General features: G+C 69.1%; 47 protein-coding genes and 1 pseudogene. 31 read left to right on the forward strand and 17 right to left on the reverse strand.

The features are described 5' to 3' along the window. The 3 genes and pseudogenes from F3J10_RS04115 to F3J10_RS04125 form a co-directional block, all read left to right on the forward strand. Positions 1-301, forward strand: a pseudogene (locus F3J10_RS04115) (hypothetical protein); the annotation flags it as partial. 216 nt (positions 302-517) lie between these two features. After that, entirely contained in the window at positions 518-2278 is a 1761-nt protein-coding gene (locus F3J10_RS04120; RefSeq protein WP_167241167.1) for a hypothetical protein, read from the forward strand. A 115-nt stretch (positions 2279-2393) separates the two neighbouring features. Then, a complete protein-coding gene (locus tag F3J10_RS04125; protein ID WP_166910697.1) occupies positions 2394-2981 on the forward strand; it encodes a pyridoxamine 5'-phosphate oxidase family protein in 588 nt (195 codons plus the stop codon). A 25-nt stretch (positions 2982-3006) separates the two neighbouring features. On the opposite strand, the gene F3J10_RS04130 is transcribed toward F3J10_RS04125, so the two are convergent. Beyond that, positions 3007-3936 (reverse strand): LysR substrate-binding domain-containing protein, encoded by a 930-nt coding sequence (locus tag F3J10_RS04130; protein WP_036054860.1) that lies wholly within the window; start codon positions 3934-3936, stop codon positions 3007-3009. Between the two features lie 443 nt (positions 3937-4379). Between F3J10_RS04130 and F3J10_RS04135 the strand changes: the two genes are divergently transcribed. The 4 genes from F3J10_RS04135 (at position 4380) to F3J10_RS04150 (ending at position 7982) form a co-directional block, all read left to right on the forward strand. After that, complete coding sequence (locus F3J10_RS04135; RefSeq protein WP_166910696.1) at positions 4380-5528, forward strand: diguanylate cyclase; 1149 nt, start codon at positions 4380-4382, stop codon at positions 5526-5528. Positions 5529-5647: 119 nt separating this feature from the next. Then, a complete protein-coding gene (locus F3J10_RS04140) occupies positions 5648-6136 on the forward strand; it encodes a low affinity iron permease family protein (RefSeq protein WP_167241169.1) in 489 nt (162 codons plus the stop codon). 136 nt (positions 6137-6272) lie between these two features. Further along, positions 6273-7073, forward strand: coding sequence for an SDR family oxidoreductase (locus F3J10_RS04145; protein WP_166910694.1), 801 nt, complete (start codon positions 6273-6275; stop codon positions 7071-7073). 315 nt (positions 7074-7388) lie between these two features. Next, positions 7389-7982: a TetR/AcrR family transcriptional regulator gene (locus F3J10_RS04150; RefSeq protein ID WP_167241171.1), complete on the forward strand. Its 594-nt coding sequence runs from the start codon at positions 7389-7391 to the stop codon at positions 7980-7982. 91 nt (positions 7983-8073) lie between these two features. On the opposite strand, the gene F3J10_RS04155 is transcribed toward F3J10_RS04150, so the two are convergent. Further along, positions 8074-9195: an iron-containing redox enzyme family protein gene (locus F3J10_RS04155; RefSeq protein ID WP_167241173.1), complete on the reverse strand. Its 1122-nt coding sequence runs from the start codon at positions 9193-9195 to the stop codon at positions 8074-8076. 287 nt (positions 9196-9482) lie between these two features. Here F3J10_RS04155 and F3J10_RS04160 point away from each other — a divergent pair, with 287 nt between their 5' ends. The 4 genes from F3J10_RS04160 to F3J10_RS04175 all read left to right on the forward strand — a co-directional run bounded on the left by F3J10_RS04160 (position 9483) and on the right by F3J10_RS04175 (position 12351). Beyond that, the gene (locus tag F3J10_RS04160; protein WP_167241175.1) at positions 9483-9884 is read left to right on the forward strand and encodes a hypothetical protein; all 402 of its coding nucleotides are present in this window, start codon (positions 9483-9485) and stop codon (positions 9882-9884) included. A 321-nt stretch (positions 9885-10205) separates the two neighbouring features. Then, positions 10206-10388: a hypothetical protein gene (locus F3J10_RS04165; protein ID WP_025097459.1), complete on the forward strand. Its 183-nt coding sequence runs from the start codon at positions 10206-10208 to the stop codon at positions 10386-10388. A 13-nt stretch (positions 10389-10401) separates the two neighbouring features. Continuing rightward, positions 10402-11799 (forward strand): ATP-dependent RNA helicase DbpA, encoded by a 1398-nt coding sequence (gene dbpA / locus F3J10_RS04170; RefSeq protein ID WP_167241177.1) that lies wholly within the window; start codon positions 10402-10404, stop codon positions 11797-11799. Positions 11800-12021: 222 nt separating this feature from the next. Next, positions 12022-12351, forward strand: a complete 330-nt coding sequence (locus tag F3J10_RS04175) for a hypothetical protein (protein WP_166910691.1) — start codon at positions 12022-12024, stop codon at positions 12349-12351. A 109-nt stretch (positions 12352-12460) separates the two neighbouring features. Here the strand turns inward: F3J10_RS04175 and F3J10_RS04180 are convergent, their stop codons facing one another. From F3J10_RS04180 to F3J10_RS04190, 3 genes are all read right to left on the reverse strand, one after another. Continuing rightward, the gene (locus tag F3J10_RS04180) at positions 12461-13153 is read right to left on the reverse strand and encodes an SDR family NAD(P)-dependent oxidoreductase (RefSeq protein ID WP_167241179.1); all 693 of its coding nucleotides are present in this window, start codon (positions 13151-13153) and stop codon (positions 12461-12463) included. A 314-nt stretch (positions 13154-13467) separates the two neighbouring features. Further along, positions 13468-14673, reverse strand: a complete 1206-nt coding sequence (locus F3J10_RS04185) for a porin (RefSeq protein ID WP_025097456.1) — start codon at positions 14671-14673, stop codon at positions 13468-13470. A gap of 575 nt (positions 14674-15248) precedes the next feature. Then, a complete protein-coding gene (locus F3J10_RS04190) occupies positions 15249-16157 on the reverse strand; it encodes a LysR family transcriptional regulator (protein WP_025097455.1) in 909 nt (302 codons plus the stop codon). A gap of 215 nt (positions 16158-16372) precedes the next feature. On the opposite strand from F3J10_RS04190, the gene F3J10_RS04195 reads away from it, so the two are divergent. The 5 genes from F3J10_RS04195 to F3J10_RS04215 all read left to right on the forward strand — a co-directional run bounded on the left by F3J10_RS04195 (position 16373) and on the right by F3J10_RS04215 (position 25915). Beyond that, the gene (locus F3J10_RS04195; RefSeq protein ID WP_167241181.1) at positions 16373-18745 is read left to right on the forward strand and encodes a DNA polymerase II; all 2373 of its coding nucleotides are present in this window, start codon (positions 16373-16375) and stop codon (positions 18743-18745) included. Between the two features lie 204 nt (positions 18746-18949). Beyond that, the gene (locus tag F3J10_RS04200; RefSeq protein WP_036054883.1) at positions 18950-19645 is read left to right on the forward strand and encodes a gamma-glutamylcyclotransferase; all 696 of its coding nucleotides are present in this window, start codon (positions 18950-18952) and stop codon (positions 19643-19645) included. Between the two features lie 307 nt (positions 19646-19952). Then, positions 19953-21128: an efflux RND transporter periplasmic adaptor subunit gene (locus F3J10_RS04205; RefSeq protein WP_167241183.1), complete on the forward strand. Its 1176-nt coding sequence runs from the start codon at positions 19953-19955 to the stop codon at positions 21126-21128. A gap of 16 nt (positions 21129-21144) precedes the next feature. Further along, the gene (locus F3J10_RS04210; protein WP_167241185.1) at positions 21145-24375 is read left to right on the forward strand and encodes a multidrug efflux RND transporter permease subunit; all 3231 of its coding nucleotides are present in this window, start codon (positions 21145-21147) and stop codon (positions 24373-24375) included. 10 nt (positions 24376-24385) lie between these two features. Continuing rightward, on the forward strand, positions 24386-25915 hold the full coding sequence (locus F3J10_RS04215; RefSeq protein WP_167241187.1) for an efflux transporter outer membrane subunit: 1530 nt from the start codon (positions 24386-24388) through the stop codon (positions 25913-25915). Positions 25916-26428: 513 nt separating this feature from the next. Here the strand turns inward: F3J10_RS04215 and F3J10_RS04220 are convergent. Then, positions 26429-27340 (reverse strand): LysR family transcriptional regulator, encoded by a 912-nt coding sequence (locus F3J10_RS04220; protein ID WP_167241189.1) that lies wholly within the window; start codon positions 27338-27340, stop codon positions 26429-26431. Between the two features lie 523 nt (positions 27341-27863). Between F3J10_RS04220 and F3J10_RS04225 the strand changes: the two genes are divergently transcribed. Further along, the gene (locus tag F3J10_RS04225; RefSeq protein WP_060005864.1) at positions 27864-28496 is read left to right on the forward strand and encodes a glutathione S-transferase C-terminal domain-containing protein; all 633 of its coding nucleotides are present in this window, start codon (positions 27864-27866) and stop codon (positions 28494-28496) included. Between the two features lie 58 nt (positions 28497-28554). Here the strand turns inward: F3J10_RS04225 and F3J10_RS04230 are convergent, their stop codons facing one another. After that, positions 28555-29724 (reverse strand): aldose epimerase family protein, encoded by a 1170-nt coding sequence (locus F3J10_RS04230; RefSeq protein ID WP_167241191.1) that lies wholly within the window; start codon positions 29722-29724, stop codon positions 28555-28557. 306 nt (positions 29725-30030) lie between these two features. On the opposite strand from F3J10_RS04230, the gene F3J10_RS04235 reads away from it, so the two are divergent. Further along, positions 30031-30852 carry an isocitrate lyase/phosphoenolpyruvate mutase family protein gene (locus tag F3J10_RS04235; protein WP_167241193.1) on the forward strand — a complete coding sequence of 274 codons (822 nt, stop codon included), beginning with the start codon at positions 30031-30033 and terminating at the stop codon, positions 30850-30852. Between the two features lie 18 nt (positions 30853-30870). Here the strand turns inward: F3J10_RS04235 and F3J10_RS04240 are convergent, their stop codons facing one another. Then, positions 30871-31644 (reverse strand): IclR family transcriptional regulator C-terminal domain-containing protein, encoded by a 774-nt coding sequence (locus tag F3J10_RS04240; protein ID WP_025097450.1) that lies wholly within the window; start codon positions 31642-31644, stop codon positions 30871-30873. A gap of 159 nt (positions 31645-31803) precedes the next feature. Here F3J10_RS04240 and F3J10_RS04245 point away from each other — a divergent pair, with 159 nt between their 5' ends. Together F3J10_RS04245 and F3J10_RS04250 are read left to right on the forward strand one after the other, a co-directional pair. Next, positions 31804-32613 (forward strand): shikimate dehydrogenase, encoded by an 810-nt coding sequence (locus tag F3J10_RS04245; protein ID WP_167241195.1) that lies wholly within the window; start codon positions 31804-31806, stop codon positions 32611-32613. 93 nt (positions 32614-32706) lie between these two features. Further along, on the forward strand, positions 32707-34104 hold the full coding sequence (locus tag F3J10_RS04250; RefSeq protein WP_060005859.1) for an MFS transporter: 1398 nt from the start codon (positions 32707-32709) through the stop codon (positions 34102-34104). 126 nt (positions 34105-34230) lie between these two features. Here the strand turns inward: F3J10_RS04250 and F3J10_RS04255 are convergent, their stop codons facing one another. Beyond that, the gene (locus tag F3J10_RS04255) at positions 34231-35220 is read right to left on the reverse strand and encodes an SDR family NAD(P)-dependent oxidoreductase (RefSeq protein WP_167241197.1); all 990 of its coding nucleotides are present in this window, start codon (positions 35218-35220) and stop codon (positions 34231-34233) included. Between the two features lie 85 nt (positions 35221-35305). On the opposite strand from F3J10_RS04255, the gene F3J10_RS04260 reads away from it, so the two are divergent. The 4 genes from F3J10_RS04260 to F3J10_RS04275 all read left to right on the forward strand — a co-directional run bounded on the left by F3J10_RS04260 (position 35306) and on the right by F3J10_RS04275 (position 41840). Next, the gene (locus tag F3J10_RS04260) at positions 35306-36271 is read left to right on the forward strand and encodes an AraC family transcriptional regulator (RefSeq protein WP_167241199.1); all 966 of its coding nucleotides are present in this window, start codon (positions 35306-35308) and stop codon (positions 36269-36271) included. A gap of 74 nt (positions 36272-36345) precedes the next feature. Next, positions 36346-37641 carry an MFS transporter gene (locus F3J10_RS04265; protein ID WP_167241201.1) on the forward strand — a complete coding sequence of 432 codons (1296 nt, stop codon included), beginning with the start codon at positions 36346-36348 and terminating at the stop codon, positions 37639-37641. A 276-nt stretch (positions 37642-37917) separates the two neighbouring features. Beyond that, positions 37918-40554, forward strand: a complete 2637-nt coding sequence (locus F3J10_RS04270; protein WP_240155360.1) for a DUF4157 domain-containing protein — start codon at positions 37918-37920, stop codon at positions 40552-40554. A 77-nt stretch (positions 40555-40631) separates the two neighbouring features. After that, positions 40632-41840, forward strand: a complete 1209-nt coding sequence (locus F3J10_RS04275) for a LysR family transcriptional regulator (RefSeq protein ID WP_167241203.1) — start codon at positions 40632-40634, stop codon at positions 41838-41840. 25 nt (positions 41841-41865) lie between these two features. Here the strand turns inward: F3J10_RS04275 and F3J10_RS04280 are convergent, their stop codons facing one another. From F3J10_RS04280 to F3J10_RS04295, 4 genes are all read right to left on the reverse strand, one after another. Then, positions 41866-42561 (reverse strand): substrate-binding domain-containing protein, encoded by a 696-nt coding sequence (locus tag F3J10_RS04280; RefSeq protein WP_167241205.1) that lies wholly within the window; start codon positions 42559-42561, stop codon positions 41866-41868. After that, the gene (gene ligK / locus F3J10_RS04285; RefSeq protein ID WP_025097427.1) at positions 42551-43234 is read right to left on the reverse strand and encodes a 4-carboxy-4-hydroxy-2-oxoadipate aldolase/oxaloacetate decarboxylase; all 684 of its coding nucleotides are present in this window, start codon (positions 43232-43234) and stop codon (positions 42551-42553) included. The genes F3J10_RS04280 and ligK overlap by 11 nt, the downstream gene beginning before the upstream one ends. A gap of 2 nt (positions 43235-43236) precedes the next feature. Then, positions 43237-44262: an amidohydrolase family protein gene (locus tag F3J10_RS04290; RefSeq protein WP_167241207.1), complete on the reverse strand. Its 1026-nt coding sequence runs from the start codon at positions 44260-44262 to the stop codon at positions 43237-43239. 75 nt (positions 44263-44337) lie between these two features. Further along, positions 44338-45678, reverse strand: coding sequence for a gallate dioxygenase (locus F3J10_RS04295; RefSeq protein WP_167241210.1), 1341 nt, complete (start codon positions 45676-45678; stop codon positions 44338-44340). 313 nt (positions 45679-45991) lie between these two features. On the opposite strand from F3J10_RS04295, the gene F3J10_RS36605 reads away from it, so the two are divergent. The 3 genes from F3J10_RS36605 to F3J10_RS04310 all read left to right on the forward strand — a co-directional run bounded on the left by F3J10_RS36605 (position 45992) and on the right by F3J10_RS04310 (position 47036). Next, positions 45992-46138, forward strand: coding sequence for a hypothetical protein (locus F3J10_RS36605; RefSeq protein ID WP_345791188.1), 147 nt, complete (start codon positions 45992-45994; stop codon positions 46136-46138). A gap of 128 nt (positions 46139-46266) precedes the next feature. Further along, positions 46267-46593: a thioredoxin family protein gene (locus F3J10_RS04305; protein WP_013688977.1), complete on the forward strand. Its 327-nt coding sequence runs from the start codon at positions 46267-46269 to the stop codon at positions 46591-46593. A gap of 23 nt (positions 46594-46616) precedes the next feature. Beyond that, positions 46617-47036 carry a secondary thiamine-phosphate synthase enzyme YjbQ gene (locus F3J10_RS04310; protein WP_025097424.1) on the forward strand — a complete coding sequence of 140 codons (420 nt, stop codon included), beginning with the start codon at positions 46617-46619 and terminating at the stop codon, positions 47034-47036. A 208-nt stretch (positions 47037-47244) separates the two neighbouring features. Here the strand turns inward: F3J10_RS04310 and F3J10_RS04315 are convergent, their stop codons facing one another. From F3J10_RS04315 to F3J10_RS04325, 3 genes are read right to left on the reverse strand one after another with little or no spacing between them, the layout of a single operon-like run. Beyond that, the gene (locus F3J10_RS04315; RefSeq protein WP_025097422.1) at positions 47245-48276 is read right to left on the reverse strand and encodes a Zn-dependent oxidoreductase; all 1032 of its coding nucleotides are present in this window, start codon (positions 48274-48276) and stop codon (positions 47245-47247) included. Positions 48277-48334: 58 nt separating this feature from the next. Continuing rightward, on the reverse strand, positions 48335-49543 hold the full coding sequence (manD, locus tag F3J10_RS04320; RefSeq protein WP_167241212.1) for a D-mannonate dehydratase ManD: 1209 nt from the start codon (positions 49541-49543) through the stop codon (positions 48335-48337). Positions 49544-49585: 42 nt separating this feature from the next. Continuing rightward, positions 49586-50317: a GntR family transcriptional regulator gene (locus F3J10_RS04325; protein ID WP_025097420.1), complete on the reverse strand. Its 732-nt coding sequence runs from the start codon at positions 50315-50317 to the stop codon at positions 49586-49588. A gap of 143 nt (positions 50318-50460) precedes the next feature. Between F3J10_RS04325 and F3J10_RS04330 the strand changes: the two genes are divergently transcribed. Next, the gene (locus F3J10_RS04330; protein WP_167241214.1) at positions 50461-51933 is read left to right on the forward strand and encodes a mannitol dehydrogenase family protein; all 1473 of its coding nucleotides are present in this window, start codon (positions 50461-50463) and stop codon (positions 51931-51933) included. 72 nt (positions 51934-52005) lie between these two features. Next, positions 52006-53313, forward strand: coding sequence for an MFS transporter (locus F3J10_RS04335; protein WP_124096214.1), 1308 nt, complete (start codon positions 52006-52008; stop codon positions 53311-53313). A gap of 103 nt (positions 53314-53416) precedes the next feature. On the opposite strand, the gene F3J10_RS04340 is transcribed toward F3J10_RS04335, so the two are convergent. Continuing rightward, entirely contained in the window at positions 53417-53659 is a 243-nt protein-coding gene (locus F3J10_RS04340) for a hypothetical protein (RefSeq protein WP_167241216.1), read from the reverse strand. Positions 53660-53912: 253 nt separating this feature from the next. Between F3J10_RS04340 and F3J10_RS04345 the strand changes: the two genes are divergently transcribed. Beyond that, the gene (locus F3J10_RS04345) at positions 53913-55451 is read left to right on the forward strand and encodes a S8 family peptidase (protein ID WP_167241218.1); all 1539 of its coding nucleotides are present in this window, start codon (positions 53913-53915) and stop codon (positions 55449-55451) included. Between the two features lie 118 nt (positions 55452-55569). Then, entirely contained in the window at positions 55570-57519 is a 1950-nt protein-coding gene (locus F3J10_RS04350; RefSeq protein WP_167241221.1) for a Xaa-Pro dipeptidyl-peptidase, read from the forward strand. The last annotated feature ends 152 nt before the right edge of the window (positions 57520-57671 follow it).

Genomic DNA, 57671 nt, shown 5'->3' on the forward strand with positions numbered 1-57671 from the left:
CAATGGCGGGCCGGGCGGCGCGGCCTATCAGTCGCAACTCGGCGATTTCGCCATGCTGCCGCCGCTCAAGCAGCAGGCGATCCGGCGCGAGCAGCGCGTGGTCTCGGCGATCGCGCGCGAGGCCGCCCCCCCGACGCCGACGCGCGACACGGCCGCGCCGGTGCAGACTCCGGCCCCAGCACGCACGGCGACGCCGGCCCCCCAGACCGAAACGCCCTATATCGACGAGGACGGCGACGAATTCTTCGACGCGCGCGATACCTTCGAGGAACAGGCCCCGCCCGCCACCGGGCGCGCCTGACGCCGGCATCGGCCATCTTGCCGGCGTGTGACAACGGCCGGTGCGCGGCGTCATGGCTTCGCCGCGCGCAACTCGGTTTCGCATTTGATTTCCTGCTCGGCTCGCGCACTCGCTACCGTTGGCTGAAACAAGGCCGGTGGCTGCGCAGGAGCGCGTCGAACGGCCCATCGCAACGAGAGGGCCAACATGCCGCCAGGAATCAAATCGAACAGCCCGGTGCTCGCACCAACGACCACCGCGACCACCGAAACGCCCAACCCGGCATCGACTTCGCATGTACCACCGCCGCCCTCCCCGACCCGGCAAGCCTCGAACCAGGCGCTGAAGGGGCTGCAGGGCCAGGAGGACGCGCGCGGCTCGGAAGGCGAGGGTTCGCGCCAGACGCCCAGGTTCAGCACCTCCACCCGTTCCGCCACCTCGCACCCGCCGCCGGTCGCGCCCAAGCCGGTGGCCTCAAGCTCGCGGCTCGCGCCGCCATCGTCGAAAATGCAGGCGCGCCGCCTGCCGGCGCAGCGCGCGCCGCAGCACCTGCATCGCGAGGCCGCGCAGACGCTGGCCTCGAGCAGCCAGCACGAGCCGAGCACGGCCACGCTGGCGATGCAGCAGATGATGCCGAGCATTCCCGAGGACGCCGAGCTGGGCCCGCTGACGCCGGCCGAGCAGGACCTGCTGACCCGCATGCGCGAGGTGGCCTCGGGCAACGAAAGCACCGAGATCGGCGGCGCCGACATGGCGCTGGCGATGCGGCACATGATGCCGCGCGTGCCGCCCGATGCGGTCCTGCACGGGCAGCACGGCGCGATGAGCCCGGCGGAGCGGCAACTGGTGGGCCGCATGCGCGAGATGGCACGGATGGTCGACCAGATGGAGATCGAGCCGCTCAGCGAGGCGCAGCTCGACCGCCTCGAGGCGGGCCTGATGAACACGCCGGTCAAGCAGCCGACCACCGAGGGCGAGAAGCAAATCCACCAGGCGGTGACCCAGTTCATCACGGACGTCGCCGAGAACAATTTCGACAATCGCGCCGGCCGCCTGGCCACCTCCTTCGCGCACTCCCTGCTCGCGCGCATCCCGTCCGTGGCGGTCACCACGCTGTTCCGCCAGATGGCCGGGCAGGGTTTCGGCAAGGAAATGGAGCACCTGCCCGAGGGCGTCAAGACCATGATCTCGGTGCTGCTCACGGCGGTGCCGCTGGCCATGATCTTCGCGGGCAAGATGCGCGACGACAAGAAGGGGATCGCGACCGACCGCAGCAACAATTCACGCCTCGCGCTGATTGCGATCGGCGGCACGCTCGGCCTGGCCGCGCTGGCCACCCAGAGCATGGGCAAGTCGGCCCCGGCGCTCGCGCAGTTCGTGCTGTATTGCCTGCTGCGCGACGGCGTGCAGCGGTTCGTCTCGGTCGGACCGAAGGACAAGGAGCAGCCCGCGCCGTCGCCCGTGCGCTCGTTCGGCGCCGGCGCGGTCTACGCGGGCGACCAGATGGCGGCCGGCACCGGCATGAGCGAGCTGGCCCCGCACTCCGGCGCGGGCGCGGCCGACCTGCCGCCGCAATGGGCCAACTCGGCCACGCGTGCCGGCCTCAACCTGGGCGGGGAAGTGGTCGACGACCTGGTCTCGAACGGCATCGCGAGCGGCGACATACCGCGCCTGGTGGCCGAGCTGAAGAAACCGACCATGGAGGACGTCAAGGACACCGCGGTGGGCGCCTTCCCGGCACGCACCACCTTGTTCACCAGCAGCGCGCTGCTCTCGCAGATCCTCTCGGACACGGTGCTGGCCGGCAAGAGCGATTCGGTGGCCAACAACTGGGGCAATGCCGCGGTCGGCCTGCTGCTCGGCCTGGTGATGTACATGCCGTTCGCGCAGATGGGCGCCACCAAGAAGCCCGACGAGCCGAGCACGGCGAGCATCGAGGAGCTGCCCGATACGCCCGAACCCGAGCTGCCGCGTCCGCCGCAAGCCCACCTGGCCTGAGCCTGGGCACCACCCGGGCAGGGTCGGCGCGCCGGCCGCGCCCGGTTGACCGCCACGGCGCGGCTCGCTATCGTGCTCGGCACCTCGCCAGCCGGCGCGCCGCCCGCCTCCCGCCATGACCGACCTGCTCCCCCGTATCTGGACCCTGCTCGCCGAAGGCGCGAACGCGGGCCGCGAGCGCTCGCCGTTCACCATGCTGCAACTGGCCACGCTCGGGCTCGACGGCGCGCCCAGGGTGCGCACGGTGGTGCTGCGCGGCGTCGATACCGGGCAGGGTTCGCTGCTGTTCCATACCGATGCCCGCTCGGCCAAGCTGGCCGAACTGCGGCATGACGGCCGCGCCGCGCTGGTCGGCTGCGATCTCGCCGGCGGGCTGCAGATTCGCGTCGAAGGCACGGCGAGCGTGCTGGCCGACCAGGCCCGGCGCTTGGCGATCTGGCAGGCGAGCCGGCCGCGCACGCTGATCCTCTATCGCGCGCCGCTGCCGCCGGGCACGCCCGTCGCCGCGCCGGCCGATGCGCATCCTGCTTCCGCCGCTTCCGCCGACGCAGCCGACGACGCGCTCGACGGCTTCGCGAACTTCGCCGTGATCGAGCTGCGCGCCGAGACGATCGACTGGCTCGACCTGGCCGCCGACGGCCATCGCCGCGCGCGCTTCGTGCGCGAGCCGGCAGGCTGGCAAGGCAACTGGATCGCGCCCTGAGGCCGAGGCCGACGCCCCGGGCACGTCAGATCCGCAGCGCGTCGCTGCCCTGGCTGGCGCGCTCGTGGTCGCGCTGCGAGAACAGCCAGTCGCGCAGGTCCCGCAGCGGCCCGCTGTCGGCCGCGCCCTGCGGATGCACGACATAAAAACCGAGCGACAGGGGAAACGAGAAATCGAGCACGCGCCGCAAGCGGCCGGCGGCGATGTCGCGCTCGACCAGCGGCTCGCTGGTCAGCGCGATGCCCTGGCCGTCGATCGCCGCGTCGATGGCGAGCGAGGACTGGTTGAAGCGCGGCCCCTTGGCCGGATCGACGGCCGGCCCGGCGCGCAGCGCCTCCAGGAACTCGGGCCACAGATCGTGCGCGTCGTGCAGCAGCACCTGGCCGGCCAGCTCGTCGACGCGGCGCACGGGCCGCGCCGCCAGCAGCGAGGGCGCGGCCACCGCGAACACCTCGAGCGGAAACAGCAGCTCGGCCGCCAGCCCCTTGCCGAACGGCGGCTTGCCGAGCCGGATCGCGATGTCGACGCCGTCGCCGCGAAAGCTCGCCAGCTTCTCGTCGGCGATCACGCGCACCTCCAGCGCCGGCTGCGATTCACGCAACTGGGCGAGCCGCGGGATCAGCCATTTCGAGGCGAACGAGGGCGCGGTGCTGATGCTCAGCGTGGACGGGCGCCGGCTCAGCGTATCGGTTGCGTCCGCAACGATCGCGAAGGCGCGCTGGACCGCCGGGAAATAGGCGCGGCCGTCGGCCGTCAAGGCCAGCCCGCGCGGCAGCCGGTCGAACAGCGGGCGCTGCAGCACATCCTCGAGGTGCCGCACCTGCTGCGCGACCGCGCCCTGCGTCACGCCGATCTCCTCGGCGGCGAGCCGGAAATTGAGGTGGCGCGCGGCCGCCTCGAAGGCGCGCAGGGCGTTGAGCGGCGGCAGGCGGCGATGTTTCGGGATGCGGGTCATACGGGAAGCGCCGGGCCCGGCGGGCGGCGGCGATCTGCGGGACGAAGCGGGCATTCTAGCGCCGCGTGCGCGATCGGCGCCGACGCCTCGCGGCGGGCACGCCGCTGCGATCGCACCGCCGGGCCGCCGCGCTCACGCGCTTCGCCGTCCTGAGCGTCGGCGCGGACACGCTTTCGCCACGATCGCGCGCTAAAACAGGCGCTTTTCGTCTGCCCAGGGCTGGTAGACTTGCAGGCGGCGCCCAGTGCGCCACCACGCAGGCTTGGCGCGTCGCGCCGGCGCGCGCGTCGGAACCGTCCAGCACCCGCGGACGGCGGGGCCCGACGGCATGACCGCACGCGAAGCGTTCGGCCGGTCACGCAGTTCGCCGCAGTCGCCTGCCCGATCCCAATAGCGCCGCCCGCCGTCCACAAGCTGGCCGCGACTCGACGAAGGACCGTCACGTGCAGAGCAGGACCGAAGTTTACTCGTTGCCCCGCGGCCGGCTGGCAACTTGGCTGGCCGAGCCTGGCCGGGACACGCCGCACGAGATCCGCGTCGCGCTGGTCGGCACCCTGTTCGGCACGCTGCCGATCTTCTTCGGCGGCGTCTTCAACACCATCGCCGTGGCCTGGGCCCTGGAGGCCCGTCATCCCACCACGCTGTTCCGCATCTGGCTGTTCGGCGAGATCCTGATCTGCGCGATCCGCTTCGTGGTGCTGATCGTCTCGCGCCGGCGCGCGCTGCAGCACCGCCCGACGCCCACCGATTTCTACCTGAGCCTGGCACCGCTATGGGGCGCCTCGGTGGGCTATGGCGCCTTCATCAGCGCGATCAGCGGCGACTGGGTGGCGGCCACGCTGTCCTTCCTGTCGGCCGCCGCGATGGTGGGCGGCATCTGCTTTCGCAACTTCGCGGCGCCGCGCCTGGTGGCGGTGATGATCGTGCTCTCGCTCGGCCCCTGCGCGCTGGGCGCGCTGATCTCGGGCGAGAAGGTGCTGCTGCTCACCCTGGTGCAGATCCCCTTCTACCTGTTCGCGATGAGCGGGGCCGCGCGCCGCCTCAACGCGCTGCTGATCTCGACCATGAAGGCCGAGCGCGAGAACAGCCATCGCGCGCGCCACGACATGCTGACCGGCCTGCTCAACCGGGCCGGCCTGTTCAATGCCGCCAACGGCAACGCGCGGGCCCGGATCCACGCCGGCATGACCCTGCTCTATCTCGACCTGGACGGCTTCAAGCCGGTCAACGACGCGCACGGCCACGAGACCGGCGACACCCTGCTGGTGCAGGTGGCCGAGCGGCTGATGCGGCTGGCCGGCCCGGAGGCGCTGGTGGCGCGCATCGGCGGCGACGAGTTCGTGATCGTCGACACCTGCCGCGACTACGACACGCCGCGCGACTTCGCCCACGCCATCGCCCGCGAGATCGCCCGGCCCTTCGAGTTGGCGCCCGGCATCACGGCCAGCGTCGGCGCGAGCGTGGGGATCGCCTCCGTGTCGGGCGAGGGCACCGATATCGATTCGCTGCTGCGCATCGCCGACGCGGCGATGTACGACGCCAAGCGCAACAAGAAGGGCGACGCGCCCGAGGGCGTCCAGGCGAACGGCTGAGCGCCGCGCCACCGGCGATTTGCCCGGCCGTTGCGCCGCGAACCCGCCGCGGGCCGGCGGCCAGGCGATCGGCCGCGCTGTGCCATCATCGACACTCCCGATCCGGAACGGAGGCGACGATGCGCACGCAATGGTTCTCGCGGTTCTCCAGCTTTCTCTCCACCACCACCGGCCGCCCGGCCACCTTCATCCTGGCGGTCGCGCTGGTGCTGATCTGGGCCGTCTCCGGCCCGCTGTTCCACTTCAGCGACACCTGGCAGCTGGTGATCAACACCTCCACCACCATCGTCACCTTCCTGATGGTGTTCCTGATCCAGAACACCCAGAACCGCGATACCGCGGCCATGCAGATCAAGCTCGACGAGCTGATACGCGCGTTCGACGGCGCCCACAACGCCCTGCTCGACCTGGAGGAACTCGACGAGCACGACCTCGACCGCTTCCGCCGGCACTACGAGCGGCTGGCCGAGCAGGCACGCAAGGCGCTACGCGAGGGCCGGCCGGACACGGATTCGCCCTTCGTCGAGACCGACCGGAACGACAAGGACAACAAGGACAACAGCGACAAGAACGACAAAAACGATCGGGACGGCCCGCGACGAAGCTGAGGAAAAGCCGCGCCGGGGCATGGCACGAATCATGTCCATCTACGTCATTTGAGACAAAACGGAAGCTTGCCAGAATGCGTACACCGGTTCGACGACGAACCTCCCCCGAAACGCAGCAAGCTCCTGGAGAATGACCATGACCTCATCCCGCCCCGGCACCGCCCTCGTCACCGGCGCCTCGTCCGGCATCGGCGCCCTCTACGCGGAACGCCTCGCGCGCCGCGGCTACGATCTGGTGCTGGTGGCCCGCCAGCGCGACCGGCTCGACGCGCTGGCCAAGCGCCTGGGCAACGAGACGCAGGTCGGCGTCGAAGTGATGGCGGCCGATCTCAACGACCGCGCCGAACTCGCGCGGGTCGAGGCGCGGCTGCGCGAGGATGCCGGCCTGAGCCTGCTGGTCAACAACGCCGGCGTCGGCACCCACACGCCGCTGCTCGACAGCGACGTCGAGCGCATGACGAGCATGATCGAGCTGAACGTGACGGCGCTCACGCGCCTGACCTACGCGGCCGTGCCCGGCTTCGTGGCGCGCGGCGGCGGCGCCGTGATCAATATCGCCTCGATCGTCGGGATCGCGCCGGAAGTGCTGAACGGCGTGTATGGCGGCACCAAGGCCTTCGTGCTCGCCTTCAGCCAGTCGCTGCATCACGAGCTGGCCGCCAAGGGCGTGCGCGTGCAAGCCGTGCTGCCCGGCGCGACTGCCACCGATTTCTGGGCCACCGGCGGCTTGCCGATCGAGCATCTGGACCCGGGCATCGTGATGCCGGCCGCCGAGATGGTGGACGCGGCCCTGGTCGGCTTCGATCGCGGCGAGCTGGTGACGATTCCGCCGCTGCATGACGAGGGTGCCTGGCTGGCCTACGAAAGCGCGCGCCGCACGATGTCGGGCCAGTTGTCGACGAACTCGGCCGCGCCGCGTTACCGGAACGCTGCCTGAAAACAAACGGGGCGCGATCCGTCGAAGGATCGTGCCCCGTCGTCATGCCCGAACCGGCGGTCCAATCTCGCACCCTGGCGGTGCATCCGCGGCCGCCCGGCACGAAACATACGCTCGCAACGCGAAACAACACGCCGTAACGCGCGACGCGGCGTCGCGAACGCGCCACGGCAAGCGAAACCTGGCCGGTTCAAGGTAATCTATGCGTCACACCCGATTCCCCGTTCCGGCCCCGCCGAGCGGTGCGACGGCGGCATGCGGCTCCCGATTTCCGGGAGGGTCCGCCACTCCGGGTGGCCTAAGGAAGTCGGACGCATGAGCACCAAGAAGCAGAGCATCGTCGATACCGCTACCCGCCTGTTCGCCGAAAACGGCTATCACGCAGTGGGGATCGATCGCATCATCAAGGAATCGGGCGTCGCCAAAATGACCCTGTTCCGCCATTTCGCCACCAAGAACGACCTCATCTCCGAGGTGCTGTCGCAGCGGGCCCGCTCGGCCCTGCAGTCGATGGCCGACTCGATCGCCACGCGGCAGTCGTCCGAGGAGCAGTTGCACGAGCTGTTCGACTGGCACCACCGCTGGTTCACCTCGCACGACTTCTCGGGCTGCATGTTCGTGGGCGCGCTGTCGGAGTTCCACGAGGATTCGGGTGACATCGTGCGCATCTCGGTCTCGCAGAAACAGGGCCTGCGCAGCTTCGTGCAGGGGCTGCTGCAGGACCTGGTGCCGTCCGCGCTGGTCGAGCCGCTGGCGCGGCAGATCGTGATGATCCTCGATGGCGCGATCATCGCCGCCACCAGCGGCGATCGCGATCATGCCGCCGGCGAAGCCTGGGAAGCGGCCGAGCGGCTGATCGCCGCCTACCGGCTGACGCCCCAGCACCGGGAAGCCGCCACGCTCAACTGAGCAAGGTCGCGCCGCCGCGCGCCGGGCCAGGCCGACGCGCGGGCGCGGTTCTCTCAGGCTCCATTTATTCTGCTTGCCGCCCAGGCCTGCCTCAGGCGAGCGCGGCGGGTTCGAGCGCGGCCAGCCTGGCATACAGCGCGTCGTAATAGGCCTCGCAGCTCGCCAGGCGCAGCGCGGCCCCGAACACGATGTCGTCGCCGACCGCCGGCGTCTGCTCGACCACCGGCACGATCACGTCCGCCAGCCAGCCTTCCGCGTGGACGATGTCGATCGTCACATGTTCCTCGTAATACCCCAGCTCCCCGGCGCCGCCGAAACCGACGCGCCGGCAGCCGCGCACCAGCTTTTCGTAGTGGGACGGATCGAGCAGCTCGGTCATCGCCATCACGCCGAGCAGCTTGAAGTAATGGGCGCGGTTCAGGCTGGTCAGCATGAACAGGTTGTAGCCGGCATGGCCCTCCACCTGGAGCTGGCTGGCATGGTTGTCCTCGGCCTGGCCGACGCCGACCACGTCGAGCAACTGGCGGAACAGGCTGACATGGCTCAGCGTGGGGTTGCCGCGGCCCGATTCGTCCCACAGGTTCTGCACCAGCTCCTTGCGCACCTCGACACGCGAACCGATCAGCGAATACAGCAGCAGGTCGAAGAAGCGGATGTTCAACGCGCCGTCGCTGCGGAAGAAGGCGACGATCTGCTCGCGGCTCGCTTCGGTCTCGAGGAAATCGAACAGCGGATGCGCGGCCGCGCGATGGCCGGACCACAGGGCCTTCAGGGCGCTGACCACCTCGGCGCTCGCGGTGGGCGCCGTGCCCAGGCCGAGCCGCTCGCGCTCGCTGCGCAGCCAGGCCCGCTCGATCAGGGCCCGTGCCTGCGTCAGCAGCGGATTGAACTGGTGACGCGCGCGCGGATCGGTGCCGTCGGCCACGTGCAGGTCGTAGAGCTGGAACAGCGCCTGGTGCGCCTCGGCGAGCGCCTCGGGGTCGCGCGCGCCGAAGGCTCGCGACAGCGTGGCGCGCACCGCGGCGAGAAAGCGCTCGCCGCTCTCGGGGGTGGCGTCGGGCCAGTCGTCGAACGCATCCGAGTCGCACAGCAGCGCCACGGCGGCGGGCAGGCTCAGCATCGACGCTTCGTCCAGCACCGCGTCGATCCGCGTTGAGTCGGCCGTCTCGCGCTCGAACGCGCGGAACGGGAGGTCCTGAGCCGTCGCTGCCATTTCGTGTCGCATGCTGTCCTGATGATTCGTTGTGCCTTATGTCCCTCGACGCCTGTCGTCGAAAAAGTAAACATACGCGCGAGCATTCTACATAAACGAAATGACAGTGAGTGATACACACGGGTTTATCCCGTGAGATTAAGAAATCCGCTTGCGATCGAGCCCGCTTTCCAGTACGCCAGGGCCGCCTGACAACGATACCGCCGGTATCATCATGAGATTCGAATCAATCGCGGCACTGCCGCTCGCGATGGAAAAACGATACCGCCGGTATCATTTTTTATTCAATGACGGCCAATGGCGCGATTGCCGGGATTCAGGAAAATAGGAATACCTCGCGGCATTCGGACGATGGAAAAAAGAAAAGCCGCAATTGCGGCTTTGATGAAAAGCGCGAGCGCGTGTCCACGATCGCTTTGCCTTTGCTCGGTGGTATGCGCGCCGCAGCGCGCCGGCCGGGCCACCTGCCGAGCCGGGATCCGCCGCGTTCGTCGTCCGTCGCGGCGAGAATCCGGCTCTTGCCCCAGCGCCGTTTCTTTCTCTCAGGTTCTCTCGTTGTTCTGCCAGCCCCCTGGCGCCATGCGCCTGGAGTTCGGGTCCTGCATCCTGCTCGCTTTCGATTGCCTGCCGAAAGATTCGATATGCCGACGGCGGGAATCGATTCCATATCAGTTGAAGCCACCGATTAAGCAAGACAGGTCGGTATCGGCGCAGAGAATACCTTGAGAATGTTCGCCATACAAGAGGGTGGGCGGTATCACCCCGGGCCGGCAAAAACGGCTTGACCAGCGCGAGGCTTTCGGAATCGAAAGCCTCGCGGCCGCGCATCCGTTAAAATCGCGGCACGCGCGATCCGCCGATCGCCCTCAATCTCACCCGCGCATCGACGCCCCGTCCTCGCCACGGCCGCCCGCATCCGCGCCGTCGCCCGGATGCCGCAGGCCGCCGTCGCGCGGCGCCCGGCCGGCCCCGCTGGTCCGGAGCGCCATCGCATCCCGTTGGAGAAGACCTTGTTCACTTGCAGAAACCAGAGCTGCGGCACGCCGTGGGAGCTCGCCGACGTCGTCATCAAGGACGAAGGACAGGGCGACCTGTTCCGCTGCCCGCTGTGCGGCGCGCGCAATTACCTCTATCGCTACGAGGACGAGAACGGCAATCCCGTCTACGAGCAGATCGAAGGCCGTCCCTTCTGAACCCGGAGCCACGATGACCCAAGCCACGCCCAACCGGCCGTTCAGCGAGCTCGCGCTCTCGCCGGCGATGCTCGCCAATCTCGAGCAGCTCGGCTACACCGAGATGACGCCGATCCAGGCCGCCAGCCTGCCGCTGGCGCTGGCCGGCCAGGACCTGATCGCGCAGGCCAAGACCGGCAGCGGCAAGACCGCCGCCTTCTCGCTGGCGCTGCTCTCGCGCCTGGACACGCGCCGCTTCGACGTGCAGGCGATGATCCTGTGCCCGACGCGCGAGCTGGCCGACCAGGTCGCGCAGGAAATCCGCCGCCTCGCGCGCGCCGAGGAGAACATCAAGGTGCTGACGCTGTGCGGCGGTACGCCGATGCGTCCTCAGGCCGCCAGCCTGGAGCACGGCGCGCATATCGTGGTCGGCACGCCGGGCCGCATCATGGACCACCTCGAACGCGGCACGCTCGCGCTCGGCGCGCTGAACACGCTGGTGCTCGACGAAGCGGATCGCATGCTCGACATGGGCTTCTTCGACGATATCGCGACCGTCGCGCGGCAATGCCCGACCGAGCGGCTCACCCTGCTGTTCTCGGCCACCTATCCCGAAGGCATCACCAAGCTGAGCCGGCAGTTTCTTCGCAATCCGAAGGAGATCAAGCTGGCCGAGCAGCACGACGCGCGCAAGATCCGCCAGCGCTTCTACGAGGTGACCGAGGACGAGCGCCTGCACGCGGTGGGCCAGTTGCTGAATCATTACCGGCCGGCCAGCACCATCGCGTTCTGCAATACCAAGCAGCAGTGCCGCGACCTGCTCGACGTGCTGAGCGCGCAGGGCTTTCATGCGCTCGCGCTGCATGGCGAGCTGGAACAGCGCGAGCGCGACCAGGTGCTGATCCAGTTCGCGAACCGCAGCTGCTCGGTGCTGGTCGCCACCGACGTGGCCGCGCGCGGGCTCGACATCGCCCAGCTCGAGGCGGTGATCAACGTGGACGTGACGCCCGACCCCGAGGTGCACGTGCACCGGATCGGCCGCACCGGCCGCGCCGACCAGGAAGGCTGGGCCTTGAGCCTGGCCAGCATGAACGAGATGGGCCGCGTGGGCGGCATCGAGCAGGCCCAGGGGCGCGAGGTGGAATGGCAGCCGCTGGCCTCGCTCACGCCTGCCAGCAACGAGCCGCTGCTGCCACCGATGGAGACGCTGCAGATCCTCGGCGGGCGCAAGGAGAAGATCCGGCCCGGCGACGTGCTCGGCGCGCTGACCGGCGATGCGGGCTTCCAAGGCTCGCAGATCGGCAAGATCAACGTAACCGAGTTCTCGACCTACGTGGCGGTGGAGCGCAACGTGGCGCACGAGGCGCTGCGCAAGCTCAATGGCGGCAAGATCAAGGGGAAGAAGGTCAAGGTGCGGTTGATGGACGAGTGAGGCAGTAATGGGGTGCCGCGGTGGAAGCTGCGGCATCTGGCTATTGGCGGCGAAGGTCAAACCCGTGGCAGGAGCGATGAGATAGACGCGTCGCATTGCCTCCTGTCTCACCGATTCATCACGTAATCAACCAGGCCTTGATAAATATCCAGATAAGTTAAGACTGCGAACGATATGCTCCGATCTCGCCGGCGCGAAGCAAATCCTGTTTTGGGAAATCAAGTGAAACGACTTACGGTGTCACTGGGTGGTTTGCTGTTCGGGCTGCTCGTCACATGGGCTTTCTTCTACGCATTCAGCCGTCTCCACTGGCATGGCGAATCCAGGCACGTCGCGACCGGCTGCAGCGAATTGGGAAAGTGCCCTATTCCGTGGTGGAGCGTGCCGCTGGTGATTGGCTACCTCTGCGGCCCGGCAATCGCGTTTTGCCTGCTCAACGCGGTCGCCTGGCGACGTTGGTCAGCCCGGAAATGGGTTGGTGGAGGAGCGGTCATTCTCGCCTTCACGGCAGCTTTGTACGTCACCGACAGCTTAATGAAGCAATCCACCTGAATCGTGCATCCGCTCGAGTTCGCTGCGCGGCGAGCAAGGAACGACAAAGTAATCCAGCGCTCGCCCCGAGCCTCGCCGCAACGATCGGAGCGCTCACTCCACACTCACCTCACCAAGGCAGCGTCTCTCCAAACCGATCGACGAAACGCAAGCCCGCCTTGCCGCGATTGCGTTCGACCATCTCCACCACCTTCGGGATGCTTTCCTCGATCGACAGGCTCGCCTCCTCCCCGCCCATCTCCGTGCGCACCCAGCCCGGCGCCACCAGCAGCACCGCGCGGCGGTTGTCGGGACGATGCGCGAGATGGCACTTGACCAGCATGTTCAGCGCCGCCTTGCTCGCGCTGTAGAGATCCCAGCCGCCCGGGTTGTTGGCGATGCTGGCGAGTTCGGAGGACATGATCGCGATCGTGCCGTCGGGCTCGACGCCATCCTCCAACCCCTCGATCAGCCGCACCGGGCTGAACGCATTGACACGCATCATCTCCAGGAAATCGGCCTCGGGCGCATTGCCCGGCGTCAGCCCGATCGAGCGCGCGATCCCCGCATTGACGAACAGGATGTCGAGCCGGCGCGTGCCCAGCCGTTCGCGCAGCAGGCGCGCGCTGTCGGCATCGGCGATATCGATGCCGGTCTCGATCGCGAGCGTATCGGGATGACGCGCGCGCAGCGCGTCGAGCGCCGGCGACGGGCCGCGCACGGTCGCGATCACGTGCGCGCCGCGCCGGCAGTATTCCTCGGCCAGCGCGAGCCCCAGCCCGCGCGATGCGCCGACGATCAGGACGGTGGACGCCTTGCTCATGTGATGTCCTCCCAGGCGGAACGACGGTTGCGGGCGCAACCGTCCCGGCATGGCCGGAATCACGATTGTGCGGCGGCACGCGCGGGCCGGCCATGCCGCGCAAGTCATCGCCGTCATGACGGATCGTCAGGCAAGGCGCCACGCCTCACGCACGACACACGCAGGAAGCAAAAACCAGGCCCCAAGAAAAATGCCGTCGCCACGCACGAGGCGCGACGACGGCCGAAGGACGGCCCGCTTGGACGGGCCATCGAGGATGTGAAGCTCGGAGAACTGCGCGGGGCGGCAGCTCACGCCGCCCCGTGATACATCGCTCAGAAGCGCGTGATGATGCCCGCGCCGACGGCGACCTGGCTGCGCGACGAGGACGGCGCGCTGTTCTGGCCGTCGCCGATGTCGGCGGTCGCGTTGATGATGCTGCCGCCCAGGGCCAGCGTCTGGCCGCCCGCGCGCTGATACGCTTCCAGCAGGTAGAGGCCGGTGCGCTTGGACAGGTTGTAGTACTGCGACAGGTTGAACTGGTGGTAGTACGCTGCGTGCTGCACGCCGTTGGCGAGCGTGGCGCGCGTGTAGCTATAACCCGCCGCGAGGTCGAGTGCCGGGGTCGGCTTGAAGTGCAGCACCGCGCCGGCCGTGTTGAAGATCGCCGTGTTCGCGAACTTCGAGCCCGAGCCCGGGATGTATTGCACGTTCGAGTACGAAGCCGTCACGTCCCACTGCGAGTTGAAGGTCCAGCCACCGGTCACGGCCAGGCGCTGCTGCGCGGCAGCCAGCTGGTAGCCGTTGTTGATGCCCGAGACGCTCGGCTCGGCGCCGCCGTTCGATGCCGTCGAGTTCGCACCCCAGGCGCCGCCGTTCACCGTCGAGTTGTTCAGGCGCATGAAGCCGACCGCGATGCCTGCGGGGCCGACCGCGTAACGCGCGCCCACGCTCCAGGTCGAGCCGTTGTTGACGCTGCCCGGCGTGCCGCCGAACGCGTACGAACCGCCGAACGTGAAGCCGTAGTACGTCGGCGACATGTAGACCAGCGAGTTGTTGACGCGGTAGGTCGTATCCAGGGAGTCGATATCACCCGGGTGCGCGCCGTATGCGCCCGTCAGCCAGGTGGTCGGGCTGTACGGCGAGAGCAGCGTGTAGTACGCGGTGTACTGGCGGCCGGCCGTGAACGCGCCCAGGCGTGCGTCCTGCAGACCGACATAAGCCTGGCGGTTGAACATCAGGCCCGAGACCGATTGCGCGCCGGTGGCGCTGTTGAAGCCTTCTTCCAACTGGAAGATCGCCTTCAGGCCGCCGCCCAGGTCCTCGGAACCCTTCAGGCCGAAACGGCTGCCGGCCCAGATGCCGTTGACCATCTTGACGACCGACTTGCCGCCTGCCGTCGCGCCCAGCGCGGCCTGGCTGCTCTGCCAGCCGATGCCCGTGTCGACGATACCGTACAGCGTCACGCTGCTTTGCGCGTGCGCGACGCCCGCGGTCAGGCCGGTGAGCGTAGCTGCCGCCACCATGATGCGTTTGTTCATTGCGTCCCCTCTGTTTCCAAAGCCTGCACCCCGCAGGCAGATACGATCGCTTGTCAGTCGCGCCGCGAGTCGACGGCGACTGGTCTCCAAATGAAGAGCCTTGTCCGCGTACTTGTGGAGCCCCTCATCTAGTCAGACATCCTATAACGATCGCAATAAATTCAACAATGCAGAATTTCAGATTCCTAGGGAAATCTCTGTGTCATTTATGTTGAAACCTGCACTTGACAGTGGGGACTCATTTGATAACTCATTGATTATTATCGATATTTTATTTCTTTCACTTTGACTTCAATAGCTTTCCAGAATATTCCGCGTAATGTTGCCGTGCTCGGACGACTCGCGCCATTTTTTGGGATTAGGCAGACGAAAGGTGAGATGTATGACCAGTTAGGCACCAGCCCCGCCGGTCGGGGCCGGGCGGCGCGATCCTGCCCTCACGGACCAGACGATATCGGGCGCCGGCCGTGCATCATTTCGTTCTCGATTCGACAGCTTTCGATTATTACGAAAGGAATTTGCAATCCGCCGGAGAAAGGAACCGGTTCCTTCCCGAGCCGACGGAATCGCCGCGATCAGCGTTGGTCGGCCGTCTCGGCCATCAGCATCTCGAGGAAGGCGGCCGGCGCGGGATCGAGCCCTTCGGTGACGTCGCCCGCCGCGGCCGCCGCGTGCGTGACCACCAGTTCCCAGCACAGCTCGGCGCGTTCGAGCCGCACGCAGGCCAGCATCTCGGGGCGGCGCACCACGATGTCCTCGGGCAGCAGGGCGATGCCCAGGCCCTGGCAGACTAGGTCGAGCAGCGTGTCCAGGTCGCCGATCTCGAAGGCCACGCGCCGCTGCAGCCCGGCTTCGGCGAAGCCGCGATCGACCAGCCGGCGCGTGCCCTGCCCCGGCACGAAATCGACGAAGGCCTCGCGCGTCAGCCGCGCGAGCGGCACCGAGCCGGCCGAGGCGAGCGGGTGGTCGCGCCCGCAGGCCAGCACCATGTCGTCGCAGGCGATGATGTGCGATTCGAGCCGTTCGTTGCGCTCCTCGATCGGCAGGATCGCCAGGTCGAGCTCGCGCGCGCCCACCTTCTCGTTCAACTCCAGCGCGCCGCCCTGCACCAGCCGCACCTCCACGCCCGGATGCGCCTGGTAGAAGCGCGACAGCAGGCCCGGCAGCTCGAGGAACTGCGGCAGGCTCTGCACCGTGCCGATCGAGAGCTTGCCGCGCCGCACCGAGGTGATGTCGGCCACTTCCAGGCCGGCCCGATCGAGGATGTCGAGCGCGCGGCGCGCGCTGTCGAGGAACACCGCGCCGGCCGCCGACAGGCTCACGCGGCGCGTGGTGCGCACCAGCAGCTTGGCGCCCAGTTCCTCTTCCAGCAGACGAATCGAGGTCGACAGCGCCGACTGGACGATATGGCAGCGTTCGGCGGCGCGCGTGAAGTTCGCCTCCTCGGCGACGGCTACGAAATGGCGAAGTTGTCTCAGTTCCACGGCGTTCCTTGGTGTTCCGGCACGGGCCGCGCGGCGAGCGGCCCGTCATGCATCGATCGACGTGAATTATGGCAAACATTCGGGCCGGCGATCGGCCCTGCCGCCGGCCGGGACGTCGAGGCCAGACCGTTAGTTGCCCTGCACGCCAGGCTAAGCGCCCCCAGCGCGCAGGCGCTACAATCCCGCGCCTGAGCACTCCAAGACGAGCCCCGGTTTTGACTGACTTCGAGCAGGGTTTCATCCTGACCCGTCACTGGCGGGACACGGCCGCCGGCGTCGAGATCGAATTCTGGCTCGCCACCGGCCAGGGTCCGCGCCGGGTGCGCCTGCGTCCGCAGGAATCGGTCGCGTTCCTGCCCGTCGAGCACCGCGAGGCGGCCGAGCGCCTGCTGGCCGGCGAGAGCGGCGTGGAATTGCGCCCGCTCGCGCTGCACGACTTCCGCCGGCGCCCGGTGCTGGGCCTCTACTGCAAGCGCCACCGGCATCTCGGCGCCCTGCAGAAACGGCTCGCGCGCGAAGGCGTCGATCTCTACGAAGCCGACATCACGCCGCCCGATCGTTACGCGATGGAGCGCTTCATCACCGCGCCGGTCCGCTTTCGCGGCACGCCGGCGGGCGAGGCGCTGCTGGTCGACGCCGAGCTGAAGAGCGAGAGCGACTACCGCCCGGCGCTGCGCTGCGTCTCGCTCGACATCGAGACCAGCGCGCGCGGCGAACTCTATTCGATCGCGCTGGAAGGCTGCGGGCAGCGCGACGTGTTCATGCTCGGCCCGGCCAACGGCGACGCGGCCGGACTGGCGCTGAACCTGGTCTATTGCGAAACGCGCCCCGCGCTGCTCGAACGGCTCAACGCCTGGTTCGCCGAACACGATCCCGATGCGATCATCGGCTGGAACCTGATCCAGTTCGACCTGCGCGTGCTGCACGCGCACTCGCAGGAATTCGGCGTGCCGCTGCGCCTGGGCCGCGACGGCAGCGTGCTCGACTGGCGCGCCCACGGCCAGCAGCCCGACCACTTCTTCGCGGGCGCGGCCGGGCGGCTGATCATCGACGGCATCGACGCGCTGAAGTCGGCCACCTGGACCTTCCCCTCGTTCAGCCTCGAATACGTCTCGCGCACGCTGCTCGGCGAGGGCAAGGCGGTCGACAACCCCTATGCACGCATGGACGAGATCCAGCGCCGCTTCGACGAGGACAAGCCCGCGCTCGCGCACTACAACCTCAAGGACTGCGAACTCGTCACGCGCATCTTCGCCAAGGCCGACCTGCTGTCCTTCATGCTGGAGCGCGCCACCGTCACGGGGCTCGCGGCCGATCGCACCGGCGGCTCGGTGGCGGCCTTCACGCACCTGTACCTGCCGCGCATGCACCGGCTCGGCTACGTGGCGCCGAACCTCGGCGACGTGACCGGCCAGAACAGCCCCGGCGGCTTCGTGATGGATTCGCGGCCCGGCCTCTACGATTCGGTGCTGGTGCTCGACTACAAGAGCCTCTATCCCTCGATCATCCGCACCTTCCTGATCGACCCGGTCGGGCTGGTGGAAGGCCTGGCCCAGCCCGACGACGCGCATTCGGTGCCCGGCTTCCTGGGCGCGCGCTTCTCGCGCAGCCGGCACTGCCTGCCCGACATCGTGCGGCGCGTCTCGGAAGGCCGCGACCTGGCCAAGCGCCAGCGCAACGCGCCGCTCTCGCAGGCGCTCAAGATCATCATGAACGCCTTCTACGGCGTGCTCGGCTCCTGGGGCTGCCGCTTCTTCGACCCGCGCCTGGCCTCCTCGATCACCATGCGCGGCCACGAGATCATGCATCGCACGCGCGAGCTGATCGAGGCGCAAGGCTACGAGGTGATCTACGGCGATACCGATTCCACCTTCGTGTGGCTGCGCGAGGCGCACCAGGACGGCGAGGCCGAGCGCAAGGGCCGCGCGATCGTCGCGCACGTGAACGACTGGTGGCGCACGCACCTGCGCGAGCGCTTCGGACTCGAGAGCGCGCTGGAGCTGCAATACGAGCGCCACTACCTGCGCTTCCTGATGCCCACCGTGCGCGGCGCCGAGGAAGGCAGCAAGAAGCGCTACGCGGGCCTCGCGCTCGGCGCCGACGGCGGCGAGGACGTGGTGTTCAAGGGCCTGGAGACGGTGCGTACCGACTGGACGCCGCTCGCGCAGCAGTTCCAGCGCGAGCTCTACACGCTGGTGTTCCGCCGCGAGCCCTACCAGGACTTCATCCGCGAGACGGTGCGCCGCGTGCTGGCCGGCGAGCTCGATGCCGAGCTGGTCTATCGCAAGCGCGTGCGCCGGCCGCTGGCCGAGTATCAGCGCAACGTGCCGCCCCACGTGCGCGCCGCGCGCACCGCAGACGAGTACAACCGCGAGCTGGGCCGGCCGCTGCAGTACCAGCGCGGCGGCTGGATCAGCTACGTGATGACCACCGCCGGCCCGGAGCCGCTGGAGACCATGCGCTCGCCGATCGACTACGCGTTCTACCTGAGCCGGCAACTGCAGCCCGTCGCCGACGGGATCCTGCCGTTCCTGAAGGACGACTTCGAAACGGTGATCTCGGGGCAGGGGCAGCTCTTTTCGTTCTGAGGACGGCGGGCCGCGCCCGTCGATGTCCGTCGATAGCGACATTGCCGGATTGTCGCCACCGGCAGGCCAATCTGTTTCCCCCGCAACGGTTTATCCGCGCTGCCGCAATCGCGATACTGTCGAACATCCGCCGTGCCGCGACGGCGCGCGCCATCGACCGCGCCAACCGTCCCGCCCCGGCCTTCCCTCACGACAGGTCATGCCATGCTGACGAGACACGCGATCGAAACCGGCGCCTACCGCCAACAGTTCGAGGCGATGCCGGGGCTCTGGACGCCCGAGCGCATCGACGCTTCATTGGATGCCACGCTGCGCGAGCGGCCGGCCGGCGCCGACGAAGTCTGGGTGTTCGGCTATGGATCGCTGATCTGGAATCCCGCCATCGAGTTCGCCGCGCATCGCGTGGCCCGGCTGGAAGGCTGGCATCGCAGCTTCTGCCTGCGGATGCTGGCCGGCCGCGCCGGTTGCGAGCGCCCGGGGCGCATGCTCGCGCTGGAGCCCGGTGGAGAAACCACCGGCATCGCGCTGCGCCTGCATGCCGAGCGTCTGGTCGACGAGCTGCGGCTGGTGTGGATCCGCGAGATGGTGCTCGGTTCGTATCGGCCGACCTGGGCCAAGGTCCGGCTCGACGACGGCAGCGACGCGCATGCGATCGCCTTCGTGGCCGACCCGAGCCGCGAGCAATACGAGCGCGACGCCTCGGTGGCCACGGCCGCGCCGCTGATCGCGCAAGCAGCCGGGCCGATCGGCAGCAATGCCGATTACCTGTTCCGCCTGCAGGCGGCGCTGCGCGAGCACGGCATCGGCGATGCCTATGTCGATGCACTGGCCGAGGCGGTGGCGCGCGCGCAGCGCGGCGCCGGGCAGCGCGACGCGATGAGCGTGCCGGGCGGGCGTTGAACGCCCGCCCCTGATTTCCGGCCCACACGCCGCCGTGCCGCCCCGAGCGGCGCGGCGGCGTTTGCTTTCCCGCCCCCCGTTTTCCTCTCGAGGCCGGCCTTCGGCCCGCGGCCTGCACGCGCCCCGCCACTGTCGCCCGCCGGGAGACAAAGAAACCACCCCCGCCGGCTTTATCGCCGCGACCGCCAACTCCATACTTCGGCCAACGCTGCGGACCTGATTTCGCGCGCCGCCCGATGGGCGACCGACCGCGAGCCGGACCCGACGAATTCTTGATCTCCACATCTATTTGATAAGGAATCCTCTTATGTTCACGCAACCCAGGAAGCGCCTGGCGGCCGTGGCCGGCGCGATCGCGCTGGCCGGCGCCGCCGGCGCGATCGGCATCCTGCATGGGCCCGGCGGCACGCCGCTGGCCGAGGCACGGGCGGCCGGCGCGCCCGCGGCGATCGACGTCGACGCCGCCGTGGTGATCTCGCGCGGCATCACCGATTGGCAAAGCTACACGGGCCGCCTGGAGGCGGTCGACCAGGTCGAGGTACGGCCGCTGGTCTCGGGCACTATCGTGGCCGTTCATTTCCGCGACGGCGCCCTGGTTCGCAAGGGCGATCCGCTGTTCACGATCGACCCGCGTCCCTACCAGGCCGCCGTCGACCGCGCCGCCGCGCAGCTCGCCGCCGCGCTCGCGCGCGCCGCCTACACCTCGGCCGACGCGGCACGCGCCGAGCGCCTGATCGGCGACAACGCGATCGCCAGGCGCGACTACGACGAGAAGCAGAACGCCGCGCGCGAGGCCGCTGCCGGCGTGAAGGCGGCGCAGGCGGCGCTCGAGGCCGCACGCGTCGATCTCGGCTACACGCGCATCGTCGCGCCGGTGGCGGGACGTGTCTCGCGCGCCGAGCTGACGCCCGGCAACACCGTCAGCGCGGGCGCCAACGCGCCGCTGCTGACCACCCTGGTCTCGGTCTCGCCGATCTACGCCTCGTTCGAGGTCGACGAGCAGACCTATCTGCAATACCTCGGCCACGACCGCGACGCGCGCGTGCCGGTGGCGCTCGGCCTGGCCGACGAGAGCGGCTATTCGCGCGACGGCGTGATCGCCTCGGTCGACAACCGGCTCGATACCGGCTCGGGCACGGTGCGCGTGCGCGCCAGCTTCGCCAACGCCGACGGCGCGCTGGTGCCGGGCCTCTATGCGCGCGTCAAGGTGGGCGGCGGCCGTGCCCACCACGCGATCCTGGTGGACGACGCGGCGATCGGCACCGACCAGTCGCGCAAGTACGTGCTGGTGGTCGACGGCTCGAACCGCATCCGCTATCGCACGGTGCAGCCGGGCGGGCTGCACGACGGCCTGCGCGAGATCGAGGCCGGCCTGGCGCCGGGCGAACGCATCGTGGTGAACGGCACGCTGCGCGTGCGCCCGAACGACCTGGTGCACGCGCGGATGGTCGGCATGGCCGACGCCGCGAAGCAGCCGGCCTGAAGCGAGGAGCACGATCATGAACATTTCGAAATTCTTCATCGACCGGCCGATCTTCGCCGGCGTGCTGTCGATGCTGGTGTTCCTGGCCGGCGCGATCGCGCTGGGCAAGCTGCCGACCGCCGAATACCCGGAAGTGGTGCCGCCCTCGGTGGTGGTGCGCGCGCAGTATCCCGGCGCGAACCCGAAGGTGATCGCCGAGACGGTGGCCGCGCCGCTCGAGGAGCAGATCAACGGCGTCGAGAACATGCTCTACATGCAGTCGCAGGCCAACAGCGACGGCAACATGACGACCACCGTCACCTTCAAGCTCGGCACCGATCCCGACAAGGCGCAGCAACTGGTGCAGAACCGCGTCTCGCAGGCGCTGCCGCGCCTGCCCGAGGACGTGCAGCGGCTCGGCGTGACCACCGTCAAGAGCTCGCCGACGCTGACCATGGGCGTGAACCTGGTGTCGCCCAACGGCCGCTACGACCTCACCTACCTGCGCAATTACGCGCTGATCAACGTCAAGGACCGGCTCGCCCAGGTGGCCGGCGTCGGCGAGGTGGCGATGTGGGGCGCCGGCGACTACTCGATGCGGATCTGGCTGGACCCCACCAAGGTCGCACGGCAGAACCTGACCGCCACCGACGTGGTCAACGCGATCCGCGAGCAGAACGTGCAGGTGGCCGCCGGCATCGTCGGCGGCGCGCCGATGACCACGCGCGTGCCGCTGCAGTTGAGCGTCAACGCGCAAGGCCGCCTGAAGACCGAGGAGGAATTCGGCAACATCATCGTGCGCAGCTCGCCCGACGGCGCGCTCACGCACCTGCGCGACGTGGCGCGCGTCGAGCTGGGCGCATCCGAGTACGCCTTGCGCGCCAGCCTGGACGGCAAGCCCGGCGTGCAGCTGATCATCTTCCAGCAGCCCAACGCGAACTCGCTGCAGATCTCCACCGACGTGCGCAGGATCGTCGCCGAGCTGCAGAAGGACATGCCCGAGGGCGTGAAGGCCGAGATCGTCTACGACCCGACCCAGTTCGTGCGCGAGAGCATCGACGCGGTGGTCCACACGCTGTTCGAGGCGATCCTGCTGGTGGTGATCGTGGTGATCCTGTTCCTGCAGACCTGGCGGGCCTCGCTGATCCCGCTGCTGGCGGTGCCGGTGTCGATCGTCGGCACCTTCTCGCTGATGCTGGCCTTCGGCTTCACGATCAATGCGCTCTCGCTGTTCGGCATGGTGCTGGCGATCGGCATCGTGGTGGACGACGCGATCGTGGTGGTGGAAAACGTGGAGCGCAACATCGCCGCCGGCCTCTCGCCGCTGGACGCCTCCTACGCGGCGATGCGCGAGGTGAGCGGGCCGATCGTCGCGATCGCGCTGACCCTGGTGGCCGTGTTCGTGCCGCTGGCCTTCATGTCGGGCCTCACCGGCCAGTTCTACAAGCAGTTCGCGATGACCATCGCGATCTCCACGGTGATCTCGGCGTTCAACTCGCTGACGCTCTCGCCGGCCCTCTCGGCCCTGCTGCTGAAGGATCACCACGCGCCCAGGGACCCGCTCACCCGGCTGATGGACCGCGTGCTCGGGCCGTTCTTCGGCGCCTTCAACCGTTTGTTCGGACGCGGCTCGAACGCCTATGGCAACGGCATCGGCGGCATCATCCAGCGCAAGTTCGCGATGACGCTGGTCTACGGCGTGCTGCTGGGCGCCACCGTGCTGCTCGGCAAGCTGGTGCCGGGCGGCTTCGTGCCGGCCCAGGACAAGGACTACCTGGTCAGCATCCTGCAACTGCCGCCCGGCGCCTCGCTCGATCGCACCGCCGAGGTGGTGGCGCAGATGGGCCGCATCGCGCGCGCCCAGCCCGGCGTGGTCCATACGCCGGAATTCCCGGGCCTCAACGTGACGGGCCTGATGAACTCGTCGAGCAGCGGCCTGGTGTTCCCGGTGATGCGCCCGTCGAAGGAGCGCAACGGCCACGAGACGGCCGACGCGATCGTCGCAAACCTGAACCGCGAATACGCCGGCATCAAGGGCGCCACCATCGCCACCTTCCCGCCGCCGCCGGTGCAGGGGCTCGGCACCATCGGTGGCTTCAAGCTGCAGATCGAGGATCGCGGCGCGCTCGGCTACGAGGCGCTGAACCAGGCGGTGGGCGCCTTCCTCGCCGCGGCCGCCAAGGCGCCCGAACTCGGGCCGGCCTTCTCGAGCTACCAGATCAACGTGCCGCAGCTCAACGTCGAGCTGGATCGCGAGAAAGCCAAGCAGCTCGGCGTATCGGTCACCGACGTGTTCGACACCATGCAGATCTACCTCGGCTCGCTCTACGTGAACGACTTCAACCGCTTCGGCCGCGTCTACCAGGTGCGCGCCCAGGCCGACGCGCCGTTCCGCACCGATGCCGACAGCATCCTGCAACTGAAGACGCGTAACGCGCGCGGCGAGATGGTGCCGCTGTCCTCGCTGATCACGGTCACGCCGACCTACGGGCCGGAGACGGTGATCCGCTACAACGGCTTCCTCGCCGCCGACATCAACGGCGGCCCGGCGCCCGGTTATTCCTCGGGACAGGCGATGGCGGCGGTCGAGCGGATCGCGGCGCAGACGCTGCCGCGCGGCATCAAGTTCGAGTGGACCGACCTGACCTACCAGCAGATCCTGACCGGCGACACGGCCTTCTGGGTGTTCCCGATCAGCGTGCTGCTGGTGTTCCTGGTGCTGGCCGCGATGTATGAGAGCCTGACGCTGCCGCTGGCGATCCTGCTGATCGTGCCGATGAGCATCCTCTCGGCGCTGGCGGGCGTCTGGCTCACGCGCGGCGACAACAACATCTTCACGCAGATCGGCCTGATGGTGCTGGTGGGGCTGTCGGCGAAGAACGCGATCCTGATCGTGGAATTCGCACGCGAGCTGGAGATGAAGGGACGCTCGATCGTGCATGCCGCGATCGAGGCCTGCCGGCTGCGCCTGCGCCCGATCCTGATGACCTCGATCGCCTTCGTGATGGGCGTGGTGCCGCTGGTGATCTCGACCGGCGCCGGCTCGGAAATGCGTCGCGCGATGGGCATCGCCGTGTTCTTCGGCATGCTCGGCGTGACCTTCTTCGGGCTCGTGCTGACGCCGGTGTTCTACGTGCTGCTGCGCAAGTTGTCGGGTGGCCGTCCCTTGAAGAACCGCCACGCGCCGGCCCCGGCCGCGGGCCAGGACGCGGATCGGCGCGACGCGGCAATTCCGGTCGTCGCGCGCGATACCGCCGAGCACGAATGAGGAGCGAATCATGAACCCTGTCTCGATCCCTCGCCGGCTCGGCATCCCCGCCCTGCTCGGCGTCCTGCTGGTGCTGGCGGGCTGTTCGCTGGCACCCGACTACCACGCCCCGGCCGCGCCGAACACGGCCACCTGGAAGGAGACGGCGCCGGCCGCCGAGGCCGCTTCCCCGCTCGGTAGCTGGAAGCCGGCGCAACCGTCCGAGACGCTCGATCGCGGCGCCTGGTGGACGGTGTTCGGCGATCCCGCGCTCGACTCGCTGGAGACCCGCGCGATCGCCGCGAATCCGAACCTGCAGGCCGCCGCGGCGCGGCTGGCCGAGGCGCGGGCCGCGAGCCGGCAAGCCCGCGCCAGCCTGTTCCCGACGCTCGACGCAGGCTTCGGGCCGACTCGCGAGCAGGTCTCGGCGGCCTCGCAGTTCCAGCCCGACGGCGCGCGGATTCCGCAGCAGACGCTGTGGCGCGCGCAGGCCGGCGCCTCCTACGAGGCCGACCTGTTCGGCCGCGTCGCCTCGAACGTCGAGGCGAGCCGCGCCGATGCCCAGCGCGGCGCGGCGCTCTATCGGTCGATGCTGCTGGCCCTGCAGGCCGACGTCGCGCAGCATTATTTCGCGCTGCGCGAGCTCGATGCCGAAGGCGAGGTGTATGCGCAGGCCGTGACGCTGCGCGAGCATGCGCTCGACCTGATCACGCATCGCTACCAGGCCGGCGACATCGCCGAGCTCGACCTGTCGCGGGCACGCGCCGAGCTGTCGAGCGCGAAGGCCGAGGCGATGACGGTGGCGCGCCAGCGCGCGGCTTCCGAGCATGCGCTCGCGGTGCTGCTGGGCGAAGCGCCGGCCGCGTTCTCGTTCGCGGCCGCGCCGATCCAGCCAATCGAGCTGCGGATCCCGCCGGGCCTGCCCTCCTCGCTGCTCGAGCGGCGCCCCGACATCGCCGCGGCCGAGCGCGCGATGGCTGCCGCCAACGCGCGTATCGGCGTGGCGCGCGCAGCCTTCTTCCCTTCGCTGTCGCTGAGCGCGGCCGGCGGCTTCGAGGCCGCCACGCTCGCCGACTTGTTCCGCTGGAGCAGCCGTGCCTTCCTGCTCGGGCCGCTGGCCGGCACCGCGCTGAACGTGCCGCTGTTCGACGGCGGCCGGCGCCGCGCCGAACTCGACCGTTCGCACGCCGCCTACGACGAGGCCGCCGCGCAATACCGGCAGCAGGTGCTGACGGCGTTCCGCGAGGTCGAGGACGGCTTGTCCGACCTGCGCGTACTCGCCAACCAGACGCGCGAGCAGGACGACGCGGTGGCCGCCTCGCAACGCGCGGCCGATCTCGCCCGGCGCCAGTACGCCGAGGGCATGGTCGGTTATCTCGAGGTGCTCGATGCGCAGCGTTCGGTATTGCAATCGCGTCGCGCCGCCGTGCAGTTGCGCGGCGTGCAGGCGGCGGCGACGGTCAGCCTGATACGCGCGCTCGGCGGCGGCTGGGGCGAGCCCGCCTCGACCGCCCGGATCGCGAGCAACACGGCGCACGCCGGGGCCGACACGATGCGATGACTCGATAAGCGAAGCGCATCCGCCTCGTCGAAGGCCTGCCCGATTCGTGGGCAGGCCTTTTTTCATCGACGACGCACGATGTTTTGCAGACCTGATCGCTTCTCGCGATTTTCATCCGGGTATTGAAGGCGGTGCATCGGCAGGCATCGAGACGGGCGGGCAATAAGCCCCGGGTGATATCGCGAACGACGCGGGCCCTGCCCGGTCGAGGCGAAAAAAAGTCGGGATACCGCCACGACGTGGCCGGCATCCCTGGCCCCCTGGGTGACATCGGGAGGAGATGATGAGGGTTGGCGATACAGTACCGGCTCGCGCGTGGCCTGAACAGCGGCCCGCCACGAAATCTCAATTCGGCTTTGGCGAACAACCGGATCCAAGCGAACGTGTTAGGCGCGAGGATTCGACATGGCTCGACGTTTCGTCATGCCGATCGATTCCGTCCATGCAGGAAGGCCGCCTGCGTCGTGCCCGACGAGGCGGCCCGGCTCGCATCCTCGCGCGCCTCGCGTTCGCTCAGACGGCGTCCTCGCGCAGCACGTCGGCGAGGTGGTTGACCACGGCGCGCGTCTTCGCCGCCATCTTCTGGCCCAGCGAGATGATCGCGTGCACCGGCGGGCCGTCGACGTCGCATTGCGGCAGCACGTGCACGAGGCGGCCTGCCTTCACGTGGCCGCTGGCGACGCGATCGTGGATCTGCGCGATGCCAAAGCCCGACAAGGCAGCCTCCACCAGCGCCTGCCCGTCGCTGACCACCAGCACCGGCTGGGCCGCGTACTCGCGCGACGCGTTGCCCTCGCGCAGCGACCAGCCGCGCAACCGCCCGGAAGGGCCGCGAAACACGATCGAATCGTGGCCGGCCAGCGCGGCGATGTCCTCGACGGCGCCGCGTCGCGCGAGATAGTCGGGCGAGGCATAGAGCCCGAGCCGCAGGTCGCATAGCTTGCGCACGGTCAGCTCGCTGTCGTCGGGCAGCACGCCGATGCGCACCACCACGTCCCAGCCCTCGCCGATCGGATCCGACATGCGGTCCGTCAGCGCCAGTTCCAGCGTGATCTTCGGATAGCGGGCGCGCAGCGCGTTGAAGCTCGGCAGCAGCAAGCGGCCAAAGCCGGCAGGCAGGTCGATGCGCACGCGCCCGGCCGGTTCGGAGCGCCGCGAGGCGAGTTGCTGCTCGGCCTCGCGCAGGCCGTCGAGCGCGTCCTGGGCGGCCACCAGGTAGGTTTCGCCGTCCTCGGTCAGTCGCACCGCGCGCGTGGTGCGCTGGAACAGCCGCGTGCCGAGCCGCGCCTCCAGGCGCTGCACGGCCTTGCCGACATTCGACTTGCTGCTGCCGATCTGTTCGGCCGCGCGCGTGAAGCTGCCCGTCTGCGCGACGGCCACGAACACGGCGATTTCATTCAGCGGGGCATCCATGCGTTCGTTCATCCTGCGGCCTCGGCTCGGCGATGCGTTCGAAACGCCGAAGGCCGCGCTCCTGTGGCGCGGCCCCGGCATCGCAACCTGCCCGGCATTGTAGTCAATCGGCGATCCGCGCGTGGCGCGGACCGGCTTGGCGCGCGCCGCCCCGCTCTCGTCCCCGTCGTCGACCCGCGCCGACGGGCCGATCATCAGCAGCCCCTTGCCCAACTCGTCGAGCGCCTTCGGCGCCGATGAAGCCCAGCGGCAGCATCACCACCAGCGCGATGCGGCAATAGCGCAGGCTGCGCCATTCTGCGTGGCGGCCCCACGCGGATCAACGCCGCGACGGTGCGCACAGCGTCGCCATGCCGGCGACAATCGCGCGCCCCGCCCGCGATGCGCGCCGATTGTCTCCCTTCGCGCTACAGAGCGGCGCATCCCGCGTCGTTTATCGCCGCATCGACTCTCGCGATACTGCATTCCACCGGCAAGACGCCGGCCGCGAGCCGGCAAGGCCGCATCACCCAACCTCATCTGCAAGGCGGAAACCATGAAGCTCTATATCGCGAAAGCCACCTGTTCCCTGGCCGTCCAGGCCGTCGCCAACGAACTGGGCCTGTCGCCCGAACTGGTGCACTTCGACGTGCTCGGCAAGACCCTGTCGGAAGACGGTAGCTTCGCCGACGTCAATGCCCTGCTCTACGTGCCCGTGCTCGAGACCGAAGGCGAGCGCCTGACCGAAACCATCGTGATCGCCTCCTACCTGGCCGACCAGCATCCGGAAGCGGGCCTGATTCCGCGCCACGGCACCATGGAGCGCGTGAAGATGGACCAGTTGCTGACCTTCATCGCCACCGAGATCGCGCAGAAGCACATCCCGCTGATGCGCAAGCTGATGACGCCCGAAGGCATCGCCTTCCATACCGGCAAGCTGCTGAGCGCCTACGGCACGCTCGACGCACGGCTCGCCGACGGTCGCGCCTATCTCACCGGCGATCGCTTCACGGTGGCCGATGCCTATGTCTGGGCAACCATGTGGCACGAGCGTTCGGGCGTGAACCTGGACCACCTCCATCACCTGCGTGCCTATCTCGAGCGCATCGAGGCGCGTGCCTCGGTGAAGCTGGCGCTGGCCGACGAGGCGACCGCCGTGGCGCGCCACGAAGTGCGGCTGGCCGCGTAAACGAAAACGGCGTCGCGTGCCGATGGACACGCGACGCCGTGGCGATACCGCTATCGCCCTATCGCTTGCGCCCCGCCACCGAGAAACGCAGCACGGTTTCCTCGTGCAGCGTCTGCCCCGGCTTCAGCTCCGTGGTCGGGAACGCCGGATGATTCGGCGAATCGGGGAAATGCTCGGCCTCGAGCGCGAACGCATCGGTCTGCCGGTAGGCATGGCCCGAGGCGCCCACCGCGCTGCCGTCCAGCGAATTCGCCGAGTAGAACTGCAGCCCCGGCTGCGTGGTATCCACGCTCAGCACGCGGCCGCTGCGCGGATCGCGCACGCTGGCGGCAAAGGCCGGCGTGCTCGGGCCGCCCGCGTCGAGCACCCAGTTGTGGTCGTAGCCGCGCGCATACACCATCTGCTCGAAATCGGAACGCAGGTACTTGCCGATCGGCGTGGGCTTGCGCAGGTCCAGCGGCGTGCCTTCCACCGAGGCCAGTTCGCCGGTGGGGATCGAGGTCCGATCGGTCGGCGTGTAGCGCGAGGCCGCGATGCGGATCTCCTGGTCCTCCACGCTGCCGCTGCCCTCGCCGGCCAGGTTGAAGTAGGTGTGGTTGGTCAGGTTGACCACCGTGTCCTTGTCGGTGCTCGCCTCGTAGACGATATGCAGCGCGTTGTCGTCGGTGAGCCGGTAGGTGACGTGAACCGTGAGCGTGCCGGGAAAGCCGTTCTCGCCGTCGGGGCTCACGTAGCTCAGCTCGACGCCCGCGCCATCCTTGCCGCCGTCGAGCGGCTTCGCGCTCCAGACCTTCGAATCGAAACTGTCGGGCCCGCCGTGCAGCGTGTTGGGCGCGTTGTTGATCGGCAGCTTGTAGGTCTGGCCGTCGAGCTGGAACTGGCCGCCGGCGATGCGGTTCGCGTAGCGGCCGATCAGGGCGCCGAAATGGATGTTGCCGTTATAGACCTCGTAATCCTTCAGCGAGGCGAAGCCGAGCACGATATTGGCGGACTTGCCATGCCGGTCCGGTACCTCGATCGCGGTGATCACGCCGCCGTAGTTGATCAGCTTGACGGTGGTGCCGCGCGCGTTCTTCAGCGTGTACTCGGTGACGGGCTTGCCGTCCTTGGTGGTGCCGTAAGGCGCCTGGCTCAGCGTGGCGGCCGGCGCGAGCGAGGCGGCCAGCAGGCCTGCCGCGAACAGCGCGCAGGCTGCCAGGCGCGGCGGATGCAGGGGAGACGATCTCATCGGGGTACCTGTTCCTCTCGGATAGGGTGGGAAGGATCGTCGGCCGGCGCGGCATGCAACATGGCTTGCCGCGGGTGCTTCACAGGCCGACGCGATGGCGCTACGTTCTGCATGCGGCTCGGGAGTGTCGACGATTGTAATCGTATGAGGGTTGCAGCGACAATCGAGGCGCGTCGTGCCGGCCGCCTCCGCGAGCGCTGATCCGCGCGACGCGCCAGGACGCAATTCCGATGCCCGAGCCGCCGCGCGCGCCGCCTTGCGTGCGCGGCCCACCACGCGGCCCCGCGCCGCAAAGGACAGCGAGCCATGCCCCGCACCATCGCCGAAAAACGCGCCGCGTTCCGCCAACTCCACGAAAACGGCTGTTTCCTGCTGCCCAATCCCTGGGACGCCGGCACCGCGCGCTACCTGCAGGCCGCCGGCTTCCAGGCGCTGGCCACCACCAGCTCCGGCTTCGCCTGGTCGCAAGCGCATGCCGACAACACGCTGTCGCGCGAGGCCGTGCTCGCCCACCTGCGCGCGATCGTGCAGGCCACCGACTTGCCGGTGAATGCCGACTTCGAGAACGGCTTCGGCGCTACGCTCGAGGAGGTCGCGCAAAGCGTCGGGCTGGCGGTGGAGACCGGCGTGGCGGGCCTGTCGATCGAGGATTCGACGGGCGACGCGAGCGGCTCGCTGTTTCCGATCGAGGTGGCGGTGGAGCGCGTGGCCGCCGCGCGGCGCGCGATCGATGCCAGGGGCGGAGATACGCTGCTGGTGGCGCGCGCCGAGAACTTCTTCGCCGGCCCGCCCGACCTGGACGACGCGATCGCGCGGCTGCGCGCCTATTCGGCGGCCGGCGCCGATTGCCTCTACGCGCCCGGCATTCGCACGCGCGGGCAGATCGAGGCGGTGGTGATGGCGGTGGCGCCCAAACCCGTCAACGTGCTGGTCGGCACGCCGCTCGAATTCACGCTGGCCGACCTGGCCGCGCTCGGCGTGCGGCGCGTGAGCGTCGGCGGGGCGCTGGCGCGCGCGGCCTGGGGCGGCTTCATGGCCGCCACGCAGGCGCTGGTGGAGGGACGCTTCGATGGTTTCGCGGGGATTCCGGCGGGCGGGAAGCTCAATGAGGTGTTCGAGCGGAAGTAAGCCCGGCCGCCCCCCGCTTCAGGTATCCATGATCGGCCGCAGCAGCGCCTGCCCTTCATAGAGGAATCGCAGGTAACGCTCGCGGATCTCCGCGAGCGACAGCGAGGACACCTGCGTGGTGATGGTCAGGCTCGCGCGCATCTGTCCATGGCGGTCCGTCAGCGGCACGCCGAGGATGCGCATGCCGACCTCGTATTCCTGGTCCAGCTCCGCGTAACCCTGCTCGCGGATCGCCGCGATCACGGCCTTGATCTCGGCGATACCGGTGCGCGTGTAGGGCGTCAACGCCTGCCGCTCGACGCGCGCCAGGTAGGCATCCACCTCCTCGTCGCTCAGCGAGGCCAGCCACAGTCGGCCGCTGCCGGTGCAGTACATCGGCAGCCGCCAACCCTGCCGCATCGACAGCGAGGACACGTTCATCACGCGGCTGCGCACGATATGCACCACTTCGTCGCCGTCGCGCACGGCCACCGATACATGCTCGCGCGTCTCCGCCGCCACCTTCTCGACGATCGGCCGCATCATGCGCGGCAGCCGCGCCGATTCCACATAGGCCTGGCCGATCCGCAGGTTCTTGGCGGTCAGCCAGTAGTAGCGGCCATCGGTTTCCGCGTAGCCGTCATGCACCAGGGTCAGCAGGAAGCGCCGCGCCGCGCTGGTGCTCAGGCCGGCGCGGGCGGCCGCCTCGGGCACCGTCAGCCGCGGTGTCTGGTCGTTGAACAGCAGGATCAGGGCGAGCCCTTTCTGCAATCCCGCGATCAGGTCGCGCTCATGGATGAGGGGTTGTTTCATCAGAGGATTATTCCGGCCAGGCATGAAGTCGCTACGACAATGCGATTATCGCAATGCCGATTCGCTTATCGCAATATTTTCGATTCTTCGCCGTTGCTGCCGCCAGGGCGCCGGTCGCACCATAAGCGCCATGTTCCTCATGGATTCCGGTGCGCCTCAATGATTCGCGGTACGACCGAACTGGTGGCCATCGTCGGCTCCCCCATCGCCCAGGTGAAATCGCCGCAGAACTTCAACCGCTGGTTCGAGCGGCACGGCAAGGATGCCTCGATGATCCCGATCGACCTCGACGGCGGCTCGCTCGATCACTTCATCGACGCGATGCGCGCCTGGCGCAACCTGCGCGGCTGCGTGGTCACGGTGCCCTACAAGCAGCAGGTGGCGCCGCGCCTGGACGCGCTGAGCCTGCGCGCCGAGGCGCTGGCCTGTGTCAACGTGATCCGTCGCGAGGCGGACGGCAGGCTGGTGGGCGACAACGTCGACGGCGACGGCTTCCTCAACGCCGCGCGCGGCCACGGCTTCGAGCCGGCCGGCGCGCGGGCGCTGGTGATCGGCGCGGGCGGGGTGGGCAGCGCGATCGCCTGGGCGCTCTGCGAGCAGGGCGCGGCGTCGGTGACGGTGGTCGACATCGACGCGCCGCGCGCGCGCCGCCTGCGCGAGCTGCTGGCCCGGCATCATCCCCGCACCGAGATCGAGCCGCACTTCGATACGCTGGCGCCGTTCGAGCTGGTGGCGAACGCCTCGCCGGCCGGCATGGAAGGCTACGCGCCGCTGCCGCTGGAAGCGATCACGCTCGCCACGCTGCGCCCCGCCACGCTGGTGGCCGACGTGGTCACCGCGCCTGAGGTCACGCCCTTTCTCGAACTGGCGCGCCGCGCCGGCTGCCCGATCCAGACCGGAGCCGAGATGGCGCTGGCGCAGTTCGGCAACCTGGGCGCGTTCATGAACGTCACGCCGCTGGAGGTCTGAGCGGCACAGGCTGCGAACCCGGCCGCCCAAGGCGAGCCGGGACGCTTTCATCCACCAGGATGACATTCCAATATTAATCAGGAGACCGGATCGATGAACGACCGACACATCACATCCACACCCAGCGCCGGGCAAACCCGGCGCGCCACGGCGAGCGGCTGGATCGGCTCGGCGCTGGAATACTACGACTTCTTCATCTACGCGCAGGCCGCGGCGATGGTGTTCCCGCAGTTGTTCTTCCCGCACGGCAACCCCAAGCTGGCGATCGTCGCCTCGCTGGCCACCTACGGCGTGGGCTACGTGGCGCGTCCGATCGGCGGCTTCCTGCTGGGCCGGCGCGGCGACACGCACGGCCGCAAGCACCTGCTGCTGCTCTGCATGTTCCTGATGGGCGCCTCGACCTTCGCGGTGGGCCTGCTGCCCACCTACGGGCAGATCGGCATCGCCGCGCCGATCCTGCTGGTGCTGCTGCGCCTGGTGCAGGGTTTCGCGGTGGCCGGCGAGATCTCGGGCGCGAGCTCGATGATCCTGGAGCAGGCGCCGTTCGGCAAACGCGGTTATTACGCGAGCTTCGCGCTGCAGGGCACCCAGGCGGGCCAGATCTTCGCGGCCGCGATCTTCATGCCGCTGGCTTATTGGATGTCGCACGACACCTTCGTCGCCTGGGGCTGGCGCATTCCCTTCCTGCTCAGCGCGCTGGTGCTGGCGGCCGGTTTCGTGATCCGCCGCAACGTGTCGGAGTCGCCCGCCTTCGTCAACGAGGACAACCAAGGCGGCATCCCGGCCTCGCCGATCGCGGTGGCGTTCCGCGAAAGCTGGCGCGACATGATCCGCATCGCGGTGATGGCCACCGCGGCCGTGATCGCGATGGTCGCCACCATCTTCGGCGCGGCCTACGCGGTGCAGCCTGCCTACGGCATCGGCTTCGCGCCCGACATCTATCTCGCGATCCCGTTGATCGGCAACATCGTCGCCGTGATCGTGATTCCCTATGTCGGCAGGCTGTCGGACCGGATCGGCCGGCGCATTCCGGTGGTGGTCGGCTCGCTCGGCGCGGGGCTGCTGTCCTATGTCTATCTCTACGCGATCAGCGCGCACAACGCGCCGCTGGCGATCGTCACCTCGGTGCTGATGTGGGGCGTGATCTACCAGGGCTTCAATGCCGTGTTCCCGAGCTTCATGCCGGAGCTGTTCCCGACCCGCACGCGCGTCTCGGCGATGTCGATCGGCCAGAACATCGGCATGGCTCTGACCGCGCTGCTGCCCTCGCTGTTCGCCGCGATCGCGCCGCCGGGCACGCAGAACATCCCCATGCTGATCGGCACCACCACGCTGGTGATCACGGCGCTGGCCGCGCTGGCGGCCTGGACCGCGCGCGAGACCTATCGCACGCCGCTCAACGAGCTGGGCGGCAAGCCGGCCATGGCGGCCGCGCGAAGCCGCGCCGGCGCGGGCGATTCGGCCGCGGCCGCCGGCGCGCGATCGAGCTGAGCGCGCTTCAAAGGCAAGCGGCGCCGCCGGGTTGCGGCGACGCGGCTTGCCATAGCCCGGGTGGCTCGGCCTCGATGATCATGATCATCGACATGCCGCCCCGACTCCTCACCTCTCTTCCCTGTTTCAGCGCGCCAGCAACTGCTCGCTGAGCGTCCACAGCGCCCTTGCATGCACCGGGTCGACCGCGTAAGGCGAGACGCCCCGGATCCGCATCGCGTCGGCCATCTCGATCTCGCGCGGTGACTCGTCGCGCAGCGGCGCGACATCGACGTTCTCGCAATAGAGCCCACCCAGGCCGTCGAGCTTCGGGCTGGTCGCGCACCAGACCTGGGTGGCCGCGCCCTGCCCGACCGTCTTCAACTGTCGCGACGGATCGCGGATCGGCTGCCCCTGTGCATCGAGCACGCCGGCCTCGATCAGTTGCTCGCGCGTGACGTGCTTTCCCAGCCCCGTCTCGACGATGCTGCCCGGATGCAGCGAGAAGGCGCGCACGCCATGCTCGCGCTCGCGCCGGTCGAGCTCGACCGCGAACAGGATATTGGCCGTCTTCGACTGTCCATAGGCCGAGAACGGGTGATAGTCGCGCCGCTCGAAGTTCGGATCGTCGAGCGAGACATCGGCGTAGCGATGGCCGAGCGAGGACACCGAAACCACGCGCGCGCCGCCCGCAGCGCGCAGCAGCGGCAACAGCGCGGTGGTCAGCTGGAAATGACCGAGATGGTTGGTGGCGAACTGGATCTCGTAGCCGCGCGCGTCGCGCCGCAACTCAGGCACGGCCATGATGCCGGCGCTGTTGACGAGGATCCGCAGCGCGGGCGTGTCGGCCGCCACCGAGGCGGCGAAGGCCGCGATCGAAGCGGGATCGAGCAGGTCCATCGCGCGCACCTGCGCGTCGATGCCGGCCAGCGCCGAGCGCGCGCGTTCGACGTCGCGCGCCGGCACGATCACCCGGGCGCCGGCCTCGCGCAGCACGCGCACGGTCTCGAGGCCGAGCCCCGAATAACCGCCGGTCACCACCGCGGTGGCGCCCGACAGGTCGATGCCGGCGATCACCTCGTCGGCCGTGGAAGCGGCTCCGAATCCGGAGCCGATGGGCTGTTGCTGGTTCGACATGGCAAAACCTCATGAAGGACAGGTGGGCCCAGTGTAGGCGGCAAATCCTGTACGATGAATGGCCGAAAGTTCAGGAAACCATCGCATGCGTTCAGGAATCACCGAGGATCTGCTGTCGGACATGCTGCGCCTGGTCAGCGCGAACCCGGTGGTGGCGGGCGGTTTCTCGGCCGGCGGCCGCTGGGCGATCCGCTTCCCGAAGCCGGACAAGATCAAGTTCTTCGCGCTGGTGAAGGGCGGCTGCTGGCTGCTGATCGACGGCTGGGCCGAGCCGCTGCGCGTCGAATCCGGCGACATCTTCCTGCTCTCGGGCCAGCATGGCTTCGTGCTCGCGAGCGAGCCCGCCGCGCCGCCGGTGGACGCGCTGCAACTGTTCCCCGGCAGCGCCGCGACGCGCTCGGCCACCATCGGCGACGGGCTCGACTGCCGGCAGATCGGCGGCCACGTGCGGCTCGATCCCGTCAACGGCTCGCTGCTGCTGGAGGTGCTGCCGCCGCTGATCCACATCGACGGCCGCTCCGAGCAGGCGGCCGTGCTGCAGTGGCTGCTGGCGCGCCTGGTGCGCGAGCTGGAGGCCGGCGCGCTGGGCAGCAGCCTGGCCTGCACCCATCTCTCGCAGATGATGTTCATCGAGATCCTGCGCGCCCACCTGGCGCGCGACACCGAGCTCTCGCCCGGCTGGCTGCGCGCGATCGGCGACGCGCGGCTGGCGCCGGCGCTGCGGCTGATGCACGGCAAGCCGGCGCGGGCCTGGCGCCTCGAGGAGCTGGCCGCGGCCGCCGCCATGTCGCGCACCGCGTTCGCGGTTCACTTTCGCGAGGTGGCCGGCATCCCGCCGCTGGCCTGGCTCACGCAATGGCGCATGCGCCTGGCCAAGCGCGCGCTGGCCGACGAGCAGGCGAGCGTGGCGGTGCTCGCCGAGCGGCTCGGTTATGCCTCGGAAAGTGCCTTCAGCAGCGCGTTCAAGCGCGTGACCGGCGTGGCGCCCAGCGCCTACCGGCGCGAAGCCGGCAGGGAAGCGGCGGCAGCGGAATCGGGCGAACCCGCGTAGCGAAATACGAGGCCGATACACTAAGGCCCGTTTCCGCCATGAACCCAGCCCGACATGTCCTTCACCGATCCGTCATGAAACCGACACGCGCGCTCGAAGCCCTCAATTTCTTCATGGCCGACGTCCAGGCCGGCATCGGGCCGTTCATCGGCGTGTTCCTGCTGGCGCGCGGCTGGGGCGCCGACGCGATCGGCTCGGTGATGACCCTGGCGGGGCTCGCCGCGATGGCCGCCACGCCGTTCGCCGGCGCGCTGGTCGACAGCGTGCGCGCCAAGCGCGCGCTGGTGGTGGCCGCCACCTTGCTCACCACCCTCGCCTCGCTCGCGCTGCTGCCGGCGCGGGGCTGGGCGGCAGTGGCCGCCTCGCAGGTGCTGGCCGCCGTGAGCGGCGCCGTGCTGGCGCCGACCCTCGCCGGCATCACGCTGGGGGTGGTTCGCTCGCGCGGCTTCGACCTGCAGTTCGGGCGCAACCAGATGGCCAACCATGCCGGCAACGTGGTCGGCGCGGCGCTGGCCGGGTGGCTCGGCTGGCGTTTCGGTTTCGGCGCCGTGTTCGCGTTGTCGGCCGGTTTCGCCGTGCTTGCGATCGGCTGCGTGCTGGCGATTCCGGCGCGGGCGATCGATTACGCGAGCGCACGCGGGCTGGAGGCGGAGCAGGCGCCACGGCAGGACGCGGCTCGGCGCGAGCCGGCCTCGACGACGGCACCGGACCCGGCGCCGCCTCATGCGAGCGGCCTGCGCGTGCTGCTCCACAACCGCCCGCTGGCCCTGCTGGGCGGTTCGCTGGCGCTGTTCCACCTCGGCAATGCCGCCATGCTGCCGCTCTACGGCATGGGCGTGGTGGCCGCGCACCAAGGCAACCCAAGCGCATTCACCGCGCAGACCATCGTGATCGCCCAGTTGGTGATGGTCGGCGCGGCCTGGCTCGCGCCGCGCCTGATCCGCTCGCACGGCTACTGGTGGGTATTGCTGGTCTCCTATCTCGCGTTGCCGGTGCGCGGCGCGATCGCCGCGCTGCTGATGAACGGCGCCGGCGTCTGGCCGGTGCAGATCCTCGACGGCATCGGCGCCGGCCTGCAGAGCGTCGCGGTGCCGGCGCTGATCGTGCGGCTGCTGCAAGGCACCGGGCGCGTCAATGTCGGGCAGGGGGCGGTGGCCACCGCGCAGGGCGTGGGCGCGGCGCTGAGCCCCGTGCTGGGCGGGGTGCTCGCGCAGCACTTCGGTTATGCCAGCGCGTTCGTGGTGCTGGGCGCCGTGTCGCTGGGCTCGCTCGCGCTGTGGCTGTGGCATGGCGGGGCCTTGAGGGAGGCTTGCGGCACGCCGCCGGCGGACGACGACGCCGAGCGCGGCATGACGACGACCGATTCGTAGCGCGACGCAGCTCCATAGGCAGGTAAGCGTTGCCGGCCTGGACGATTCGGTATACAAAGCAATCCATCACACCCACGCTGCCAGATCGAAGCCGAGAATCGCATGCGCCCCGACCGCCGGTGCCGTTCCGTTTCGTCGCGTTCCGCCCCACGTTCTTCTCGCTTGCCGGAAGACGGCACGCTATCTGCCTGCGCTCCGGATGCAAGTGCCCGCTATGCGGCATTTGCCGATTTCCCGGGGCGCGACGGCGCGCTTCATCTCACCCGGGACTGAGCGATGAGCTTCGCTCCGAAACGCGGCGCCCCGACGTCGCCCGCCCATGCGCCGCGTCGAACCCTCGGCACGGCCCTCCCGGTCACGGCACTCGCCGGCAGCGATTCCGCGCCGATTTCCGACGCATCCGACCACGCGTCCACGGCGATGGAGCCATACCATTACGGCGGCGGGATCGCGCCGCCGCGCGGAGCCGCCGCGATGTCGCCCGCCACGATGCCAGCGGAATCGATCTCACGAACCTCCCTCGCCTCGGCCGCACCGCCACGACCCGCCGGCGGCCATGCCCTGCCCGCGCCGCTCAGGCACGGCATCGAGCGCCTGTCGGGTCTCGCCATGGACGATGTCGGCGTCCACTACGATTCGCCCGAGCCGGCGCGGCTCGGCGCGCTGGCCTACGCGCGGGGCGCCGAGATCCACCTCGCGCCAGGCCAGGCACGACATCTGCCGCACGAGGCCTGGCACGTGGTGCAGCAGAAGCAGGGGCGAGTCGCGGCCACCACGCAACTGAAGGACGCGACCTCGCTGAACGACGACTCGGCGCTCGAGCGCGAGGCCGACACGATGGGGCGGCGGGCCGCGGCGCATCGAATCGGCATTCACGGCGACAGCGAAATCCCGCTCGAGCAGCCGGTCATGCGCCGGTTTCCGGCCCCTGCCGGCCCCGCCGTAGTCCAGCGCTACGTCGATCCGCTGACGATCGGAACAGTGATTGGCACGACCGCCCTCGTCGGCACCGCCATCTACCTCGTCAGACGCTTCCTGGGCCGGGAAAACGCACGACCGGAGGAACGCGAGGAGGCGCCGCGGCAAGCCGCTCGCTTCATCGGCCTGCACGGCTGGAACGAGTTGAATCGGCAAGCCCTGGAAAGCGCATTCGACGAGGCCCCGGGCGATCAGGACGTCGATCGCTGGCGAGCGGTGGCGCGAGCGCTGCCGGCCAACGCCGTGGCGGCAACCATCGCGTTCTGCGGGCTCGCTGATCGGCCTCGGGACGACGTGGTCGCGCTGGCCACCGCATTCAAGAAACGGAAAAACATCCTGCTCGACGCCGGGCAATGGGTGCGGATCGCCGTACTGCTGGCCGCTCGCCCTGCCGCCGACGTGATCGCATTCTGCCAATTGCGTTGGCACCATGCCGCTACGGAGCAATTGGTCCAGAACTTCCTCGATGACCGCAACGACCTCGACGCACAGGACTGGGCAGCGGTCGCGCGGCTCCAGGGCGTGGACCAGGTCGACGAGGCGACCGAATTCTGTCGCCTGCCACGCTGGACAGGTGCGGAGATCCGGGCCCTCGCGCTGGCCTTCAAGGACGACAACGTCAACGACCTGACGGCCGACCAGTGGCTCAGCGTGGCCCGATGCGTAGCCGACGATGACGCCACGTCGGCCAACGCCATATGCACGATGCCCGACTGGGACTGGGCCGAGATCGACGCGCTGACGCAGGCTTATGCGGCTGGCCACCACGATCTGAGCGGCGCCGACTGGGCAAGCATCGCCGGCCCCGCGCCTGCCGCCCAACGTGCCAACCTGCCGAATTTCCTGGAAGCGCTGCGCGTCCACGACGCGCAGGCAAACGCGGAGGAGATCGAAGCGCTCGCGCTGGCCGCCCGGCATCGCTTCGATGCGCTGACCACCATGCTGGGCGATGTCGCGGACGTCACGGTAAAGGGCCTGACGCCGCTCGTCGATGCATTCCGCAAGTATCACGCCGGCAACTACGCCGGGCTCGCACCGCTGCTGCAGGCGATCCGCGTGCGGCATGCGGCGGCCGCGCCGGCAGACATCGCGGACCTGCTCGCGGAGGTTCGCAACACGGGCAACCTCGCGGCGATCACCGCCTTCGTCAACCGCGTCGCGGCCCGCAACACCCTGGCCGAGCAGACGGCGCTGGTCAAGACGATCCGCTCGCGCAATCCGGGAACCCCGCTAGCCCAGGTCGAAGCCCTGGTACAGGCGTTCGGCGGCGCAGCCGACCCCTGCGTCCCGCTGACGACCCTGGTGGACGAGGTACGAGGGCACGGCGCGATGCCGGCAATCACCAACATGCTGACCGCGGCGGTCGCGACGCTCGGTGCCGCGAACGTCCTCGACCTGGTTCCGCTGATCTCTCGCGATCGCGCCCAAAACACGCCGCCTCGCGTTCGGCAACTGCTGCTGGCGCTGCCGGCGCTCAACGCGCGAGCCCGCTTCCTGCGGATCTCGGGACTGATTCCCCTGTTTCTTCGCCAGGCGCCCCCCAATCATCCACGAGTCGACTACAACGCAGCCGGCAACGTGATCGGCGTGGGCGCAGGCGGGCCTGTCGTCTACCATTGCGACGCTTGGCGGTATATCTATCGCCGCCACACCTTCCGGTATTTCGACTTCACCGCCGTCGACGACCAGAACAGCATGTGGGCGAACGGCACCAATATCGTGACGGAGCTGCGCAACAGCCTGCCCGGTGCCGTTCTTCGCGGCCTCGTTCCCAACATCGACAACCGGCGATTCGATGCCGCCCCGGCGGCCGCCACCAACGAGGTGGGCGTGCTGGGCCCGAACGGCACGATTGCCCATCTGATGCCGCTCAATGCGAATGCGGTGGAAAACTTCTCGCGGGCGGAAGCCGACGCCATCGCCAGCCTCGGCTGATCCGGCATGCTCGTGTAGCATGTCGTCGACCCGTCATGCCCGGCGGGCCACGACGCGTCCCGATCCTCTCACGGCCCATGCCCCCCAACCTCGGCCACCTCCGTACCTTCCTCGCCGTGATCGACACCGGCAGCCTGGCCGGCGCCTCGCGCCAGCTGTTTCGCGTGCAGTCGGCGATCACGCGCGCAATCCATGAACTCGAAGGCAGCCTCGACACGACACTGTTCCAGCGCACGCCGGCCGGCGTGGTGCTCACGCCCGCGGCCGAGGCGATCCTGCCGCGCGTGCGCTCGGTGATGCGCGACCTGTCGATATGGGGGCGCAGGAAGAGCGCCGAGGCGCAGGCCGACGATCTCTACCGCACCGTGCCGGCCGCCGTGCTCAACAACAAGCGGCTGGATATCTTCTGCCGGCTGCTGCGCTCGCGCCACATGCCGACCGTGGCCAACCAGGTGGGCGTGAGCCAGCCGGCGGTGAGCGCCGCGATCTCGCTGCTGGAGGAATGCGCGCAGGACAAGCTGTTCCTGCGCACCGCGCGCGGCCTCACGCCCACGCCGCGCGCGGTCGCGCTGGGGCAGACCACGCGCCACGCGCTGAACGACCTGGCGCGGCTCGCCAGCGACATCGCGGCGGCCCACGGCACGCTGGCCGGCGAGGTGGCGGTGGGCGCGCTGCCGCTGTCGCGCTCCTCGCTGCTGCCCGAGGCGATCGCGCAACTGGTGGCGGCCGAACCGGGCGTACAGGTCAGCACGGTCGAGAGCCCCTTCGACGATCTCTGCGCGGCGCTGCGCGCGGGCAGCCTCGATTTCATCGTCGGCGCGCTGCGCGATGCGCGTTATGCCACCGACCTGGAAGTCCACGAGCTGTTCGCCGAGCCGCTGGCGATCATCGTCGGCAGCCATCATCCGCTGGCCGCCAAGCGGCGCGTCTCGCTGGCCGCGCTGGCCGGCCACCAATGGATCCTGCCGCGCCGCGACACGCCCTCGCGCGCGCTGCTCGCGGCTGCCTTCGCGACGGCGGGCCAGGCCGAGCCGGTGCCCAGCGTCGAGACCGGCGATTCGATGATCGTGCGCGGCCTGCTGGCGCGCTCGGCGATGCTGGCGGTGGTCTCGCAAGGCCAGATGACGCGCGAGCTGCGCAGCGGCGAGGTGAAGGCGCTGCCGATCGAACTGGCCGGCACCGCGCGGCCGATCGGCATCATCCGGCGCGCCGGCGTGCTGGCCTCGCCGCCGGCCGCGGCCCTGTTCGAGACGATCCGCGCGATCGCGAGCGGGCCGCGCGACTGAGAGCGAGAGCGAGATCGAGCCCGGCTCAGGCCGGCGACATCCCGCAGGCGAGCTTGGCGGCCGCGGCTTGGGGCGAGGCGAGGAAGGCCAGGAAGGCCGCGGCGGCCTCGCGCCGCGTGCAAAGGCTGCCGATCGCGCCGGCGAACACGGTCACGGCCTGCACCTCGTCAGGCAGCGGCCCGACGATCGCGATGCCGGGCTGGTCGAGCAGTTCGCTGCGCTGCTGGAAACCCAGCTCGACCTCGCCCGCCGCGATCAGCGCGGCCACCGGCACGCCCGGCCGGGCGCGCACGATGCGCGAGGCGATCGTCTCGGCGATGCCCCATTGCGCGAACAACGCCTCCAGGTGCGTGCCGCTCGGCCCGGTCGAATAGCCGATCGAGCGCGCTCGCAGCACCGCCTCGCGCACGGCCGCGCCGCTGTCGATGGCCGGATGCGGTGCATCCTCGCGCACCGCCACCGCCACGTCCGAACGCGCGATCGCCACGCGGCCGGCGCCGTCGAGATGGCCGCCCGCGGCCAGCTTCGCCAGCGCCGCGTCGGCCAGCACCACCAGATCGAAGGCTTCGCCGTCGGCCACGCGCCGCGCCGCGTCGACGCCGCCCACCGACTCGATCGCCACGGCCTGCCCCGTCGCGGCCCGGTAGTCCTCGGCCAGCCGCGCCAGCAACTGCCGCGTCGCCATCGACGAGATCAGGCCCAGCCCATCCTCAGTCGACATAACGCAGCCCGGCCTTGGCGAGCGGTTCGCGCATCGCGTACATGTCGAGGCCGAGCACGCCCGAGGCGAGTTTCTCGCGCTTGGCGGCCTCGTTGGCCTCGCGCGCCAGCGCCTTGTCGAGCACCTCGGCGGCGATCGCGCGCGGCACGCAGACCACGCCGTCGGCATCGGCCACCACCACGTCGCCCGGCGTCACATAGGCGCCCGCGCAAACCACCGGCACGTTGACCGAGCCGAGCGTGGCCTTGATGGTGCCCTTCGCCGAGATCGCCTTGCTCCAGACCGGGAAGCCCATTTCCTCGAGCGTCGCCACGTCGCGCACGCCGGCATCGATCACCAGGCCGGTGGCGCCGCGCGCGCAGAAGCTGGTGGCCAGCAGGTCGCCGAAATAACCGTCGGTGCATTCGGCCGTCACGGCCGCGATCACGATGTCGCCCGGGCGGATCTGCTCGGCCACCACGTGCATCATCCAGTTGTCGCCGGGATGCAGCAGCACCGTCACGGCGGTGCCGGACGCGCGCGCATGCGGATAGACCGGCCGCATCACCGGATTGAACAGGCCGACGCGCCCCATGGCCTCGTGCACGGTGGCCGTGCCGAGTTCGCCGAGCCGTTCCGCGACGCTCGCATCCGCGCGTTCGATGTTGCGATATACCACGCCGAGTTCGTACATGATCAGAGCCCCTTTTGCTCGAGTGCCGCGCCGAGCCGCGCATAGACGCGCCGCGCATTGCCTTCGTAGATGTTGTAGCGGTCCTCGGCGCTGATCGCCGCCGCCTCGATATAGCGCTTGGTGTCGTCGAAGGCATGGCCCGTTTCCGGATCGATGCCGCGCACCGCGCCGATCATCTCGCTGGCGAACAGGATGTTGGCCACCGGGATCACGTTGGTCAGCAGGTCGATGCCGGGCTGGTGGTAGACGCAGGTGTCGAAGAACACGTTGTTGAGCAGGTGCTCGCCGAGCAGCGGCTTCTTCAGCTCCTGCGCGAGCCCGCGGAAACGGCCCCAGTGATAGGGCACCGCGCCGCCGCCGTGCGGAATCACGAACTTCAGCGTCGGGAAATCGCGGAACAGGTCCGAGGTCAGGCACTGCATGAAGGCCGTAGTATCGGCGTTCAGGTAGTGCGCGCCGGTGGTATGGAAGCAGGCGTTGCAACTGGTGCTGACGTGGATCATCGCCGGGATGTCGTACTCGACCATCTTCTCGTAGATCGGGTACCAGTAGCGATCGGACAGCGGCGGGCTGGTCCAGTGGCCGCCCGAGGGATCCGGGTTGAGGTTGATCGCCACGTTGCCGTATTGCTCGACGCACTTCACCAGCTCGTCCACGCAGGTCGAGACGTCGACGCCGGGGCTTTGCGGCAGCATCGCGGCCGGCACGAAGTTCTCGGGGAACAACTGGCTGACGCGATAACAGAGGTCGTTGCAGATCGCGGCCCAGGTGCTGGACACCGCGAGATCGCCGATGTGATGCGCCATGAAGCTGGCGCGCGGGCTGAAGATCGTCAGGTCGATGCCGCGCTCGCGCATCTTCTTGAGCTGGTTGGTCTCGATCGACTCGCGCAGCTCGTCGTCGCTGATCCGCAGCTCCGAGACGGCCGGCATCGCGCCGCCCTCGTTGAACGCGGCCACCTGGCGGTTGCGCCAGGTTTCGAGCGCCTTCGGCGCGGTGGTGTAATGCCCGTGGATATCGATGATCATTTGCAATCCTGATGGATGGTTCGGGTTTCGCCGCGATCCGGCACGACGTCATGCCGGACCGCGGCGATCAAGCATTCAGTTGTCGCCGCGGCTCGTCCTGCCCTGCTGCGCGTCCGCTTGCGCGTCGCCGGCCTGCCGGTCCCAGGCCAGCGCGCCGGCGCCCTTGCCGGCCACCGAGTACAGCGCGCCCGGCGCGTTGCGGGTGCGCTGGAACGCGTCGAGCGTCTCGCCGCGCATGGTCGCGTAGATATGCAGGTTCGAGATGCCGCTTACCGCGCCGAGCTTCTCCAGCATGAAGAAGATCACGCCGTAATGGAGCAGGCCGCGCCAGTCGCGTCGCCGGACCAGGTCGCGCTCCTCGTCGCTGAGGCCGGCGGCCTCGAAGCTGCGCTCGGGATCGGCCAGGAAGGCCTCGCGATGCGCCGGCTCGATCATGCGGTGCAGGAAGTCGTTGATGCGCCAGGCGCGTACCGCCGTCTCGACCGAGAACGGATAGGTGCCCTCCAACTGCTCGATGCCGTCCAGCTCGGCCGCCATGCGGGCGCGATGGCGCGCGGCCTGCACCGCATCGGGCTCGTCCTCGGCGCCTTCGTAGATCGCCGTGGCGATGCCGGCCATCGAGGGCAGGTAGTAGCCGCGCTGGCGGCACTGCACCTGGGCCGGAAGCGCGCCGCGCATGGTCAGCCACATCACCACCTCGGCGCCTTCGTAGCCGCCCAGCCGCGCGTAGTCGGCCAGCGTCATGTTCGCCAGTTGTTCGGGATCGTGCTCGAACAGGTCGAGGAAGCGCTGGTCCCAGGCGGTGTTGTTGAAGCCGGCGCGCTCGCCGTGAACCTGGTGAGACAGCCCGCCGGTCGCCACGATCGCCACCCGCAGGTCTTCCGGGTAGCTCTCGACGGCGCGGCGCAGCGCCTGCCCGAGCTTGTAGAAGCGCCGCGCGCTCGGCATCGGCAACTGCAGCACGCCCATCTGCAGCGGCACCAGCTGCACCGGCCAGCTCGGCTGGTTCGGGCACAGCATCGACAGCGGCGAGAAGCAGCCATGGTCGAGCGGCTTGTTCTGGAAGAACGACATGTCGAACTCGTCGGCCATCAGCGAGCGGCCGATATGCGCGGCCAGCGCCGGGTGCCCCTCGATCGGCGGCAGGGCGCGCGCGCCGCCGCCCTCGTCGGCCACTTCCCATCGCGGGCCGACGCCGAGCGCGAACGCCGAGTAATGGTCGAAGAAGAACGAGGTGGCGTGATCGTTGTAGATCATCAGCAGCACGTCGGGCCGCTTCTCCTCGATCCAGGCCGCGAGCGGCGCGAAGTTCTCGAAGATCGGCGCCCAGACGGGATCGTCGCGCTTGTTCTTGTCGAAGGCGAAACCGATCGTCGGAGTGTGGGAGGCGGCGATGCCGCCAATGATTCGGGCCATACGCGTTTCCGGTAAGGAGCGCGCGGCCGATGGCGGGCCGCGGCGCGGATGGGCGTATGTAATCGGATGGAGGCGCGGGCGTCAATCAGCGTGAATTGACATCAATCCGCATTTTCGAATCTCGTTTACCGCTTTATTCCTTACCTGTATTGACTCAAGCGCATTGGCTCCGTTTTTATCCAATAACTTTATTCGAATCCACCCCCACCAAAAAGCAAAGCGGCGGCGGCAACGGCTCGTTTGCGATGGGCGCGATGCTGGAGGCGATGGCGATCGGCATCGACGTGCCGAGCTGCGGATCCCGATCACCACCGTGCGCGTGCCGAGCGCCGAGATCGGCAAGCAGGCCGCGCGCCTGATCCTGGCCCAGCTCGACGGGCAGGCGGAGGTGGCCAGCATCGGCTGGTCGGCCGAGTTGATGGTGCGGGCTTCCTGCGCCCCGCCGCGCAAGGGCGACTGAGCCCCGCCGCCGCGCGTCGGCAGGCGATTTCGCTGCTCCGCAAGCTCCGCGCTTTTCCGCTAGAGTAGGACATCGATCGGGCACACTGCCCGATCCTTCCCGATGCCTGCCCTGCCCCCGGAGCCGCGATGAATTCTCCCCAAGCCTATACGCCCGACGCGCCCACGCGCGAAGCCGTCGATGCGCTGACCGGCGCCACCGTGATCGAATTCGGCACCAACTGGTGCGGGATCTGCGCCGGCGCGCAGCCGTCGATCCGCGAAGCCTTCGCGGCCCATGACGGGATCCGTCACCTGAAGATCGAGGACGGCCCCGGCCGCCCGCTCGGCCGCTCGTTCCGCGTCAAGCTGTGGCCCACCCTGGTATTCCTGCGCGACGGCGTGGAAGTCGCGCGCGTGGTGCGCCCGACCAGCACCGCGCAGATCGAGGCCGAAGGCTTCGCCGCGCTCGGCTGAACACGGCGGCGGAGATCATGAGCATGAAACAGGCGATCCAGCATATCGGCGTGGCCACGCGCGGGCGCGGCCTGGTCGAATTCACGCGGCAGGTGCGCGCCTTCGTCGAGCAGCAGCCGATCCGCAACGGCCTGCTCACGCTGTTCTGCCGCCACACCTCGGCTTCGCTGCTGATCCAGGAGAATGCCGATCCGTCGGTGCGGCGCGACCTGGAGCGCTACTTCGAGGAGATCGCGCCCGAGGACGCCTCGCGCTACGAGCACGACGACGAAGGCCTCGACGACATGCCCGCGCATCTGCGCACGGCGCTCACCCAGGTGCAGTTGTCGATCCCGGTCGAGCAGGGCCGCATGGTGCTCGGCACCTGGCAGGGGATCTACCTGTTCGAGCATCGCCGCGCCGCGCACCAGCGCGACGTGGTCGTGCATTTGATCGGGGAGTGAGGGGCGGTGAGGGAAACGCCCTGGATGTCGCGCGAGGCTTGATGGGCCGCAAAGCGGCGGATTGCGCGACGCCCTGCGCCCCGATTAATATCGATTCCGTAGTCGGGAGTGCTGAGACATCGGTGCGCTGGACACTTGCTCCACCCGGCTTCCCCAATCCTCAAGGACCGCCACGCGCGGTCCTTTTTCCTGGTCGTCGCGCCAGGCGCTAGCCCCCGAAATCCAGCAGCACCTTGCAAGCCTCCTTCGGATTCCCTTCCGCCAGCTCGAACGCGCTGCCCACCTCGCGAAAATCCACCTTGTGCGTGACGATCGACGCCGGCGTCACCAGCCCGCGTTCGAGCCAGTCGATCACGGTCGGGAACATCGCGCAATTGAGCCGCGACGCGCACAGCGTCAGTTCCTTCTTGGTCAGTTCCTGTTGCGCGATCGCCGAGGGCGTCGACGAGAAGCCGAGCAGGCCGATGCGCGCCGCCGGCGCGGCGAGCCGCACGGCTTCCTCGAGGATCGCGGGATGGCCGGCCGCATCGAAGATCAGGGTCGGGCCGCCCGCCGCGCCGCGCCGCGCCAGCGCCTCGGCCAGGTCCGCCTCGCGGCCGGTGTTGATGGTCTCGTCGTCGGCCGCGCCGTTGAGGCGCGCCAGCGCGAGCCGCTCGTCCAGGCGGTCGGTGATGAAGGCGCGAATTCCATGCACGCGCTTGAGCACCTGCAGGATGGTCAGCCCGACCGTGCCGGCGCCGTAGATCAGCGCGACATCCTCGGGCAGCACGCCGGTGCGCGCCGTCACGTTGGCGGCCACCGCGAAGGGCTCGACGATCGCGGCGCAACTGTCGGCGATGCCCTCGGGAATCCGGTAGGCGTTGCGCGCCGGCGCGCAGACATACTCGCTGAAGCCGCCGTCGCGATGCACGCCGAGCACCACCAGCTTGCTGCAGACGTTCTGTCGCCCGATCCGGCAGGCATGGCATTGCCCGCAACTGATCACCGGATCGACGGCCACCAGCTCGCCGATGCGCGCGGCATCGACGCCCGTGCCCACCGACTCGACGCGGCCCACGAACTCGTGGCCGATGACGCGCGGATAGGACACGAAGGGATTGTGTCCGCGATAGATATGCAGGTCCGATCCGCAGATGCCCGCGTAGCGCACGCGCACGCGCACCTCGCCGGCGGCCGGTTCGGGCAGCGGCATCTCGCGCAGGTTCAGGCTGTTGGGACGGTCGACCACGACGCTCAGCATCTCGTCACTCCTCTCGATTCTCTCGGTTCTTGCCATCGGGCACGGCAGCGCGCCGCGCTCACCAGTTCCACATCGCGCCGTCGCGCAGGCGCGCCACCGGCAGGTAGGCCCGTTCATAGGGATACTTCGCGGCCAGCGTCTCGTCGATCTCGACGCCCAGCCCCGGCGCGTCGTCCATCACCAGGAAGCCGTTCTCGAAGCGGTAGCGATGCGGGAACACCTCGTTGGTCAGCGCGTTGTGCGGCATCAGCTCCTGGATGCCGAAGTTCGGCGCCCACAGCCCGAAGTTGACGGCGGCCGCCATGCAGACCGGCGAGAGATCGGTGGCGCCGTGGAAGCCGGTGCGCACCTGGTACATCGCCGCGTAATCGGCGATGCGCCGCGCATGCGTGATGCCGCCCGCGTGCACGATGGTCGCGCGGATGAAGTCGATCAACTGCTCGCGAATCAGGTCCTTGCAATCCCAGATCGAGTTGAACACCTCGCCCACCGCCAGCGGCGTGGTGGTGTGGCTGCGGATCAGGCGGAAGCTTTCCTGGTTCTCCGCGGGCGTGCCATCCTCCAGCCAGAACATCCGATAGGGCTCGAGATCGCGGCCAAGCCGCGCCGCCTCGATCGGCGTGAGCCGGTGATGCGCGTCGTGCAGCAGATGCGGCTCGAAGCCGACCGCCTCGCGCACCTTGCGGAACAGCTCCGGCGTGTGGCGCAGATAGAGCGCCGTATCCCAGGGCTCCTCGGGCGGCAGGCCCTTCTGCGCCGGCTCGTATTCGCCGGCTGTCTTGCCTACCCCATACACCTTGTCGAGCCCCGGCACGCCCGATTGCACGCGGATCGCCAGGTAGCCTTCCTCGATGTGCCTGCGCACCGCGTCGACCGCTTCCTCGTGATCGCGCCCGTTCGCGTGGCCATACACCATCAACCCATCGCGGCTCTTGCCGCCCAGCAACTGGTACACGGGCATGCCCGCCAGCTTGCCCAGGATGTCCCACAGCGCCATGTCGATCGCGGCGATCGCCGTCATGGTGACGGGCCCGCGCCGCCAGTAGGCGCCGCGATAGAGGTATTGCCAGATGTCCTCGATACGGCGCGGATCGCGCCCGACCAGGCAGGGAAACACATGCTCTTCCAGATACGCGACCACGGCCTGCTCGCGGCCGTTGAGCGTGGCGTCGCCCAGGCCGTGCACGCCCTCGTCCGTGACGATCTTCACCGTCACGAAATTCCTGCCGGGGCAGGTCACGATGGTCTGCAAGCGTTCAATCTTCAATCGTCGTCTCCATGCGCGGGACGGCCGGCGGCCCGCTGCCGCTCAGCCGGTGAAATAGTCGGGGGCGCGCTCGCGCACCGCGGGCAGGTGCGAGCCGACCCGGTCGATATGGCTGGCCACCGTCGCGCCGAGCTGGGCGACGTTGCGCGAGGCCATCTGCGCGAGGATCAGCTCGTGTTCGTGCAGGGCGCGCAGCGCGTGATCGGCGACGCGGTCGAGCAGCAGCCAGCGAACCCGGTCGAACTGGCGCTTCATCGGCTGCAGCATCTCCCAGACATGCGCGCGGCCCGCGAATTCGAACAGGCGCCGGTGCATCAGCTCGTCGAGTTCGAAGAAGCGCTCGACCTCGCCGGCGGCGACAGCCTCGCGTTGCGCCTCGACGATCGCGCCGAATTCGGTGAGCTGCCCGGGCGTGATGGTCTGCGCGAGCTGGACATGGTTCGCGCATTCGAGCGTGCTGCGCGCGAAGCGCCCTTCCTCGAGCTGCGAGACCGAGATCGGCGCGACGATGGTGCCGACCTTGCGATAGATATTGACGAGATGCTCGTCGGCGAGCTGGGCCAGCGCCTCGCGCACCGGCGTGCGGCTCACTTCGAGCGCCTCGGAGATGGCCGCCTCGGACAGGCTGGTATGCGGCGGCAGCGCGCCGCGCACGATCGCGTCGCGCAGGAAGCGGTGCACCTGCGGGCGATAGGGCAAGTCGGCATTCGCCTTGAAGCCGCGCAGCGCGGCGAGCGTGCTGTCTTCCTGTGGATCGGGAGCCATCTGGGTCATGTTCGGTGACGGTGCCATTGTTCGTACCATGGTAGCACTGAGGTGTTTTCGGGATCGTCTAGCGTTTACACCGATAAAACCCCCAACAAGTGCCGATTAAGCTTCGTTCGACGCGAACTCTACCATGGTACAAAGAGCACACGATGGCGACACTGCTGAGCCAGGCATCCCTGGGCGCGCTCCCCGCCGATACGCGGCGACCCGCTTACGCACGCAACCGCCTGCAGCCGGGCATCGTCCATCTCGGGCTGGGCGCCTTCCACCGCGCGCATCAGGCGCTCTATACCGAGGCGCTGCTCGAGGCGGGCGACCTGCGCTGGGGAATCGTCGGCGTGCATCTGCGCGAGCGGCGCATGGCCGAGCTGATCCGCCAGCAGGACCTGCTCTACTCCGTCACCGAGAGCGATGGCGAGACCACGCGCAGCCGCGTGGCCGGCGCGCTGGTCGGTGCGCTGCACGCGCCTAGCGCGTTGCCGGCCGTGCTCGACGCGATCGCCGATCCGCGCGTGTCGATCGTCAGCCTGACCGTGACCGAGAAGGGCTACAGCATCGCGCCGGCCAGCGGCGATCTCGATCTCGACGATGCCGACATCCGCCACGACCTGCTCGCACCCGACACGCCCCGCACCACGCTCGGCGTGCTGGCCGCCGGCATTCGCCGGCGCGCCGCCGATGCGCCGCTGAGCGTGGTCTGTTGCGACAACATGGCCGGCAACGGCGACAGGCTGCGCAAGCTGCTGATGCAGTACGCGCGCGGCTTCGATGCCTCGCTCGCGAGTCGCATCGGCGACGCAATCGCCTTCCCGAACACCATGGTCGACCGCATCGTGCCGGCCGCCACGCCGGCCTCGCTGGCCGCCGCCGAAGCGCGGCTGGGCCAGCGCGACGAGGCGGCGATCGCCTGCGAGCCCTTCACGCAATGGGTGATCGAGGATCGCTTCAGCGGCCCGCGACCCGCCTGGGAGGAAACCGGCGCGCTGCTCACCGGCGACGTGCGGCCCTACGAGGCGATGAAGCTGCGTCTGCTCAACGGCTCGCATTCGGCCATCGCCTATCTCGGCCAGTTGCGCGGGCGGGCGACGGTGGCCGAGGCGATGGCCGATCCGGCCATCGGCACCTTCGTGCAGGCGCTGATGCGCGAGGACCTGCTGGCCACCGTGACGGTGCCGCGCGGCTTCGACGTGCAGGCTTATTGCGACGAACTGCTGGCGCGTTTTCGCAATCCGACGCTCGCCCACCAGACCCGCCAGATCGCCATGGACGGCACGCAGAAGGTGCCGGTGCGCTGGCTGCCGGCGCTGCGCGAGAGCCTGGCGGCCGGCATCGAGCGGCCGCATCTCGAACGCGCGCTGGCGGCCTGGCTGCACTACCTCGCCACGGCACGCGGCGAGACGGGCGAAACGCTCGCGATCAGCGACGCCGGCGCGGCGGCGCTGACGGGCCGGCTACGCGCCGCCGGCACGCCGCTCGACGCCGCCCAGGCCGCGCTCGGCCATCAAGGCGTGTTCGGCGCCGCGCCTTGGCCGGCGGATTTCGTCGCGCGGCTCGCGCGGCATCTCGCTGGCTTGCGCGAGCGCGGTACCGAAGCCTTGCTGGCGACATCGGCCGAACGCTAGCACCGCCGCCCCGCGACACCGACAAAACCGGCCACCAACCGGTCACAAAACCGGCAGAACAGGAGACAGAGCATGAAGCAACGCACGATGGGCTGGATCACGGTATTCCTGCTGTTCCTCGTCTACGGCATCAACTATCTCGACCGCATCGCGCTGTCGCTGACGGCGCCGCTGATCCAGAAGGATCTCGGCATCGACGCCGCGCAGATGGGCATCGTGTTCAGCAGCTTCTTCGTCGGTTACGCGCTGTTCAACTTCGTCGGCGGGCTGGCAAGCGATCGGCTCGGGCCGAAGCTCGTCTATGTGCTGGCGGTCGGCTTCTGGTCGCTGTTCTGCGGGCTGACCGCGGTGACGGTCGGCTTCGCCAGCCTGCTGGTGGTGCGCGTGCTGTTCGGCATGGCGGAAGGGCCGCTGTGCGCCGCCGCCAACAAGATGGTCAACAACTGGATGCCGCATCGGCGCGCCGCCACCGCGATGGGCCTGCTCAGCGCGGGCTCGCCGCTCGGCGGCGCGATCGCGGGGCCCGTGGTGGGCCTGCTCGCGTTGAGCTTCGGCTGGCGCCTGGCGTTCTGGATCATCTGCGCGATCGGGCTGGTGTGGGTGGTGGCCTGGGTCGCCATGACGGCCGACACGCCGGCGAGCAGCCGCCTGGTCCGCTCGCTCGACGACGAAGCCACCGCCGGCGGCCGGGCAAGCGCGCATGGCGGCGGCGCCGTCGCGCCGATCGATCCGGCCAGCGCGAACCTGCCGCTCTCGCATTGGTTGCGCCAGCCGCTGATCCTGGCCGCCGCGTTCGCCTTCTTCAGCTACAACTACGTGCTGTTCTTCTTCCTGAGCTGGTTCCCCAGCTACCTGGTGGACGCGCATCATCTCAACATCCGCGAGATGAGCCTGGCCACCGTGGTGCCCTGGCTGGTGGGCACGGTGGGTCTCGCCGCCGGCGGCGCGATCTCCGACGCGATCTTCCGCTGGACCGGCAAGCTGATGCTGTCGCGCAAGATCGTGCTGGTGGTCTCGCTGCTCGCCACCGGCATCTGCGTGGCGGTGGCCGGCACCGTGCATACCGCCGCCAATGCGGTGGCGCTGATGTCGGTCGCGCTGTTCCTGCTCTACGTGACGGGCGCGCTCTACTGGGCGGTGGTGCAGGATGTCGTGCATCCCGCCAGGGTCGGCAGCGTGAGCGGCTGCATGCACTGCATCGGCAGCCTGTCCGGCGTGATCGGGCCGGCCGTCACGGGCCTGCTGGTGCAGCGCAGCGGTTCCTACGCGAGCGCCTTCCTGCTCGCGGGCGGCATCGCGCTGGCCGGTGCGCTGCTGTCGGGTGTGTTCATCCGTGATTCGCGCCCGCGCGAGGCGGTGAGCGCCAAGGCCTATTCCTGAGGCTCGTCCCGCGCCGGATCGAACGGCGAAGGCCGCGTGCCCGACAAGGCACGCGGCCTTCGTCATTTTGTGCGCGCGCCTCGCGCCGCGCGCGGCTGCCCCCTCACATCCGGCACTTATCTAACTTTTTTAGATTTTGATTAAATTTATTTGACAGCCGCCATACGGCGAGATAATTTTGCGAAAGCCCGAGGAAAGCTTCCTCTATTTCGACGGGCTCGATGCGCCGCCATCCGGCAAGCGCGCCGCGCAGCACCGAATACGGCATCGCTTCCTCGCCGTCCATTTCAGTCGTACTAAATGAATTCTCGAGCTTGCGCGACAACGCCCAGCGTTTGCCGCGCAAGCTCGTGGCGGTATCCGAACCACAACAAAAGAACCTGAGAGAGGCACACGGCCGGCCCGCGCCCTGCGGGCCGGCCGGCTCGACAGCGCGCTTCCCGCAGCAGCCGCGCCAGTAGTCCGTGCTCTTGTTCGGCAGCAGGTGCCGCCCCTGGCCAGGGCGTCGCGCCCGCCTTCGTGCCGGGATGCAAACCCGCAGTTTCGCAACGGTAACACTCCAACAACGCAATCCGTTCTCTCCTTCTGGGGGTACTGGCATGAAGCAATTAGTTCGCACTACTTCTATTTCTTCCGCAATCGCCCTGGTGCTCGCCGCCGGCGCCACGCTCGCTCACGCAGAGACGCAGGCGCCCAGCGTGCCGAACGCCGGCAGCGGCGGCGAAAGCGTCAACCAGCTGATCGTCAAGCTGAAGCCGGCGGCCTCGCCGTCCGCGCGCGCCACCGCCTCGATCGCCTCGTCGAGCGCGCAGCCCGGCATCCAGGGCGTGATCGATCGCGTGCTGGCCGCGCGTGGGCAACGCGTCACCACGCGCTCGTTCGGTGCCGCGGCCGCCTCGGCGCCCGGCAATGCGGGCGATCCGGCCGCCGGCCTGCACGTGAAGCGCGAGATGGCCGACGGCGCCACCGTGCTGCGCCTGGGCCGCAACATCTCGGCGGCCGACGCGGCCTCGCTGGCCAGGGACTTCGCCGCCGACGGCGCGGTCGACTACGCCGAACCCGATGCGCGCATGCACGCCTTCCTGGTGCCGAACGACACGCGTTATTCCGAGCAATGGGGCTATGCCAGCGGCGCGGGCGGCGCGAACCTGCCGAAGGCCTGGGACATCACCACGGGCTCGGACAAGGTGGTGGTGGCGGTGGTGGATACCGGCTACCGCCCGCATGCGGACCTCGCCGCGAACATCCTGCCGGGCTACGACTTCATCAGCGATCCCGACAGCGCCAACGACGGCAACGGTCGCGACAACAACGCAGCCGATCCGGGCGACTGGGTCACGCAGCAGGAAGTCGACGATCCGAACGGCCCGTTCTACCGCTGCCAGCTCGACCAGTTCGGCAACACCTTCGCCAGCAACAGTTCCTGGCACGGCACCCACGTGGCCGGCACGATCGGCGCGGTGTCGAACAACGGCACCGGCGTGGCCGGCATCTCGTGGAAGGGCAAGATCCTGCCGGTGCGCGTGCTCGGCAAGTGCGGCGGCACGCTGTCCGACATCGCGGACGGGATGCGCTGGGCCGCCGGTCTCTCGGTGCCGGGCGCTCCGGCCAACCCGAACCCGGCCAGCGTGCTGAACTTCAGCCTCGGCGGCGGCGGTAGTTGCAGCCGCACCTACCAGAACGCGATCAACGCGGTAGTGGCGAAGGGCGCAACGGTGGTGGTGGCGGCCGGCAACGAGGCCTCCCCGGTGTCGAGCTCGCAACCGGCGAACTGCCAGAACGTGATCGCGGTGGCCGCCACCGACATCAACGGCCGGCGCGCCAGCTTCACCAACACCGGCTCGCTGGTGAAGATCGCCGCTCCCGGCGTGAACATCCTGTCCACGCTGAACAGCGGCACGAAATCGCCGGCCGCCGACAGCTATGCCTCCTACAACGGCACCAGCATGGCCACGCCGCACGTGGCCGGCACCGTGGCGCTGATGCTGGCAGCCAACGGCTCGCTCACGCCCAGCCAGATCCTGCAGAAGCTGCAAGCCTCGGCACGGCCGTTCCCGAGCGGCTCGGGCTGCTCGACCAGCACCTGCGGCGCGGGCCTGCTCGACGCCGGCGCGGCCGTCAACGCGGCACGTCAGTAACGGCAGGCACCACGCGCGCCGGATGGCCTGGTCCATCCGGCGCGAGCGGGCGGCGGCGCGGCAACGCCCGCCGCTCGTTGCGCTTGACGACTCCCGACACAACTACAGCGAGACAAGCATGACCCACTCCTCCCTGCCCGCCGCCAAGGCGTGGCTCGCCGCGATCGCGGCCGTGTTCGCGCTCGGCGCGTGCGGCGGCGACGACGGCGGCAGCCCCGGCGCTTCCGTGTTTTCCTCCTCCGCTTCCTCCGCCGAGCAAGCCTCGGCCGATGCGGCCTCGCGCGCGCATCGTTCGCCTTCGGGCGTGCCCTATGCCGATGCCTCGCGCGGCAAATATCCGCCGCTCGTCAAGGACGGCCAGGTCCAGCCCTCGCTGTCGGGCGCGACGCGCACCAGCGAGGCCTGGGTCGAGACGCCCGTCGATTCAGACGGCGACGGCCAGAAGGACCGCATCCACGTGCGCGTGGTGCGCCCGGCCGAGACCGACGACGGCGCGGTGACGCCGGTGATCGTGCTGGCCAGCCCCTACTACAACGACCTGGCCGACAGCCCGAACCACGATGTCGACGTCGAGCTGGACGGCTCGCCCAGCCCTGCCGCCGCCACCGCTTCGCGGGCTGCCGACGCCGGCAGCGGCGCGCGCGTGATGGCAGCGCGGCCGGTGTCGCTGCTACGCCAGCAGGCCGAGGTGGCCGCGGCCGCGCGCTCGTGGATCGAGGGCTACTTCGTGCAGCGCGGCTTCAGCATCGTCTATGCCGATTCGCTGGGCACCGCCGGCTCCGACGGCTGCCCGACCATCCTCACCCACGACGAATCGGTGGCGATGGCCCAGGTGATCCGTTGGCTCGGCCGCGAGGCAACGGCACGCGACGCGGCCGGCAAGCCGGTGGTCGCGAACTGGTCGACGGGCCATGTCGGCATGTATGGCGTGTCGTACGACGGCACCCTGCCGAAGATGGTCGCGAGCCTGCGCACGCGCGGGCTCGACGCGATCGTGCCGATCGCCGGCCTGACCGACATGTACGGCTACTACCGCGCGGGCGGCCTAGTGCGCGCACCCGAGGGCTACCAGGGCGAGGATGTCGACGTCTACATCAAGGCGCTGCTGACCAATGCGCATCCGGAACGCTGCACGCACCTGGTCGACGAGGCGCTGCGCGACGAGGATCGCGCCACCGGTGACTATTCGGCGTTCTGGGCCGCGCGCGAGATCTCGCCGCTGCGCGCGGTGGCGCCGGCGCTGGTCGCGCAGGGGCTCGCGGACGACAACGTGCGGGTCGACCAGTCGACCTCCTGGTACCTGGCGATGCGCCGCCAGGGCGTGCCCGCGCAACTGTGGCTACACCGCGCCAAGCACATCGATCCGCGCAGCCGTCCGGCGCTGACCGATGCGTGGCCGGTGGCCGTGAATCGCTGGTTCACGCGCTACCTGCTCGGCGTCGACAACGGCGTGGAGCGCGATGCAGGCTCGGTGGTCGAGCAGGCAGACGGCACGCTGCTGAAGGAAACGCAGTGGCCGTCACGGCAGGCGCGCCCGGTCACCTACTTCGCCGGCGGCGACGGCTCGCGCGATGGCGCGCTGCTGCGTTTCCCGACGGGCGGCCCGCTGCTGACGTTCCGCGACGACGCGCGCATCGATGCGCTGACGCTGGCGAACGCGCCTGACGGCGCGCATCGTGGCCGCTTCGAGACCGCGCCGTTCACCACCGCGAGCCGCTTGTCGGGCACCGCGACGGCGCATGTGCGACTGACGTTCTCGGCTGCCGCGAACGTCACCGCGTTGCTGGTCGACCGCGCGCCGGACGGCACCGCCACCATCGTCACGCGCGCCTGGGCCGATCCGCGCAATCCGCTGTCGATCCGGCATTCGCTGCCGGTGCTGGCGGGCCTGCCCTATGAACTGAAGCTCAGCTTCATGCCGCGCGACTACACCATCGCGGCGGGGCACCGGCTCGGGTTGGTGGTGCTGTCGAGCGACTACGAGGCGACGCTGCGACCGGCGCCGGGTACTGAGTTGCGGCTCGACCCGGCGGGGACCGAGGTGACGGTGCCGCTCGCGAGCTTGTAAGGCATTGCGTTAGCCGTCGAGGAAGTTCGGTCATTTTTTCCTCGACGGCACGTTGCATTCGCATCGCAAAGCCTCATTTTCCTTTCAACAGGCCCTCCCTTCGTGGCTGCAAAGCCGCGCACATTCCACGCGGAAAAACGACGGCCATTAGG

It is taken from the genome of Burkholderia sp. Cy-637, assembly GCF_011753175.1.
GTDB classification, from domain to species: domain Bacteria; phylum Pseudomonadota; class Gammaproteobacteria; order Burkholderiales; family Burkholderiaceae; genus Burkholderia; species Burkholderia gladioli.

Excerpts from the sequence above, each read along its gene's own strand:
- F3J10_RS04230 (WP_167241191.1), bottom strand. The coding sequence starts at position 29,724 with ATGAGATCGTCTCCCCTGCATCCGCCGCGCCTGGCAGCCTGCGCGCTG.
- F3J10_RS04180 (WP_167241179.1), bottom strand. The coding sequence starts at position 13,153 with ATGAGCAAGGCGTCCACCGTCCTGATCGTCGGCGCATCGCGCGGGCTG.
- F3J10_RS04260 (WP_167241199.1), top strand. The coding sequence starts at position 35,306 with ATGCGTTCAGGAATCACCGAGGATCTGCTGTCGGACATGCTGCGCCTG.
- F3J10_RS04270 (WP_240155360.1), top strand. The coding sequence starts at position 37,918 with ATGAGCTTCGCTCCGAAACGCGGCGCCCCGACGTCGCCCGCCCATGCG.
- F3J10_RS04225 (WP_060005864.1), top strand. The coding sequence starts at position 27,864 with ATGAAGCTCTATATCGCGAAAGCCACCTGTTCCCTGGCCGTCCAGGCC.
- F3J10_RS04315 (WP_025097422.1), bottom strand. The coding sequence starts at position 48,276 with ATGCTGAGCGTCGTGGTCGACCGTCCCAACAGCCTGAACCTGCGCGAG.
- F3J10_RS04235 (WP_167241193.1), top strand. The coding sequence starts at position 30,031 with ATGCCCCGCACCATCGCCGAAAAACGCGCCGCGTTCCGCCAACTCCAC.
- F3J10_RS04185 (WP_025097456.1), bottom strand. The coding sequence starts at position 14,673 with ATGAACAAACGCATCATGGTGGCGGCAGCTACGCTCACCGGCCTGACC.
- F3J10_RS04140 (WP_167241169.1), top strand. The coding sequence starts at position 5,648 with ATGCGCACGCAATGGTTCTCGCGGTTCTCCAGCTTTCTCTCCACCACC.
- F3J10_RS04210 (WP_167241185.1), top strand. The coding sequence starts at position 21,145 with ATGAACATTTCGAAATTCTTCATCGACCGGCCGATCTTCGCCGGCGTG.
- F3J10_RS04215 (WP_167241187.1), top strand. The coding sequence starts at position 24,386 with ATGAACCCTGTCTCGATCCCTCGCCGGCTCGGCATCCCCGCCCTGCTC.
- F3J10_RS04145 (WP_166910694.1), top strand. The coding sequence starts at position 6,273 with ATGACCTCATCCCGCCCCGGCACCGCCCTCGTCACCGGCGCCTCGTCC.
- F3J10_RS04280 (WP_167241205.1), bottom strand. The coding sequence starts at position 42,561 with ATGTCGACTGAGGATGGGCTGGGCCTGATCTCGTCGATGGCGACGCGG.
- ligK (WP_025097427.1), bottom strand. The coding sequence starts at position 43,234 with ATGTACGAACTCGGCGTGGTATATCGCAACATCGAACGCGCGGATGCG.
- F3J10_RS04250 (WP_060005859.1), top strand. The coding sequence starts at position 32,707 with ATGAACGACCGACACATCACATCCACACCCAGCGCCGGGCAAACCCGG.
- F3J10_RS04325 (WP_025097420.1), bottom strand. The coding sequence starts at position 50,317 with ATGACCCAGATGGCTCCCGATCCACAGGAAGACAGCACGCTCGCCGCG.
- F3J10_RS04200 (WP_036054883.1), top strand. The coding sequence starts at position 18,950 with ATGCTGACGAGACACGCGATCGAAACCGGCGCCTACCGCCAACAGTTC.
- F3J10_RS04335 (WP_124096214.1), top strand. The coding sequence starts at position 52,006 with ATGAAGCAACGCACGATGGGCTGGATCACGGTATTCCTGCTGTTCCTC.
- F3J10_RS04305 (WP_013688977.1), top strand. The coding sequence starts at position 46,267 with ATGAATTCTCCCCAAGCCTATACGCCCGACGCGCCCACGCGCGAAGCC.
- F3J10_RS04150 (WP_167241171.1), top strand. The coding sequence starts at position 7,389 with ATGAGCACCAAGAAGCAGAGCATCGTCGATACCGCTACCCGCCTGTTC.
- F3J10_RS04220 (WP_167241189.1), bottom strand. The coding sequence starts at position 27,340 with ATGAACGAACGCATGGATGCCCCGCTGAATGAAATCGCCGTGTTCGTG.
- F3J10_RS04295 (WP_167241210.1), bottom strand. The coding sequence starts at position 45,678 with ATGGCCCGAATCATTGGCGGCATCGCCGCCTCCCACACTCCGACGATC.
- F3J10_RS04240 (WP_025097450.1), bottom strand. The coding sequence starts at position 31,644 with ATGAAACAACCCCTCATCCATGAGCGCGACCTGATCGCGGGATTGCAG.
- dbpA (WP_167241177.1), top strand. The coding sequence starts at position 10,402 with ATGACCCAAGCCACGCCCAACCGGCCGTTCAGCGAGCTCGCGCTCTCG.
- F3J10_RS04155 (WP_167241173.1), bottom strand. The coding sequence starts at position 9,195 with ATGGCAGCGACGGCTCAGGACCTCCCGTTCCGCGCGTTCGAGCGCGAG.
- F3J10_RS04245 (WP_167241195.1), top strand. The coding sequence starts at position 31,804 with ATGATTCGCGGTACGACCGAACTGGTGGCCATCGTCGGCTCCCCCATC.
- F3J10_RS04160 (WP_167241175.1), top strand. The coding sequence starts at position 9,483 with ATGACGGCCAATGGCGCGATTGCCGGGATTCAGGAAAATAGGAATACC.
- F3J10_RS04350 (WP_167241221.1), top strand. The coding sequence starts at position 55,570 with ATGACCCACTCCTCCCTGCCCGCCGCCAAGGCGTGGCTCGCCGCGATC.
- F3J10_RS04130 (WP_036054860.1), bottom strand. The coding sequence starts at position 3,936 with ATGACCCGCATCCCGAAACATCGCCGCCTGCCGCCGCTCAACGCCCTG.
- F3J10_RS04345 (WP_167241218.1), top strand. The coding sequence starts at position 53,913 with ATGAAGCAATTAGTTCGCACTACTTCTATTTCTTCCGCAATCGCCCTG.
- F3J10_RS04290 (WP_167241207.1), bottom strand. The coding sequence starts at position 44,262 with ATGATCATCGATATCCACGGGCATTACACCACCGCGCCGAAGGCGCTC.
- F3J10_RS04125 (WP_166910697.1), top strand. The coding sequence starts at position 2,394 with ATGACCGACCTGCTCCCCCGTATCTGGACCCTGCTCGCCGAAGGCGCG.
- F3J10_RS04330 (WP_167241214.1), top strand. The coding sequence starts at position 50,461 with ATGGCGACACTGCTGAGCCAGGCATCCCTGGGCGCGCTCCCCGCCGAT.
- F3J10_RS04205 (WP_167241183.1), top strand. The coding sequence starts at position 19,953 with ATGTTCACGCAACCCAGGAAGCGCCTGGCGGCCGTGGCCGGCGCGATC.
- F3J10_RS04275 (WP_167241203.1), top strand. The coding sequence starts at position 40,632 with ATGCCCCCCAACCTCGGCCACCTCCGTACCTTCCTCGCCGTGATCGAC.
- F3J10_RS04265 (WP_167241201.1), top strand. The coding sequence starts at position 36,346 with ATGAAACCGACACGCGCGCTCGAAGCCCTCAATTTCTTCATGGCCGAC.
- F3J10_RS04255 (WP_167241197.1), bottom strand. The coding sequence starts at position 35,220 with ATGTCGAACCAGCAACAGCCCATCGGCTCCGGATTCGGAGCCGCTTCC.
- F3J10_RS04310 (WP_025097424.1), top strand. The coding sequence starts at position 46,617 with ATGAAACAGGCGATCCAGCATATCGGCGTGGCCACGCGCGGGCGCGGC.